Below are 56901 nucleotides of genomic sequence, written 5' to 3'. Positions count from 1 at the left end.
GTTCCGGCGCGTCACTGTCTATGTGGCTCGCGTTTTCAAAAAAAATATTCTCACCTGAGAGTACAACTTTGTAATACGTCATAATTTACAATCAAACTCAATCTATTTCGGCATCAATGCCATCAGCTTGCGGTGGTGGGGTTGGCATTTTATTGAACAGCTTGCTGAAATGTTGCTGCACCCGTGCAATATTCATTACCGACATGCCGCTCGAAAAACCAAACCACACATACAAACCATTTAAATTTTTAAACATCGGCGGCAAATATTTAGGCGCGGCAATTACCCCCTCTAAATGACGCTCGTACAGCAGCGGCAAATCATCCAGTGTCACCTTGCCGACAAACAGCATGGGGATAATTTCCGGCACGCCAGACTGAATTGCACTGCGAATAAAATTCACATTTTCGACAAAACCTTTTACGTAAGAGATGTCTTTGGTGAACACTGATCCGCCAGTTAAGGTGCCGCCGCGAAATACTCGTTGGGTCACACGATAACTGTCGTGCTCGCTTACGCCGCGCTCTAAAAAGTGGCGATAGACCTGACAAAAATCCGCGCCTTGTTCAGCCAAATCCACCGCGACAACCCGGTCGCTAATGCGCCGTGCGCGCTGTGGAAATGAGCTGAAGGTCAGCGTCTCCAGTAATACCGCCATGCCTTCTTGGATTGCCGTAATACGCGGCGACCCTACACTCAGCCAGGTTGCCCAAGGTTGCTCACGGCCATTGAGAGTGGTGCCTATATGCACCCAGCCCTCATGTACTTCCAGTACTTGCAAATCCAATTCAGAAAAAGAGGAGCGGCGATTCACTTTAATGCAGTCGCCACCGGCAGAGGCGTCCGACACTATGTCGTCGCTGATTTGCACGCGCACTTCACCGGCGCCGAAATAATTGGTCATGCGTGCTTGTAACGTGGTGACTGCCTCTTCTGAGCTGATGTGATTAGTGTAAGGGCGGTTTAAATGCTCCACCGCTGGCAGTGAAAAAATATGGCACAAGCGCTCACCCATTTGGCGCAGGGTTTTGCGGTCGCCACGCAGGTTGTCACTGGCGGAGCCGTACAGCTGGCGGCTGAAATGACCGAACTGATCCGTGCCTCGAAAGCGCAGCAACTCAATCACAATTTGGTACTGATCAATGGTCGCCTGCAGGATTTTGCCTAGCGCATCGTCGCGCCCCAATTGGCGGCGCACATCGTTTTTCAATTCTTTTAATAATTGGCTAACTGTATCCGGATCAAAGCCCAGCTTTTGTTGCTGATAATAATCGGCGCTCAGTGCTGGTAACTCTTTGCCTTGTTGCTCGCGAAAGCGCTGCTCCACTCCTTGCGGCCATTTAATGGCATCAAGAATACGAATAGGTTTTTGCAAGGATACCAAGCGCGTCGATAACTGCTTTAAACGCTCCAGGTAAAGAGAGTCGGTCATAACAAGGCTGCCGCATTAAACGTGCAAGAACTAACCGAATGGCTCGGCGCTGCTTTTGTGTACAAAGCCACGTGTAAACAGTGCCAGATGTTCATGCTGGGAGAGGGCGCCATTCTATCTGGTTGCTTGGCAATTGTGGCTAGAATTTGTGGGATAAGTATGTGTCGCTGGCGTCTTGCCGCATAAATCGCCAGAATGGGGGTCGCCCGATTAGGGGTGCTAATGAGGATCTATTATGTCGTTTGTTGCCTTGGAAAAATTACATTTGTTGCATGATGGCTACCGCAAGCCGGTCAGTCTGGCTGGCCATAACCTGCTTTTACTGCAAGAAAATGGCAAAACCATATTGATTAAAAACGAGTGCCCACATGCAGGTGCGGTGCTGACCTATGCAACCTGTACCGATAACGCCTTGCGTTGCCCTATGCATGGTATTCAGTTTGATTTGGCTACCGGTAATCCCACTACCCCGGCCTGTACCAGCTCACTGCAGTTTTTACCGCTTATTTATGAGGGCGGCAATGTTGGTGTTGAGCTCTCCTAAACCCTTGGAGCTGTTGTATTAAGGAGCTGTATGAAACGTTTGCTATTTAAGTCGCTTACCCTGGCATTGCTGGTATTTTTTATAGGTAACTACCTGATTTATCTCAAGACTGGCCAGATGCCATTGCGCGATATGCGCGAGCGTATGGGCGATGATTGGTGGGTGGATTTACAAGAATTGTGGTCACCCGGGCAATTGGCTGCGGATGCAAAGCAGGCGATGAAATCAGTGGCAGATAAGGTTTCCGAGCCTGAACCAGCGCCGCCCACCACAGTGTACAAGTGGACGGATGCCAATGGTCAGGTGCATTTTGGCGATAAGCCTGTCGCTAGTAATGCGGAGCAAATAGCGGTAGACACGCGCAATGCTATCTCGGCGCCGGAAGCGTCTGCTCCTATTGTTCGGCAACAGGCTGCGGCTGAGCCTAAAGCTCCAGTACAGGAATCTGCGCTTGATAAAGCTCGCGCCGCGGCTACCGCAATGCAGCAGCGAGTGCAGCAACAAGAGCAGCTGCAGTGATTATTAATAGATGAAAATTGTCTGGCGCAGTCTGTGGCGAGTTTTGAAATGGCTATTGCTGGCGCTCTTGGCCTATCAGCTGTGGTTATTTGCTCATGTTCTGGTGTGGAAATGGGTCAATCCAAGTGAAACGAGTTTTATGTCGATCCGGCTGGATGAACTGCGCGAAAAAAATCCCAAAGCGGAACTGAAGCAGCAATGGGTGGATTATGCGCATATTTCTACGCATCTAAAACGCGCTGTAGTCGCCGCTGAAGATGACCGGTTTATGCAGCATCAAGGGTTTGATTTGCGCGGTATCGAACAGGCGCTGAAAAAGAATCAGCGCAAAGGTAAATCCGTCGCAGGTGGTTCCTCCATCACCCAGCAGCTGGCGAAAAACCTGTTTTTATCGCCCTCGCGCTCTTATGTGCGTAAAGCGGAAGAGGCGGTAGTGGCACTGATGATCGAACTGGTGTGGGATAAGCGCCGGATTCTGGAGGTGTATTTAAATGTAGTGGAGTGGGGCAATGGCGTGTTTGGTGCTGAAGCCGCTGCGCGTCACTATTACAAGGTTCCCGCTGCGCAGATAGGCCCTTCGGCGGCAGCGCGTATGGCGGTGATGTTGCCCAATCCGCGTCAATACGAAAAAGCTATGCCGGCCTGGGTGGTTAAACATGCGGCGCGGGTGCAAGCGCGCATGCATCGCTCCCAAATTCCCTAATTCAGCTTGCACTTTGCTGCTGCCTTTTTGTTTGCGCTTGCCCCTTTAAATCTGCACCGCCGCATCCATATTCCCTGGCGCGGTTCTCGCCGCACTGGTTTTGCGATACAATCGCGACCCTTTCAGGGTCTTGGTATCCTTTTTAGCAAATTGTTGTAACTAAATCGTTGTTGTGACCGGGGTATAAACATGCCTATTTATGAATACCAATGTGAAGCTTGTAATCATAACCTTGAAGCGCTGCAAAAATTGAGCGATGCCCCTTTGGTGGATTGCCCAGCCTGCGGCAAGGCAGCATTGAAAAAACAAATATCAGCGGCCGGTTTCCGTTTAGCGGGCGGCGGTTGGTACGAGACCGATTTTAAATCGGGCAAGAAAAAGAATATCGCGGGTGATTCCGGCAGTGCCGGTTCATCCTCAAGTGCGAGCAGCACTACGGCCAGCTAAGTTGGCCATCGCACCAACAAACGCCTTTTCAAAATACTCTTATACAAATATCAGGAACTTGCTATGCGCAGCCAATACTGTGGCGCTTTAAATGCCTCGTTTATCGATCAAGAAGTCACTCTCTGCGGATGGGTGGATCGTCGTCGCGATCACGGTGGAGTGATCTTTATCGACCTGCGCGACCGCGAAGGTATTGTGCAAGTAGTGTTCGATCCGGATGCGAAAGAGAATTTTGCGCTGGCGGATAAAGTGCGCGGCGAATACGTATTGCAGTTGACCGGTAAAGTGCGCGCACGTGCACCTTCTACCGTTAACCCGAACATGGCGACCGGTGAGATCGAGGTGTACGGCACAGCGCTGACTATTTTGAACGAAGCGGAAACCATGCCTTTCCCCTTGGATTCTTACTCCAACGTGGGTGAAGAGACCCGTTTGAAGTATCGCTTCCTCGACTTGCGCCGCACCGAAATGCAGAAAAACCTGCGTTTCCGCAGCAAAGTGACCAGCGTTATCCGCAACTATCTGGATCGCAATGGCTTCCTCGATGTTGAAACCCCAATTCTGACTCGTGCGACCCCAGAAGGCGCGCGTGACTACTTGGTGCCATCGCGTACTCACGACGGTAAATTCTTTGCGCTGCCGCAATCACCCCAGCTGTTCAAACAATTGTTGATGGTGGCCGGTTACGACCGCTACTACCAAATCGCCAAGTGTTTCCGTGACGAGGACTTGCGTGCTGACCGTCAGCCGGAATTCACCCAGATCGATATCGAAACCTCATTCATGTCGCAAGAGCAGATCATGAACATTACCGAAGGCATGTTCCGTGAGTTGTTCAAAGACCTGATGGGTGTGGATTTCGCTGAAATCAAACACATGCCTTTCTCTGAAGCGATTGCAAAATACGGTTCAGACAAGCCGGATATGCGTATCCCGCTGGAATTGGTGGATGTTAAAGATCTGGTTACCGAAGTAGATTTCAAAGTGTTCGCCGGCCCAGCGAATGATCCAAAATCTCGCGTTACCGCATTAAAAGTACCCGGCGGTAACGAGAAGCTGACCCGTAAACAAATCGACGACTACACCAAGTTTGTCGGCATTTACGGTGCAAAAGGTTTGGCCTACATCAAGGTCAACGACAAGTCAGATTTGGAAGAAGGCTTGCAATCGCCAATCGTTAAGAACCTGCCAGTTTCCGTGCGCAAAGCAATTTTGGATCGCGTTGGTGCAGAAAACGGCGACCTGATTTTCTTCGGCGCCGACAAACACAAAGTCGTAACCGAAGCCTTGGGTGCATTGCGCTGCAAACTGGGTGCAGACCTTGAGTTGTACACCTGCCAGTGGGCGCCGCTCTGGGTGGTTGACTTCCCAATGTTTGAAGATGATGACAAAGGCGGCTGGACTTCAATCCACCACCCATTCACTTCACCTAGCTGTACTCCTGAAGAATTGATTGCAAACCCAGGTGCCGCTTTGTCGCGCGCTTACGACTTGGTATTAAACGGTACTGAATTGGGCGGTGGTTCGGTACGTATTCACTCATCGACCATGCAGCAAGCAGTCTTCCAAATTCTGGGAATTTCGCCAGAAGAGCAACGCGAGAAGTTCGGCTTCCTGTTGGATGCCTTGGCTTACGGTGCACCACCACACGGCGGTTTGGCCTTTGGTTTGGATCGTTTGATTATGTTGATGGTGGGCGCAAGCTCGATCCGCGATGTTATCGCCTTCCCCAAAACCCAAAGCGCTGCCTGTGTGATGACCGATGCACCAGGTACTGTGGACGATCTGCAATTGCGCGATCTGCATATCCGTCTGCGTAAAAAAGAAAAAGCAGTTGTTGCTGAAGATGCGCCTGAATACGGCATGTAATCTTTTGCAACATAAAAAAAGGTGGGCTTTTGCCCACCTTTTTTGTTTGTAGCAATTATGAAATTGGCACAATGCAGGTTCGGTAATGGGATTCGTATTTCAAAACCCTAGAGGCATGGATGCCGAACGGGAGCTACAAGGATGTATTTATGCGTTTTTGAAAGGCGAATCTCATTGGCGAACCGTGCAGTTGGCACTGATTTATTTGAAGTAATTATTAGCATGGGAGTTTCGAATGGCCGGACATTCCAAATGGGCAAACATGAAACACCGCAAGGCGCGTCAAGACGCCAAGCGGACCAAGATCTTTACCAAAATTATTCGCGAGCTGACTGTCGCGGCTAAAGGCGGTGCTAATCCCGCTGACAACCCGCGTCTGCGTGCGGCGGTGGATAAGGCCTATCTCAACAATCTGAAAAAAGATGTGGTCGAGCGCGCTATCGCCCGCGGCGCCGGTACCGGTGAATCCGAAGCCTATGAAGAGTTGACCTATGAGGGTTACGGCGTAAACGGTGTGGCCTTTATCGTTGAGTGCATGACCGACAATCGCAACCGCACGGCGGGCGATGTGCGCCATGCGTTCGACAAAAAAGGCGGCAACCTGGGGACTAACGGTTCCGTGTCTTATCTGTTTGCGCGCAAAGGGCAAATCAGTTTTGCTGCAGGTATAGATGAAGATGCATTGATGGAAGCCGCTTTGGAAGCGGGCGCCGATGATGTAGTCATCAACGATGACGGCTCAGCCGATGTAATGACCGCGTTTGAAGATTTCTTTCGTGTTAAGGATGCTTTGGCCGGCGCCGGATTCACTGCCGAGGCTGCCGATATAGCACTTATTCCGTCGCTGACCGTCAATCTCGATAAAGAGCATGCCGAAAAAATTCTTGCCTTGATCGACGCGCTGGAAGATTTGGACGATGTGCAAAACGTCTATACCAATGCGGATATATCGGAAGAAATTATGGAGCTAATCGGCTAATACCCGATACGCGAAAGGAAGATTTTAAGCGGGCTCTTGCCTGTCGCGTTTCAGCATGCAACACTGCGCCATAAATACTGTATATAGATACAACTATGGCGCTTATTCTTGGTATAGATCCCGGCTCCCGCAAAACCGGTTTTGGCATTATCAATGTCATCGGCAGCAAATACGAATACATCACCAGTGGTGTCATTCGCATGAGTGATGCCGATGAATTGCCCGCGCGCCTCAAAGTTATTTTTGATTCCCTGACCCAAATCATCGAACAATATTGCCCGCAAGAGATGGCGATTGAGCAGGTGTTTATGGCCAAAAATGCTTCATCAGCGTTAAAGCTGGGGCAGGCGCGGGGGGCGGCAATTGTGGCGGCGACTGCGCAGAATGTGCCGGTGTCTGAATACGAAGCGCGCAAAGTGAAACAGTCGGTGGTGGGTAATGGCGCGGCAGATAAATTACAGGTGCAGCATATGGTGAAAACCCTGTTGCGCCTTCCTGCGGCACCGCAAGAAGATGCGGCGGATGCCTTGGCCGTGGCACTCTGCCACGCTAATACTCGCGATCATTTAATCCGCATGGCGGGTTCATCGAGTTTTCGCCGTGGGCGAATTGTGTGATTGTTTTATCCTGATAGCATAAGAGACCCATTATGATCGGACGTTTGCGCGGACTTTTAATCGAAAAACAACCGCCGTTTTTATTGCTGGATGTCAGCGGTGTGGGCTATGAAGTGCAGGCGCCTATGACGACTTTTTATCGTTTGCCTGCTCTTGGTTGCGAAGTGGTATTGCATACCCACTTGTCGATTACTGAAAATTTACATCAGTTATTTGGTTTTGTTGAGCAGCGCGATCGCTCATTGTTCCGCACCTTAATTAAAGTCAATGGCGTCGGCCCCAAGTTGGCGATTGCGATTTTGTCGGGCATGGAGGCGGATGATATCGCCCGCTGTGTACGCGATGACAATATCACCGCGCTGACTAAAGTGCCGGGTGTGGGCAAAAAAACGGCTGAGCGATTGGTAATTGAATTGCGCGACCGCTTAAAAAATTGGGATATGCCGCAGAGCGATTTGCTTGCACACAGTGAAATTCAAAGTATCGCCACCGATAATGACGCCTTTGCCGAGGCAGAGAGTGCGCTGATCGCGCTGGGCTACAAACCGGTAGATGCAGCCAAAATGATCTCGCTGGCAGCCAAACAAAAACCGGAAGCCAGTAGTGAAGAATTGATTCGCATGGCGCTGCGCTCAATCGCTGGATAAATAAGCTACTGAATAAAAGCTGCGCCGAATAATTTTCAGGATTAACTATCGATGATTGAAACGGATCGCCTGATCGCCCCCGCTGCCAAAGAGCGCGAAGACCATCTTGATCGCACTGTGCGCCCCAAATCTCTGGCTGATTACGTGGGGCAACCTGCGGTGTGCGAACAGATGGAAATTTTTATCGGCGCCGCTAAAAAACGCGGTGAAGCGCTGGATCACACCCTGGTGTTTGGGCCACCCGGTTTGGGCAAAACCACACTCGCCAATATTATCGCCAACGAAATGAATGTCTCGCTTAAAAGCACTTCCGGCCCGGTGTTGGAAAAGGCGGGAGATTTGGCCGCATTACTTACCAATCTTGAGCCGGGCGATGTGTTGTTTATCGATGAAATTCATCGCTTGAGCCCAGTGGTGGAAGAAATTCTCTACCCGGCGATGGAAGATTTTCAGCTGGATATTATGATCGGCGAAGGCCCAGCTGCGCGCTCAATCAAATTGGATTTGCCGCAATTTACTTTGGTCGGTGCCACAACCCGCGCGGGGTTGCTGACCTCACCATTGCGCGATCGTTTTGGTATTGTTCAGCGTCTGGAGTTTTATAATGTCGCCGATCTCACTCATATAGTGGCGCGCTCTGCGGCGCTATTGGGGGTGAAAATGGATATAGAAGGTGCTGCGGAAGTGGCCAAGCGCTCGCGCGGCACTCCGCGTATTGCCAATCGTTTATTGCGCCGCGTGCGTGATTACGCCGAGATGAAAGGCGATGGCACGGTGACTGCGCAAATGGCTGACAATGCATTGAATATGCTGAATGTCGATGAGCGCGGTTTTGATCATATGGATCGCCGGCTATTAACGGCAATGATGAATAATTTTGATGGCGGCCCGGTCGGTGTGGAAAGTTTGGCCGCTGCGATTAGTGAAGATCGCGGAACTATTGAAGATGTAATAGAGCCCTATCTAATTCAGCAAGGTTTTATGGCACGCACACCGCGCGGTCGAATTTTAACCAATAATGCTTATATGTATTTTGGTGTGCCTATACCAAAGCGTTTGCAGGAATCTGCGGAATAAATCAGTTATGCAGCCATTTAGTATCCCGCTGCGAGTTTATATAGAAGACACCGATGCGGGCGGTATCGTTTATTACGTCAATTATCTGAAGTACATGGAGCGTTCTCGTACAGAATTTTTGCGCAGTTTGGGCTATGATAAGCCCGCAATTTTGGAGGGTGGTCTGTTATTGGTTGTGCATGCTGCACAAATCAACTACCGCCGTCCTGCGCGGCTCGATGATCAGCTGCAAGTAACGGCAGAAATTGAGAAGTTAGCGCGCACCTATACCGAGTTTAAACAGCAAGTATGGCGTGGTGATGAGTTGTTGTGTGAGGGAGTAATTCGCATCGCCTGTGTGGATGCTAATTCCATGAAGCCCAGCGCTCTGCCTGTCGCCATGCATCAACAGCTGAATCATTTTTTTCACAGTCAAACAGAAAGAGTTAATTAATACTATGCCAGAAACCAAGCAAAGCCTGTCCATTCTGCACCTCATTGTTGAGGCCAGTTTTTTAGTACAAATGGTCATGCTAATTTTATTTTTGGCATCCGTTATATCCTGGGTGATGATTTTTCAGCGCGAAATCTATCAACGAAAGGCTTCTGCAGCCTTTGATTTTTTCGAAAAGCAATTTTGGTCGGGTATTGATCTCAACCAACTTTATCGCCAGGGCAATGGACGCAATGAAGTTGTTGAGGGCATCGAAAATATTTTTCGTGCCGGATTCAAAGAGTTCACCCGCCTGCGCCAACAAGCTGGAGCCGACTCTGATGCGGTGATGGAGGGTTCTATGCGTGCGATGCGCGTAGCATTGGCGCGCGAAGAAGAAAAGTTGGAAGAAAATTTGCCATTCCTCGCCAGTGTTGCGTCGGTAAGCCCATATGTCGGGTTGTTTGGTACCGTGTGGGGCATCATGGTGTCTTTCCTTAATATCGCCAATGCTGGTCAGCCGAGTCTCGCTACTGTTGCGCCAGGGATTGCTGAAGCCTTGATTGCAACGGCTATGGGCTTATTTGCGGCCATCCCCGCGGTATTGGCCTACAACAAGTTCTCCGCGCGCGCCGAAAACCTGTTGAGTAACTATCGCACCTTTGCGGAAGAATTCTCCGCAATTTTGCATCGCCAAGTTCACAGCAAGTAACGCTGTTTTTACGTTTATTGGAAACAGGTTAAAGCCATGTCAGGATTTGGTCCACCCATCAAAAAGAAGCTCAAAGCGGAAATCAATGTGGTTCCGCTAATCGACGTTATGTTGGTGCTATTAATTGTATTTATGATTGCCGCACCCATGATGACACAGGGTATTAAAGTCGAGTTGCCGCAGGCCGCATCAGAGCCAGTTGAAAGTAAAGAAGATGATCCTATTACTGTGTCAGTAAAAGCAGATGGCGGCTTCTATATAGATCTGGCTGGCGACCCTGAAAAACCGCGTCCATTGGCAGAAATCAAATCAATCGTCAGTAAGGTTCTGGCAGAAAAGCCGAATACCTTGGTGTTTGTTCAAGGCGACAAAAAAGTTGAATATGGTGTGATTGTCAACTTAATGGGTGAGTTAAAACTGGCTGGCGCGCCGTCGGTTGGCTTGATTACGGAGCCTCCGCGCTAGGTTTTTTATGAAGTTGGAAAAATCATTTTCATTGCCAACATTTCTGAGTGTTTTTTTGCACGGGGCTTTGCTGGTTCTTTTTTTGGGTAATTGGGATTTTTTCAAGTCGGATGAGGAGCCTTATAAACCGCATTATGTAACTGCGACCTTGGTTGATCTTAAACCTAAAGCTAAGGCTGCACCGCAGCAGGTTAAAGAGCAAATATTGGACTCAAAGACTTACGAAGATTTGAAAAACAATAAAAAGCAAGAAGAGCAGCGACGTAAAGAGGCGGAAGCACTAGTCCAAAGTCAGCGGGAGCAGCAGGCGAAAGCCGCTGAAGCAGAGAAGCAAAAGCAGCAGAAAATTAAGGAAGAGCAAGCTAGAGCAGCTAAAGCCAAGGCTGCACAAGCAGAGGCTGAGAAAAAGAAACAGGCGGAAGCCGAGGCGCAGCGCAAAGCAGAGGCATTGAAAAAAACTCTGCGCGAGCAAGAGGCTCAAGCTGAGCAGCGCCGTATACAGGCTGCCCGTCAGTTGGAGGCAAAGCACATAGCTGAATCTAATGATGAAGCTAATGTAAAGAGCTACAACGAATTGTTATCGGAGCGTGTTGCCCAAAATTGGAGTAGGCCTCCTTCGGCGCGCGCAGGAATGGTGGCAATCTTTAATATAGATATGCTGCCAAATGGGCAGGTTATTAATGTCCAGCTTGCTAAAAGTAGTGGAAACTCTGCCTTTGATAATGCAGCTGAGCAAGCGATCAAAAAAGTAGAGCGATTTGTTGAAATCAAAGATGTGCCTATTGATGTCTTTGAGCGAAATTTCCGTCATTTTCAATTTGCCTTTAATCCAGAGGATTTACGTCAGTGAGATACATAATTAGCGCATTTCTGTTGGTGTTTGCGATTTCGGCAAATGCCCAGAACATAGTTTTTGTTACCAAGGGTGTTGATAATCCCACCAAGATTGCTGTGGTTCCTTTTGGTTGGGCTGGCGCTCGGTTACCAGGGGATATTGCAAAAATAGTTGGCAATGATCTGGAGTTTTCCGGTCAGTTTGAGGCTACTAAACCGGAGCGTATGCTGTCGTTTCCTCGCTCTGAGGCAGAGGTACATTATCGGGATTGGAAAGCCCTTGGTGCTGAGTACTTGTTAATTGGCTCCATTACGCAACAGGCGGGCCGCTATTATGCGAGCTATGAATTGTTTGATGTTGTGCAGCAAAAGCGTGTGTTTGCCAAGCTGACGGTGGATGGCACAGAGGCGCAATTGCGTGACATGGCGCATCATATTAGTGACAAAGTATACGAAACTATCACTGGCATTCGTGGTATTTTTTCAACCAAGTTGATTTATGTAGAGGCTTTTAAGCAGCCGCAAAAGTATCGTTTGATGTTATCTGATATTGACGGGTTCCGTCCTCGCATGTTGCTTGAATCGCGCTATCCTGTTTTGTCCCCTGTGTGGTCGCCTAATGGCCAGCGCGTTGCTTATGTATCTTTTGAAGCCGATAACAAGCCTGCAATATATATTCAAGATATTGCGACGAGCAGACGTCAGCAGATGACTAATTTTCGTGGTTTAAATGGTGCTCCGTCTTGGTCGCCCGATGGGCAAAAATTGGCTATGGCCTTATCCAAAGATGGCAATCCTGAAATCTATGTGATGAATGTGTTGACGCGCCAGCTAACACGTGTAACAAATCACTTCGCTATTGATCATGAGCCTTCATGGGCTGCAGATGGCGCCTCATTGTTTTTTACTTCTGATCGCGGCGGTAAACCACAGATTTATCAAGTCAATCTTGCCACTATGCAGCAAGAGCGAGTCACCTTTGATGGCGATTACAATGCGCGTGCGCGCGTCTCTCCAGATGGTAAAAGCCTGGTAATGTTGAACAAGCGCCCAGGTACCACTCACCATATTGCAGCACAAGATATAAAATCTGGTAATTTGCGTATTTTATCCGAGACAAATTTGGACGAATCGCCTACTATAGCGCCCAATGGCGCTATGCTGATGTATGCGACTCGTTCTGGTGGTAAAGGAGTGTTGGCGGCGGTGTCTCTCGATGCGCGTGTCAAAATCCTCCAGCCTCCAAAACAAGGTGATGTGCGGGAACCCGCATGGTCGCCATTCTTTAACTAAGTCCCGTAAAACAGATCTTTACCTCATTGGAGTTACACACACATGATTACTAAGGCAATCAAGCAAGGTCTTACTTTGGCTGTTGTTATGTCTTTCCTTGTTGGCTGTTCAAGCAGCGACAACAAAGGTACCGAGGCTCCAACAACTGGTACAGCGCCTGTAGAAAGCACTGTATCTGAAGCTACTTTGTCAAACGTTGTTTACTTTGACTTTGATCAATACTCTTTGACCGCTGAAAGCCGCGCTGTTCTGTTGGCTCACGCTGACAAGCTGAAAGGTGCTTCAGTTGCAGTACGTTTGGAAGGTCATGCGGATGAGCGCGGTTCACGCGAATACAACATGGCTCTGGGCGAGAAGCGTGCTAATGCTGTTCGCGATTTCCTCGTGACTCAAGGCGTTAACGGTTCTTCTCTGGAAGTTGTTAGCTTTGGCGAAGAGCAACCAGCTGCTACCGGTAGCGATGAAGCTTCTTGGTCTCAAAACCGTCGCGTAGAAGTTAAGTACTAAGAGTCTAAACCCGTATGCTTAAAAATCTGCTTGCTGTTGTTTTAGTGACTTCAGCTTCAGTCTCTCAGGCACAAGTACGGGTTATTGAGTCTTCACCCCAGAGCATTCGCTCTGGGGTGGCTCAATCTAATCTGCCTGTCTCTGCTGAATCTGATGTTTATTCCCAAATTCGCGCTTTGCAAGAAGAGGTAGCCACTTTGCGCGGTCTTCTTGAAGAGCAATCCTATGAGCTAAAACAGCTCAAACAACTACAACTAGACAACTACATAGATCTTGATCGACGTTTGTCTGGTAATACATCTGCTGCGGTAAGTGCTCGTACCGAAGACTCTATGGCAGCAGTTGCCGCTCCTGTTGCAGCGTCAGCTTTGCCTGGCACTGCTAGCGAAAGTGATGTTTATAAAGCCGCTTACGATTTGCTAAATCAAAAAGATTTTGATGGTGCCGTGCGAGCTTTCAAGGCACATCTGAACAGTTTCCCTAGTGGAAGTTTTGCCAGTAATAGCCATTATTGGTTGGGCAAAATCGCAATGCTCAAAAAAGATTACCCGCAAGCAAAAAGTTGGTTTACAGAGCTTATCGCCAACTTTCCAAGTGCTGCAAAAGTACCTGATGCTCAGCTCGATTTAGGTAAGGTTTATTTTTTGATGGGTGATAGAGCCAAGGCCAAGGCTTTATTGTCTGAGGTTGCAGCAGGTAACAGTGATGCTGCACGTTTAGCGCAGAAGTTTATTGCTGATAATTTCTAATTATTATTTTCAAGGTGCAGCGGTTGATTGCCAGCCTGGAATAAAGTATTTTTTTGGATAAAAAGAAGGGGTTTCTCTGTAGAGAAACCCCATAGTGCGTCCTGTATTGGATAAAGTAATCTCGATCACCTCAGCGTCCTGCTGAAAACCCAAGTTTACCGCTCAATCCATTGCATCTTCCTTATGTAAAACCTTCATACTCCCTTATTCGCTTATCCATCCCTGCATTTGGTTTTCCATTAGTTGTCATTCCTTCGTTCAGTCCATGAATCTCCCTTCTCCTTGCATCCGGTAGCTATGAATTTGTGTAGTTCCTTTTTACGTCCTTGTTGTGACTATTATCGAATACACATGCTCTATTGGGTAGCCGCCAAAGGCTGAATTCTATGTAGGAAATTGACTACAAAGAAGGTCAGTTTGTGTTTTGTTTTGGTCTGGTTCAAATAGGTAAGTTCCCCCGCTTGATAACCTATGCGCCGCCAATTGCAGTACACTGTGTTGAAAACAAATTATTACTATCGAGGTTGTAGTCTTATGTCGTTTGTTTTGAAAATACGCTTATTTGTTTTTAAATTTTTTTGGCTATTTGTCTTGATGGCGGGTTCTGCTCAGGCGATGGCTACAACTTCGTCTGATCTCAGCTATGAATTGACATATAAGGTTACTCTTGAGCCATCCAAGCAGGGGGCATCAGTAATAATCAGTGTGAATAAAGGTGAGCTGCTCAAGCAGTTGAGTTTTAATAATAGCCGAGATATTTATTCCAATATTCGGGCAAATGGCAAATTGATAATCAAAGATAAGCGTGTGACATGGGAGTTACCACAAGGTGTTGCACAATTATCCTATTTTGTAGCGCTTACGCATGAGCGCGACCCAGGGAAATATGATGCAATTGTTACTAAGGATTGGGCTGTTTTTAGAGGAGATGATTTGATACCTCCAGCTCATATAGATACTGGAGACGTTATGGGTTCATACGCGATTGCCACGATGCAGGTTGTTTTGCCAGAAGGCTGGACCAGTATTGAGACCGGGTGGCCGCGAAAAAAAGACAATATCTTTTCAATAGATAATCCTGATCGCCGCTTTGATCGTCCGACCGGGTGGATGATTGCAGGCAAGGTGGGAACGCGACGTGCGAAGGTTTCTGGGACTTCAATTGCCGTTAGTGCCCCTAAAGGTGAGCACTTTAAACGCATGGATTCGTTGACTTTTTTTAATTTTGTTTGGCCGGAAGTTCACAAGGCATTTATTAAAACACCCCAAAAATTATTAGTAGTTGGTGCGGGTGATCCAATGTGGCGTGGTGGACTATCGGCAGCTAATTCCTTGTTTTTGCATGCAGATCGTCCTCTGGTGAGTGAAAATGGAACTAGTCCATTGCTGCACGAATTGACTCATATGATTACTCGTATCAGCGGTGCCACAACTGCCAATACTAATGATGATTGGATTGCGGAAGGGGTTGCTGAGTTTTATTCTTTTGAATTGTTGTATCGTGCCCATGGCATGACTAAATCGCGGCGTAATGCAATTATTAAGAGTTTGGATAAGTGGGGTGCAGAGGTAAAGCATTTGCGGAAAAGTAAATCTACCGGGCCGGTAACCGCACGTGCAGTTGTGCTTTTGGATGAATTGGATAAGGAAATTCGCAAACGAAGCAAAAATAAATATAATATCGATCATGTAATACGAGATTTGATGAAAACCAGAAAAGTCACCTTAGATGATTTGCAAAAAAGCGTCGAAAAATTAATTGGCCCTAAAGTCGATGCGTTGAATTCCCCCTTATTAAAGTGATAGCAATCTTGTCATTTGTTAGCCATCGTGCTGGTAAAGTAAAGATATTCTATATTTTACTAGTCGATGGCTTAAGTGCTGATTAGTCACTCGGTAATTTTTGGCTATGAAGTCTTAGTCAAGTTTGCACAATATTTCAGTGTGTTTCTTTCAAGTGTTTAATTAAGCGCGCTTTCAACGATGACGGCAAATTTTTAATCGTCAGTACATCATTTGCAGCATCATACTCAATTTCACGTCCGAGGCACTCAGAGGCAAAGCTCATGCTCAAAGAGTCATTGCGGCCGCTGATGCGAACGTAGCTACGGATCTGCCCTGCGTGGGGAATAAATTCGGGTTTGAGTTCTGGCTTGCTGTTTTCTACATAACGCACAAAACGCTCAGGCTCGTAACTTTTTACTTCTTCTGCTAGGTTGCTGGAGAGTGCTGCGATAGTAACGGGTTTGCCGGCTTTATTTTGTTCCAGGCAGTAATCGACTACTTTGGTGCGAGTGATTTTTGCGGTAGCTTCGTCGAGTGTTTGGCTGAAGTTATCGACAATCTGTAAAAACTCAGCGGTTTCCTGTTTGATATCTTGCTTATCGGTAAAGGCAATAAATTGCGTGAAAGCATCAGCGATATCTTTGTCGCCGCGAGAACGCATCAGGGTGAGATAAGTGGATGAGTCGCCTGAAGTCCAATCATTAAGCTGGATTTTGGCTGCAAGGGTAAAACCACTGGTATCGAGAAAGAGTGAATCGTCTAGTGTTAATTCACCATCCAGATACAGTCCGCTTTGGTGTTCGACTAAATACACGCTCAGTGTATCGCCCACTTCTAATTTTTCTTCTACAAAAAACATATAGGCGTCGAGCAGTGACTCCGCCTTTTCCAGTGCCTGTTGAAATTGCTGCATTGCTTTATGGGTGAAACTCAAAAAACTCAACCGCTCTTCGCGACAATCACGCAGCCAGGCGGGCAGGGGGAATTCACCCAGTTCATCTGAAAAACGCCCGTAACTTTTGCCGCCCTTGCGAATAAACTGGGTTTTTAATTCATAAGCCAATTCTTCCAGTTTGCCTGCATGAGCAAATGGTTCACCGCGCAATTGCAATTCAAAGTTGCTACCGGGCGAATGACGATAAATACGGTGTGCAATGATGGAGGTTAAGGCCATGAATCGAGTCGCTTTATTGAGAGGTGATTAAAATTGGGCGGAGCTTAAAAGGCAGTTATTATAGGCGCCCGAGTTGATTTCAAACACCCTATTGGAAACCCTGCATGAATATTCAACGCTTGAATCCGACGCCGCGCTGGTCAGATGCCACTCTGTACAAGGGCACCGCCCATTTTGTCGAAGTCCCTAATAATACAGATTGTGCGATGGATGAGCAGATCACACAAATTCTGGCACAAACAGACATTACCTTAGCTGCGATTGGCAGCGACAAGTCTCGTTTGCTCTCTGCAACTATTTATATCACGCACAAAGATAATGTGTCCTCATTGAATCAAGCTTGGGAGAAGTGGCTGCCAGAAGGCTGTGCTCCCTCCCGTGCCTGCGTCAAAGTGGAATTGCTCGACCCTGCGATGTTGGTGGAAATTGCCTTTGTTGCGGCGGTTGATTAACCCTTCTTGTCCTGCCCATAGATTAATCCTGTCTATACTCATCCTATTGTTTTTATGTAGCGGAGTAATCTATGGCAACCCCAATCGACCAATATTTAAATATTCTCGCCAAAAAAGACGGCTCGGATTTGTATTTGAGTACTGGTGCGCCACCCTGCGCCAAATTCCAAGGTGTATTGAAGCCCTTGGCCACCGAGCCGTTTAAGCCGGGGGAGATAGAAGCAATTGCCAATGCGATTATGGATGAGGAACAGCGCGCAGCCTTTGCCCATGAGCTGGAAATGAATCTGGCGATTTCTATTCATGGTGTTGGGCGTTTCCGCATTAATATTTTCAAACAGCGCAATGAAGTGGCGATAGTCGCGCGCAATATCAAAACCGATATTCCGCAGTTTGATGCGCTGGGTCTGCCGGAAGTATTAAAAGATGTGATCATGACCAAACGCGGACTGGTGTTATTTGTCGGCGGCACGGGCTCAGGTAAATCTACATCCTTGGCGGCGTTGATTGATCATCGCAATTCATCCAGCGGCGGTCATATTATTACCATTGAAGATCCGGTTGAATTTGTCCATAAACACAAGCGCAGTGTGATCAACCAACGCGAAGTGGGTGTGGACACTCGCAGTTACAAAGCTGCATTAAAAAATACTCTGCGCCAAGCGCCTGATGTGATTTTAATCGGCGAGATTCGCGACCGCGAAACCATGGAGCACGCGCTGGAGTTTGCTGAGACCGGGCACTTAGCGATCTCTACGTTACACGCTAATAATTCCAACCAGGCACTGGAACGCATTATCAACTTATTCCCTGAAGAGCGCCGCCCGCAATTATTAATGGGACTGTCGCAAAATTTGCGCGCGTTTGTGTCGCAACGTTTATTGCCCACGGTGGATGGAAAACGTTGCGCCGCGGTTGAAGTGCTATTGGGCACTAAAACAATTCAGGAATTAATTTTAAAAAGTCGGCTCACCGAAATTAAAGAGATTATGGAAAAATCTGAAAATCTCGGTATGCAGACATTTGATGGCGCTATTTTTAAATTGTTTATGGCAGGCAAGGTGAGTTTTGATGATGCGATTGCCAATGCGGATTCTCCCAATAATTTGCGCTTGCGAATAAAACTGGCAACTGATGGTGTTGCAGTACCCAAGGCAGAAACTGCTGCGGCTGAACCGCAAGCGCAGGCCAAGGCGCCGACTAGTTTTGGCGAATTGAGTTTGCAAAAAATTGATGATGAAGAAGAGCCAATGTAAAAAGGAACCCGAAGGTTCCTTTTTACATGGTAATCAGTTGGCTATTACTGACTATTTTTGTTCGCGTGCAATCGCGCGATAGGCTATATCCTTGCGGTAGAACATGCCTTTCCAGCTAATTTGTTCGGCGAGTTTATAAGCGCGTTGCTGCGCTTCCAATACGGAATTACCGAGTGCGGTTGAGCAGAGTACGCGGCCGCCATTGGTAACTGCATTGCCATCTTTTACTGTTGTTCCCGCGTGGAAAACTTTTTCGCCCGCGATTTCAGTGGTGGGTAAACCAGAAATAATATCGCCTTTGTCGTAAGCGTCTGGATAACCGCCAGCTGCTAATACAATACCTACTGATGCACGTGCATCCCAATCGGCAGTGGTTTTATCCAAATCACCTTTGAGTGCAGCCAAACACAGTTCAACCAAATCCGATTGCAAACGCAACATAATCGGTTGGGTTTCAGGGTCGCCAAAGCGGCAGTTGTATTCGATCACTTTGGGTGTGCCCGCTGCATCGATCATCAAACCTGCGTACAAAAAGCCAACGTAAGTATTACCTTCTGCCGCCATGCCGTTCACGGTGGGGTAAATAATTTCTTGCATCACCCGGTCGTGTACCGCTTGGGTAACTACCGGTGCAGGAGAGTAGGCGCCCATGCCGCCGGTGTTCGGGCCTGTATCGCCATCGCCAACACGTTTGTGATCTTGGCTGGTCGCCATTGGTAATACATTTTTACCGTCAACCATCACAATAAAGCTGGCTTCTTCGCCTGCTAAAAATTCTTCAATCACCACGCGACAGCCTGCATCGCCAAACGCATTGCCCGATAACATATCGCGCACCGCGTCTTCGGCTTGTTCAAGTGTCTCAGCAACGATTACACCTTTACCCGCAGCAAGACCATCGGCCTTAATTACAATCGGTGCGCCTTTCTCGCGCAAATAAGCGAGAGCAGGTTCCACTTCAATAAAGTTTTGGTAATCCGCCGTTGGGATTTTGTGACGCGCGAGAAAATCTTTGGTGAAGGCTTTTGAGCCTTCTAATTGCGCGGCGCCTTTGCTTGGGCCAAAACACAATAAATTGCGCGCTTGAAAATAATTGACTACGCCCGCAACCAACGGAACTTCCGGGCCAACAATCGTTAGACCGACGTTATTGTTTTCTGCAAAATTGGCCAGTGCTTCAAAATTTAAAACGTCGATAGCAACGTTTTCCAGTTTTTCTTCCAGCGTTGTACCGGCATTACCCGGTGCAACAAATACTTTTTCAACTTGCGCGCTTTGTGCTGCTTTCCACGCGAGTGCATGTTCGCGTCCGCCGCTGCCAATAATTAATACGTTCATAAAATTAATATCTTTTTTGAGTTGTTCATGTAGGTTGGGGTGAGGGACGAACCCCAACATGACCATATACCTGTAACCGATGTTGGGGTTCGCAAGCTCACCGCCAACCTACAAAAGCAATATCACACATTATTAGTGATGCGATTTATCAATGTCTAAAGTGACGCATACCAGTAAATACCATCGCCATGCCGTGTTCGTTGGCAGCGGCGATAACTTCTTCGTCGCGCATTGAGCCGCCGGGTTGGATTACTGCAGCAATACCCACTTTCGCAGCATTGTCGATACCATCGCGGAACGGAAAGAAGGCATCGGAGGCCATTACTGAGCCAGCAACTTGTAAACCGGCGTGTTCTGCTTTGATCGCAGCGATACGCGCTGAATTTACGCGGCTCATTTGGCCTGCACCTACACCGATGGTTTGTGAGTTCTTGGCGTAAACAATGGCATTGGATTTAACGAACTTCGCCACTTTCCACGCGAACAACATATCGCGCAGTTCGTCTTCGGTAGGGATGCGCTTGCTCACAATTTTCAAATCGCTAGCGGTGATCATGCCGTTGTCGCGATCTTGTACCAACAAGCCGCCATTGACGCGTTTGTAATCCAATCCGGCGAAGCGCTCAGTACCCCACTCGCCGCAGGCAAGCAGGCGAACATTTTGTTTCGCTTTCACGACTTCAACAGCTTCGGCAGAAACACTGGGGGCGATAATCACTTCCACAAATTGACGTTCAACGATAGCTTGCGCAGTCGCTGCATCCAACTCGCGGTTGAAGGCAATAATACCGCCGAAGGCAGATTCGGTATCAGTTGCGTAGGCGAGGTCGTAAGCATCTTTAATGTTAGACGATACAGCAACACCGCAAGGATTGGCGTGTTTCACAATCACACACGCTGGCTCGGTGAAGCATTTAACGGTTTCTAGCGCTGCGTCAGTGTCAGCAACGTTGTTGTACGACAGCTCTTTACCTTGCAATTGTTTGGCGGTGGCGATGCTGGCTTCCTGTGGATTTTTTTCCACATAAAAAGCGGCTTTTTGGTGCGGGTTTTCACCGTAACGCATTTCTTGCGCTTTGATAAATTGACTGTTGAAGGTGCGCGGAAAATCGGCACTGCCACCTTCTACTAAACGGCCAAAATAATTGGCGATAGCGCCGTCGTAAGCCGCGGTGTGCTCGTAGGCTTTGATCGCCAAATTGAAACGGGTTTTCAGTGAGGTGCAGCCGTTGTTGGTTTGCATCTCAGTGAGAATAATGGCGTAGTCAGCAGCGTTAACCACGATATTAACGTGCGCATGATTTTTTGCGGCAGCGCGTACCATGGTTGGGCCGCCGATATCGATATTTTCTACGGCGTCCTCCAAAGAGCAGTCTTTGTTGGCAACGGTTTTTTCAAACGGGTACAAATTCACCACGACCATATCAATCGCGTTGATGCCGTGTTGCGACATCACACCTTCATCTATACCGCGACGACCTAAAATACCGCCGTGTACTTTTGGGTGCAGAGTTTTAACGCGGCCATCCATCATTTCCGGGAAGCCGGTGTAGTCAGAGACTTCAATCGCAGGGATCTTGTTGTCGGTAAGTAATTTAAACGTGCCACCGGTTGATAAAATTTCTACGCCTTGGGCGTGCAGGGCTTGGGCAAATTCGACAATGCCGGTTTTATCAGACACGCTGATTAACGCGCGTTTTACTGCAACAAGATCGGAAGTGTTAGACATACTCAGTTCCCATGTAAGTGAAAAATTAAACTGTTGAAAAGCAAAAGGGGTGGAAATAAATTGCCACCCCTTTTTTGATTGCCATGCGGCGCTGGGAAAATTACAGCAGGCCGTATTGCTTTAATTTTTTACGCAGAGTACCACGGTTCAAACCCAATACTTGCGCAGCGCGGGTTTGGTTGTGGCGGGTATATTTCAATACAATTTCAAGCATAGGCGCTTCTACTTCAGCCTGTACCATTTCGTAAACGTTGCTAACCTCTTGACCATCGAGGTGTTTGAAATAGTTTTCCATTGCCTGCTCTACACAGCCGCGCAGCGATTGAGCTTGTACTGGTTGGTTTGGGTTTGCAGCTTGTGCTGGAGTTGATTCAGCAAAGAAAGTTGCGGTATTCATGCGGCTTTTTCCTCTTTCGTAAGCAGCTGTTCAAAGAAATTTTGAATGCTGGTTTGTTGTTCTTCTGCATTATCTATAGCGTTAAAGGTTTTGCGAAATGCTTCGCTGCCAGGAACCGTTTGCAAATACCAACTCGCATGTTTGCGAGCGATACGCGGGCCCATAAACTCACCATAAAAACGGTATAGCTCACGCAGATGGGTACATAAAATGTCTCTGACTTTGGTCAGCGACGGTTCGGGTAATTGCTCACCGGTACGCAGGTAATGCGCAATTTCCCGGAAAATCCAGGGACGACCTTGAGCCGCCCGTCCTATCATCACCGCTGCGGCACCTGTCTGATCTAACACGGCTTTGGCTTTTTGCGGTGAATCTATATCGCCATTGGCAAATACCGGAATTTTCACGGCATTTACAACACTGGCGATAGTGTCATATTCGGCTTCGCCCAAAAAAGCATCGGCGCGGGTGCGGCCATGAAGTGCCAGCGCTTGTATGCCAGCATCTTCAGCGATGCGTGCAATACGCACTGCATTGCGTTCTTCGTTGCTCCAGCCAGTGCGAAATTTCAGTGTGACGGGTATATCCACTGCACTGACTACGGCTTGCAAAATATTAGCGACCAGTTGCTCGTCTTTTAAGAGCGCAGATCCGGCGGCTTTTTTACATACTTTTTTAGCGGGGCAGCCCATATTGATATCAATAATCTGGGCGCCATTGGCCGCATTGAGGCGCGCGGCCTCGGCCATCATTTCCGGATCACCTCCGGCAATTTGCACGGCGATGGGCTCGGCTTCACCCGTGTGATCCATTCGCAGGCTGCTCTTGCGGCTGCTCCATAAGGTGGAGTCAGCGGTGAGCATTTCCGATATCACCAACCCAGCACCCAGTGAGCGGCACAATTGACGAAAGGGGCGATCAGTCACACCTGCCATAGGCGCGAGAATGACCTGACTGTCGATACAAAAGGAGCCGATAGTAAACACGTGGTTGGCTTGTAGTGAGTGAATCGTTGTAGTTGGGGTTGCGCCGACAGTGCCGGATTCACCTGAGCTTCCCCTGTATCAAATTTGTACAGGGCCCTGCGTAAAAGGGTCGCCATAATACCCGTTTGGGCTGGGGTTTGGAACGCAAAAAGCATAAAAAATGGCGTTTTTTTGAGCGATAAAAATGGGTTTTTTAGTTGTTTTTGGTTGCAAAAAAATGTGAATTGGGGCAGGTCACCGGTGGCTTACTGACTAAGTGGGTCGTACAGGTACATTTCATAATTGCGTGGTAGGTGCATGATTAGAGGGTTTTCCAGTTTGATGATATTGCGCTGTTTAAGTTGGGCGCGGTTTAGCGATTTTATATGGCGTCGGCTCCAGAGTTGATTAAAGGAGCCATCTTGATAAGCGATCTCTAGTCCTTTTTGCACGCGATCAAGCGCTGCCTGATTGTTTTTGTGGGCGAAGAAAAATTTAGGTAATGGGTAGTAAAGTGCGAGATGAGTATCGCTCACCAGCCCCAAGCTGTTCAGGTCTTGCTGCTCGTAGAAAAACTCCATGGGGCCGCGGCAAAACAGGTCAATTCTGCCCGCTTTGGTCATGCGAAATAGACTGATAACGGTGCCGCTTTCCACCACTTGCAGATTATTGTGGCGCAGAATTTTGCTGTCAGCCCAGCCAATGCCTGCACCAAAGCTGTAGGCTTTTAATTGCGTAATGTTGGTTATCTCGCCGATGGGCTGTTTAATCGCGTCGCGCATAAAACAAATGCGGTAGCTGAGCGCACCGCGGTCAAGTGGAAAAGGAATAAATGCCAAGCTTTCCTGCTCGGCTAATTCATCTTCATAGCTCATTTGCAAAATTAGATTGGGGTAAACATTGTTGCTCATGGCTGCAAGTGTGCGAGCCCGGTTCATCGGCGGTATGCCGCGCAGTTCGTAGGGGCCAAATTCGGCGACAGTTTTGTCCAGTGCCAGCTGTAACACTTCAACTTCGTGAAGGACGCGTTCGTCGCTATTTAGTTCGGGCAGCTTGTGGGTAATGATTAATGGCTGCGTATTGGCTTTTACGATTGCGATAGGAAAGAGTAAGCACAGCAGGAGCGGACATAGATAAAGCTTATGTGCGTCTTTAATTGATATCAAAAACTGAGTGCCGATAAGTTCGGGTTTCATATTCCGATCCGCGCTTATGCAGAAGCAGATAGCCCTGTCATTGTTGTCTATGAGGCTAAGTTTAGTCGCTATTGTGGATTGGCGCGACTGCTACTGGCGCCACTCTTATTGTTGTGGAATTGAAATGTGGTAATTCACTGCTTCAGCGCCCGGATCAACCAAATCCAGACTGATGTGAACTTTTTGATTCTGTGGCATAAGTTCTCGTCCAACCAGTTCGCCCCCCAGATAATCTTTGGGGATAAAACGGCGTGCCGCTACCTGATTGTTGTCTATGTCGGTAAAAACCAGAAGCAGGTCGGGAAACGGCTGGTCAAAGGGGGCGCCATTAATCAGCATTACATCTACCGCCAGTGCGCCCTCGGCTTCTGGGTGTTCGCGTACTACTAAATTGGATGCGATGATGCGGCTGGTATCAACCAGTGTTGGCACCTCGCAGCCTAGATAGGGGCAGAGAAATAAATAGCCGGTGCGATAGGGCTCGACTCTGCTGAAGTAATCGAACTTAAACCAGCCTACCTGTACTAGTAACGCAACCAGCGCCAGCGCACTGAGGCTTGGCCAGAGTTTGCGCTGATACCAGCGACGCATGCGTTTGGCATTAAATTCTATCGGTGCCGGGATAATGTTCATCAGCAGTGCGGTGCGAGAGCCATCGTAAGCGCGGATTTTGGGCTGGGTTTTGACCTGGCGCTTGGGGGTATCACTATCCTCGTTGCTGTTGTCATCCGGGGTTTCAAAAATACTGGGGTCAGGTATATCAGTGGTGTTGGCTTGGTTGAAGCCCTGATTACTGGGGATATTTGCCAGTTCGTCGCTGAGGATAAAGTCATCGTTTGTTGATGGCTTGCTCTGCGGCTCAATCTGTTCTTCTTTCTCGCCTACGAGGCTGAAGATGAGCCCTGGGGTTGAGGCTTTAGCGGGTGCAGGTGATTCTGCGACTGGTGCATCTAGTTCTGATTCGGTATTGACTGCATGGCTGGAAAATAGCGCGTCATCTGCCAGTTGCTCATCGGTTTTGGGTTTGAGCAGCCCGAGCTGGGGAGTGTCATCCTCATCATCGATTAGCATTTCCGCCCAGGATTCATCGGCTGCGCTGGCAGGATCTTCACTTGTGTCTTTGTTGCTAATTTTGCGCTCGAACAGCGACACCTCTGCTTTGGGGGTCGAGCCTATATCGATAAAACCATCAAACTCGTAGTCTGTGTTGTCGGTTTTACTATCATCCATGTCGTCGCTAATCAGCAGGTCATCCGTTTCATCAAGGGGTGATTTTTTGATGGTACGCATGACCGGTTTAGCTGCTGCGGGTTTTGTTGCGGGCGTGGCTGTAACAGATGCCTTGGGGGGCTCAACGGGTAGCGGTTTGATTGCACTTAATATCGCGGGTTGCGCGGTGGCAGTGGCCGATTTGCTGGCAGGAGTTTGAGTTTGTGTTGTCACCTTTGTAGTTGGTGGTGTTTTTGCGGGTACGGTTTTTGTTGCTGCAGCGGTGACGCTGGGCTTTGCTGTTGCAATGCTAGAGGGGGATGATGCAGTGTTATTTTTTGCCGGCGTTGCAGCCACATATTCCTGAGCCTTGAAGACATGCAAGCAGGAGCCACAGCGAACCGCACCCTTGGCGGATTGCAGCTGGCTGGGGGTCACACGAAAAGCTGTCCCGCATTTGGGGCAGCGAGTGATCATTTGGTTGCTAGCAGAGGTCATGGTTTATTGGCTCTTAACACAAAGGGGCAGGAGAACCCCGGTCAGTTTCTTGGTGCAGTTTAACAGTGTAACTAGCGGGAGCCGCAGGGTAAATTCCAGCGACAGCCGGTCGTTGTATTCTCCATCGGCAATGCCAACTAGCTCACCTTTGTGGCGGTTAAACGCACCCACTCTTCTTGCTCGGCGATAGGGTCAAACACAAACCAGGGTCTATAGGCCGCCATGACTGATTCAGCCTGCACCGATAAAATCCCTGAAAGGCAGAGTTTCCCCCCAATTTTGGTCATGGCACTCAGTGCAGGTGCAAGTTCTGCCAGTGGGCCAGCGAGTATGTTGGCGAGCATTACGTCTACCTGTACTGCCGGACATTGGGGTGGCAAGTAGACCGGCATTGCATCTTCCGGCAGCTGATTGCGCTTGGCGTTTTCGGTGGTGGCAAGCAAGGCTTGCGGATCTATATCCACGCCGATGACTTTTTTGGCTCCCAACAAGAGGGTGGCTATGCCGAGAATTCCTGAGCCACAGCCGTAGTCGATAACCTCTTTGTCGGTGAAATCCTGCTGATCGATCCACTGCATGCACAAAAATGTAGTGGGGTGGGTGCCTGTACCAAATGCGAGGCCGGGGTCGAGCATCAGATTAACTTTGTCTGGTTCCGGTGGCTGCTGCCAGCTGGGGCAAATCCACAGGCGTTCGCCGCAGCGGATGGCTTGATAGTTGGCCATCCATTCCCGCTCCCAATCCTTATCTTCCAGCTGCTCCCAATAATGTTCAGGCAGCGGATTGCCAAAGCGCCGCTCGGCGATGGCAATTGTTTTGGCGGTATCGATTTCTGCATCAAACAGACCGGTTATCTTTACGCTGTCCCAGAGTGGGGTTTCGCCTAAACCGGGTTCCAGAATGGGCTGATCGGCATTATCTTGCAGGGTAACGGACGCTGCGCCGCAGGCGAGCAGTGAATCTTCGAGAGATTCTGCATAGCGGCGCGAGCTGATAATTTTGAGTTGTAACCAAGGCATAAAGTAAATTCTTGCTGATAAATGTGGAGCTGAAATGATGGGCGCAAATACGTAGTGACGCAATGTAAAAGGGCGCGATAAATCGCGCCCTTCAGGTCAATTGGCAGCTTTACTCCGCCAATTTCTTTTCCAGATAGTGGATGTTTACGCCACCTTTGCGGAATTCCGGGTCCCGCACCAGCATTTGCTGCAGCGGGATATTGGTACGAATGCCGTCGACAATGGTTTCATCCAGTGCGTTGCGCATACGGCTCAGGGCGATCTCGCGGGTATCACCATAGGTGATAATTTTCGCGATCATTGAGTCGTAATTCGGCGGCACGGTATAACCATTGTACAAGTGTGAATCCACTCGCACACCTAAGCCGCCCGGCGCATGGAAACCTTTTACCAGGCCGGGGCAGGGCATAAAGGTTTTCGGGTCTTCTGCGTTGATACGGCATTCAAACGAGTGACCGCGAATGATCACATCGGATTGTTTGATTGACAGTGGCAAGCCCGAACAAACGCGGATTTGCTCCTTGATCAAATCGATGCCGGTCACCATTTCGGATACCGGATGCTCAACCTGAATACGGGTGTTCATCTCGATAAAGTAGAAACGGCCATCTTCGTACAAGAATTCAAAAGTACCGGCGCCTTTGTAGCCAATATCAATACAGGCTTTGGTGCAAGCGGCATAGGTCGCTTCGCGCACATCTTGCGGAATGCCGGGAGCGGGTGCTTCTTCCAGTACTTTTTGGTGGCGGCGTTGCAGTGAGCAATCGCGGTCACCCAAGTGGATCGCGTGGCCTTGGCCGTCAGACAGAATTTGCACTTCCACGTGACGTGGGTTCTGTAAAAATTTCTCCATGTACACAGTGTCATCGCCAAAGGCAGCTTTAGCTTCGCCTTGGGTTACATGGATGGAGTTGATCAGTGCCGCTTCGGTGTGCACTACGCGCATACCGCGACCACCGCCACCAGCGGCGGCTTTGATGATAATTGGGTAGCCGATGCGCTTGGCGATCTTCATGCACTCTTCAGGGTCTTCTGGCAGTGGGCCATCTGAACCTGGTACGGTAGGAACGCCCGCTTTTTTCATTGCTTTAATCGCTTCAACCTTGTCGCCCATCATGCGGATTACCGCTGGATCTGGTCCGATAAAGGTGAAGCCGCTTTTTTGCACGCGCTCGGCAAAGTCAGCGTTTTCAGCGAGAAAGCCGTAGCCGGGGTGAACGGCTTCGGAATCGGTGATTTCCATCGCGGCGATAATTGCCGGTACATTTAAGTAGCTTTTGGGTGATGGGTTTGGGCCAATACAGACGGATTCATCTGCCAGGCGTACGTGTTTTAAATCGCGGTCAATTTGTGAATGGACAGCAACTGTCTTGATGCCCATTTCCTTGCACGCACGCAATACACGCAATGCGATTTCGCCGCGATTGGCGATCAAAATTTTATCGAACATAAACCAGTTCCTCAGCGATTAGCGATTGGGGTGCCCTGCAGGCAACCGCAATGGTTGATTAAACAATGGTCACTAAAGGCTGATCGAATTCAACTGGGTTGCCGTCTTCCACCAAAATCGCTTCGATGATGCCAGTCTTGTCGGCTTCGATTTGGTTCATCATTTTCATCGCTTCGATAATGCAGATTACGTCGCCCGCTTTTACGTGTTTGCCCACTTCAACAAACATAGGTGAGCCTGGGCTTGGTGAACGGTAGAAGGTGCCAACCATTGGCGATTTCACTACATGGCCAGCAGTTGCCGGTGCCGCTGGGGCTGCTGCAGGTGCGGCCGCAACCGGAGCTGCTGCTGGCGCTGCAGCGGCAGGTGCTGCAGGCATAGCGTAACCAGCAGGCGCTGGTGCGCTGAAGTATTGGGTGGTGCCACTGTTACGGGCGATGCGCACAGACTCTTCGCCTTCTTTGATTTCCAGTTCGCCGATGTTGGATTCTTCCAGCAGCTCGATCAATTTTTTAATTTTGCGAATATCCATAAAATCCTCTCTGTAACAAGGTGTGTTGTGATTGTTATTGGCAGGGCCAAATTAATAAAAGCGTTACTGTTTAACGAGTTTGAATGCAGCTTGTAGTGCCAGTTCATAACTGGTGGCACCAAAACCGCAGATGACGCCGTGGGCGACATCAGAAAAATAAGAGTGGTGACGAAAGGCTTCGCGTTTGTGCACGTTGGATAGGTGTACTTCGATAAATGGAATGCCGACCCCTAACAATGCATCGCGCAAGGCGACACTGGTGTGGGTAAACGCAGCGGGATTGATGATGATGAAATCGACACCTTCTTTGCGCGCATCGTGAATGCGGTCAATCAGTTCGTATTCAGCGTTGCTTTGCAGGGTTTGCAGATGATGGCCAGCCGCTATGGCGACTTGGGTCAAATTGCGGTTGATATCATCAAGCGTAGTTGCACCATAGATGTCTGGTTCGCGCAGGCCTAACAAATTCAGATTGGGGCCGTGAAGTACCAAAATGGTTGCCATTAACAGTGATCCTGCGGTGATATTCTGGTTTTATGCTGAGACTCGCAACGAAAGCGCAAGTTCAGCTTGCCGGGGATTTCAAAGTGGGAGGAGTTTGCCGCAAAAAGCAGGATATGTCCACGATGCCCGCGAAATTTTGTTTAGATGGCAGAAAATGCCTGCATGATTGAAGAAGTTATTCGTGATAGTGTTAAGCAGGGGGGTGGAAATAGCCGTTTTGCTCGATTATCCCCGCATCTTGCCCCCATGTTAGCGGCAAGATGTGAGAAGTTGCAAAATGTTGCAGGCAAGTGTGGCGAAAATAATCAAAAAGCAATTACTTTGCGGTTATTTTCGCTTTTAGTGTGTCGATAATCAGGTCTTGTGTTAGCAGTTGCGGTAAAACGATTGCTTTATCGGTGCTGCCGGCGGGGAACCAGAGGTACAAAGGCACACCACTGCGACCATATTCTTGCAGAAGTTCAGTGATTTTCGGGTCAGTATTCGTCCAATCGCCTTTAATTGTCGCCACATTTAACTCATCAAAGATTTGCTCAACGGCCTGGGTGTGAAGTGCAATTCGCTCATTGGCGAGGCAGGTCAGGCACCAATCAGCGGTCAAGTTGATAAATACTGGCCGACCTTCGGCGCGCAGTGAGGTGACAAGTTCAGGGCTGTAAGCTTGCCAGCGGCCAGTCGGTGTTTGGTTTTGGTTTGCGGAGCTTTGCCAAACCAGGACAACTGCAATTATCCAACTGGCGGCGATGCTAATCCGGCGCACTAGCTGCCAAAATCCCCGCGCGTCGCGTCCTAATAGCCAGCAGCCAAAGGCGATGGCGACAGCACCAACGCAGAGTGCTGCCATACCGCTAACGCTGGTTTGACGGCCGAAAACCCACAGCAGCCAGATTGCACTAAGGTAAAGAGGAAAGGCGAGGAATTGCTTGAGGTTATCCATCCAGGCCCCGGGTTTGGGCAAGCGCTCGGCCAACGTGGGCAAGTAACAAAGTACTAATAAGGGTAATGCCATGCCAAAACCCAAGGCGGCAAATACGGCAAGGCAGGCAATGGCTGGTTGGGTTAAGGCAAAACCGAGTGCGGCCCCCATAAAAGGTGCGGTGCAGGGGCTGGCGACCACGGCTGCCAACACGCCGGTAAAGAAAGAGCCGCTCAGGCCGGATTTTTGGGTCAGGTTTTGGCCGGTTCCCATCAGGCTGCTGCCAACATTGATCAGGCCTGACATGCTCAAGCCCATCACAAAAAACAAATAGGCGAGGGCGGCGATGAGGCCCGGCGACTGCAGCTGAAAGCCCCAGCCAATTGCTTCTCCACCTCTGCGTGCGATGAGTAAAGCCACAGCGAAGCCCACAAAACACAGCACAATACCAAGGGTATAAACCCAGCCGTGGATGACGAGTCGCGAGCGGTCTGCGGCTGCCAAACTCATCACCTTAATAGAGAGAACCGGAAATACGCAGGGCATCAGATTCAAAATCATGCCGCCCAGCAGCGCAAAAATAATCGCCTGAAAGATCCAATTGGAACCGGTTGTTGTAGCGGTGGATGATGCGATAGCTGCACTTGTTGATTCAACGGCAAGTGGCGGTGCGCTTAAGGCCTGTTCCGTCACTAAGGCGTTTGCGGGGTCAATCGCCAGTGTCAGTTTTTGCGGGGGATAACAGAGGCCTGCATCGGCGCAACCCTGATACTCCAGCTTTAGCGTAAATGCCTTGTCGATGCCCGCTAAATCAAAGCTCGCCGACACCTCGTGGTAATGCACCATGGTTTCGCGTTCAAACAGCTCGTCATACTTCATCTTACCCGGGGTATAAGAAGGAGTTAGTTGGATATTGCTGTCGGGGCGAAAAACAAAGCGCTCCTCATACAGGTAGTAACCTTCTGCAATTTGCCAGTGCAAAACCAGTCTGCCTTGCGTGATGATGTAACTGGGTTTGAATGCTTCGGCCACGGGCAAAAATTCATCTTGGCCGGCGAGTAAGCTGGAATTCAATGCATTGTTGCTGGTGAACGATCCGGTTTTTTGCGTTAAAAAATCCTCGGCAGTGCTGGGTTGGGCTAATAGCATGACAAGTAGCATTAGCGCGTTCATGCTGAGTCGATACACAAGTCCAGATCTTGGTTGATGCAAATTAAACATGGTATGAGGAGCTTCCCGGTTTAAAAGTAAATGTTCGTGAGCGAGCAATGGTGCCCGGCGACGCGACTTACAGTAACATACGCGGCCTGTAGACAACCGGTAATAAAGATCATTCTATCGCTGTTTGGTTTTTCTTTTGCGATTAGATGTTCGGGTGGTCTGGTAAATTAATGTATGGATTGTCTAACGAGATTATCGAGAAGGGTGTTATGCGTAATTCTATTGGTCGCAGTGGTTTATTGGCTGTTTTGGTGTGTTCGCTCAGTGCTTGCCAGATTCCCTTTTATGCCAATCAAAAAAAACAACCTGCTCCCGCTCCTGTGCCCCAAGTGCAGCCTAAACCCGTCATTACCAAAGAACAGCAAGCAGTAAAACTGTTGATTCTCAATGGTGAATATACCTTGGCGCACGACCAGCTACTCACACCCCACAATGACAACGCATATGATTACTTTCGTGCAGCACTCAAGTTAGACCCCAATAACACCCGCGCCAAAGGTGGCCTGCAGGGTATTGTTATGCGCTATGTAGATCTCGCCCGTCAGGCGGCGGCTCGTGGCAATTACTCGCAGGCAACCACAATGCTCAATAATGCACGCATTGTTGATCCGACCAACTTGCTAATTAAAGAAGTAGCAACCGGTTTGGCGGAACAAATTAAATCAGCCCCGCCAGTAGAGCCTTATCGTGGCGGTGCAAATGAGTTTTTACTCGATGCGAGCTTGCTTGGCAAAGATGATCCGCAAATTATCGCCAAGCTAACCGGAATCGCACAAAAACTAAAAGCAACTAAGAGTCTGGCGATTATCATTGCGCGCACGGATGTGGAAGGGCGCTGGATCTACCAAAAAATGCGCGATGCGGTGCCGGGTTATAGAGTGCGCGGCGACATCAAATTAGGTAGCCCGCCACGCGTACAATTGGTGCCGGTGGCGCAGTGACTGTATCTGCCAAAAAGGCGCTCATGAGAGCGCTTTTTTTTGTCGCTAATGTTCAATGGTTTTTTTGTGAGTGATTGATGGTTGGCGAATATTCAAATCAATATCTGCAATTGCGCGCGCAGCGTTTGGCCTTGTCTACGCGGGAATTTCTGGCGCGGGGTAAGTCGGTGGTGCGCTGTGAGGCTTGTCAGCTGGCGGTATTTGCGTGTCTTTGTCCTTGGCGACCAGAGTTGGCGGCGCGCTCGGAATTTGTACTGTTGATGCATACCGATGAGGTGTTTAAGCCCACCAATACCGGGCGTTTGATTGCGGATATTTTGCCGCGTCAGACCCATGCTTTTTGTTGGAGTCGCACCCAGCCAGCCCCGGAATTGTTGGCTTTATTAAGTGATCCGCAGCGGCGCTGTTTGATCGTGTTTCCGGTGGATGCCAGTGATGCCAGTGCCAAGCCGCGCCAGTTGATTGCTGAGTTGCCGGACGACGGCAAAATCAATACGTTTGTTGTGTTGGATGGCACCTGGAAACAGAGCGGTCGGATGTTTCATTTGAGCCGTTGGCTGGAAAATATCCCCTGTGTGATATTGCCGGAGGCTTTGGTGCGCGGCTACGCGGTGCGTAAATCCCATCAAGAGCATTATTTATCGACCGCAGAAGCGGCGAGTTTATGTTTGGAAATGGCGGGTGAGCCGCGTATCGCCAATGCACTGCAGGATTATTTTCAGCTATTTAATGTGCATTACCTGGCGACACGTGGCGCGGTTGCTCCTGTTGTTGGCGAGTTGCATAAACGTATGGAGGCTTACAAAAAAGCCTGAGATTTGCCCTATTTCCTCGGGCTTATAAGCCAATAGCCGCAGCGTGCTGTAGTTGATTTCCTACATGAATCAGTGAATTTTGCGACTATTCCCAACCCTGTGTTTACTTGAAAATGGCTTCTAACAAGGAGGTCGTCAGGGAGGGTAGGTTGACCAAGCAGGGTCAAGGGAAGCGCCTAATTCGGATCGCCATTTTCACTCAATTGTGTCATGTAAATGAAAGGCGATTACAAGGTTCAGGACGGGATGTGTTGAGCTTTGTGCGTTAAAGAAACGGGATCAGTCAATGGCTGATCCCGTTTTTATTTTGGGCATTATTGTGGGTTGTTGCTGGTCAACTCACTGCCGCTGGCTTTTTGTTTCATAAAACCGCGCACGCGCCCCAGCAAATAACTTTGATGGTCTTGTTCCACCATCTTGGGTTGAGTGTCGATCAAGTGTTGTTGGTAATCGGCTAACTTTTTGCGCATAGCTATGGCGCGGTGCAATTCGCGCGCGTCGTGTTGCTCGGCATTGTCTGGCGCAAAAAAGATATCCATCACCGGTAATTGCGCCGCACTAAAAATAGCTTCCAACTCGGTTTTGCTGATCGGCTCTTGTTGCTGCAGGTTGGTGATTACCAAGGCTTGCAGTGGGCCATCTACTACGCTGGCATCGCGTTTATTCTCTTTGACTTGTGGCAGTAAGTTTTGCAGGACTTGATGGGCAGAACTGTTGTCTGTTAATACCACTACATTAAATCGCCCTTTCTCTTTGAGAAAGCCAAATGCCGCCTCGACATAGGTTGCGATCAGAACTTCCCGCGCAACACTGGAGGAGGCAGCACTCGACGAGCCGGGTGCGCTGCTGGATGCGGCGGCTACCGCTTCTTCTTGAGCGGCAGTTTCGTCTGCAGGTGCGGCATCTTCTGTGTTGTCCTCAGTTTCACCGCTTGCGCTAGATGCTGATGCGCTAAATGACGACGAACTTGGTCGCGCCGGAATTGGGGCTGGATACTTATGCGGCAAGCTAATCGCCAGTGTCTCCCAGCCGTAGCGGGGCAGATTGGCGCGCAGGTTTTCCAGCATGGGCGGCCAGAATTGCGGGTTTTCGGCGGCGTGAAACAGAATCAGTACACCCAGCGTCTTTTTGGCCTCGGTAGGGCGATAGAGCGCGAGGATTTTCCCGTGTTCTGTGTCCAGCCATTGGGCTTCATCTTTGATCTCATCGGCAAATAAACTTTTGTTGCGCATGGTGCGGGATGGATAAAGCGGCGCCTCGGAGGATTTGCTGCTGGAGCTGGCTGCGCTGCTCGCTGCCGATGATTCTGCGTTTTCTTCCGGCTCTTGCGCAGTGCTTATCAGTGGCAAGAGGCAAAGTAGCAGCGCGCCGCACAGCAAGCCTGCAGGGGTTTTGATCGATCTTGTTGGCCATAAGCCGACTGCTAGCATGGTTCAGTCCTGGGGGTGGGTTTTGGTGGCAAACCTTATCACGTAGAATGCGCGCTGCCATTTATCCATATCGGGACATTTATGCAGAACTTTAAGCGAGATTACCAAATAGCGCCCTCAATTCTCTCGGCTGACTTTGCGCGCTTGGGCGCAGAAGTGGATGCAGTGCTCGCCGCGGGTGCCGATATCATCCATTTTGATGTGATGGATAACCATTATGTGCCCAATCTCACCGTAGGTCCTATGGTGTGTAAAGCCCTGCGCAAATACGGTGTGACCGCGCCAATTGATGTGCACCTGATGGTTGAGCCGGTGGATGATTTGATCGTGCAATTTGCTGACGCTGGCGCTACCTACATCACCTTTCACCCGGAGGCCTCGCGCCATGTGGATCGCTCCCTGCAGCTGATTAAAGATAAGGGCTGCAAAGCTGGATTGGTGCTCACACCCGCCAGCTCCCTCGACCATATCAAATACGTGATGGGCAAGTTGGATATGTTGCTGTTGATGTCGGTCAACCCGGGTTTTGGCGGTCAGGCATTTATCCCTTATGTACTCGACAAGTTACGTGAAGCGCGCGCCCTGATCGATGCCAGCGGCTTTCCGATTCGCTTGGAAGTTGATGGTGGTGTTGGCTTGGCGAATATCCGCGAAGTAGCAGAGGCGGGGGCAGATACCTTTGTCGCGGGCTCGGCGATTTTTAATGCGCCGGATTATGCAGCGGTTATCGCCCAAATGCGCGAGCAGTTAGCACTGGTTTAATCTGCTGTGAATTTGCAGGTATTGGCAGTGGTTTGAGGGTAGGCATCGGCAATTTATTTAAGTACACTTACTCTCACTTAAACAGGAATCATCCTCGTGAAACACGCAGCCTACACAACAGAGTGCGCTACCCGCCTTGCCGCCCGATGGCGTCGCTAGTTCATCCCGCTTGGTCAAAATCCGTCGCGATTTTGCGCTGAGCCTGCCTTTCCCTGTTTGCGCATCGGAATTGGTTAGTGGTTTTGCCATTAATTCTTTTCCATTAATTGTGCTGCGCAAATACAATACTGAAAAAGATAAAAGCTTGCCCCCTATCAGGTGAGCGTAAAGGTAATGTCATGACTTCCGACCCGTTTATCGATCAAACCAAGTTTGCCCAATTAGCCGCGCAAGGTTACAACCGTATTCCTGTTATGCGCGAAGTGCTGGCTGATTTGGATACGCCGTTGTCCTCTTATCTCAAACTGGCTGCTGGCTCTTACTCCTATTTATTTGAATCCGTACAAGGCGGCGAAAAATGGGGGCGTTACTCCATGATCGGCCTGCCTGCACGCACTGTATTAAAAGCATTTGGCGATGAAATACAAATCGAGCGCGATGGCACAGTGGTGGAGACTCATACTTGCGCCGATGCCCTGAGCTTTGTAGAAGAGTTCAAGCAGCGTTATCGCGCACCTGAATTGCCTGGCTTGCCGCGTTTTACTGGCGGGTTGGTTGGCTACTTTGGTTATGACTGTGTGCGTTATGTCGAGCCACATTTAAAAGCCAGCACACCGAAAGATGTGATTGGTACACCGGATATTTTGCTCAGCGTATCCGACGAAGTACTGGTGTTTGACAACCTCGCCGGTAAATTAATTTTTGTGATTCACGCCAATCCAGATGTTGAAAATGCCTTTGCCAAAGCGAACGCTCGATTGGATGAATTGGAGCAAAAACTGCGCGGTGAAATTCCGGCAACGCCGAGTTTATCGCTAGGCAATAACGGTCACAATGAACCGCTATTTACCTCCAATTGCGGCGAAGAAAGCTTTCATCAGTATGTCGATAAAATCAAAGACTACATTCTGGCGGGCGATACCATGCAAGTGGTTGTCTCCCAGCGTTTATCGATTGATTTTACCCAGGAGCCGATCAATCTTTATCGCGCGCTGCGCAATTTAAATCCGTCGCCTTACATGTATTTTATGGATCTCGGCGATCACCATGTGGTCGGTTCCAGCCCGGAAATTCTCGCGCGCTTGGAAGATGGTGAAGTGACGGTGCGCCCAATCGCCGGAACTCGCCGTCGCGGTTATACACCGGAAGAAGATAAAGCGCTGGAGATTGAATTGGTTAATTACCCGAAAGAAATTGCCGAGCATTTAATGCTGATTGATTTGGGGCGCAATGATGTTGGCCGCGTGGCAAAAATCGGCAGTGTGAAACTGACCGATAAAATGGTGGTAGAGCGTTACTCCCATGTAATGCACATTACCTCCAACGTCACCGGTAAATTAAAAGATGACTTGCGCGCGATGGATGTATTGCGTGCAGCCCTGCCTGCCGGAACCTTAAGTGGTGCACCGAAAATCCGCGCGATGGAAATTATCGATGAGTTGGAGCCGGAAAAACGCGGTATCTATGGTGGTGCAGTAGGTTATATCGCCTGGAATGGCAATATGGATACTGCGATTGCGATTCGCACCGCAGTGATTAAAAACGGCAAACTTTATGTGCAGGCGGGTGCCGGTGTTGTTGCAGACTCTATTCCCGCGCTGGAGTGGAAAGAAACCATGAATAAAGCGCGCGCGATTTTTAAAGCCGTTGATATGGTGGGAGCTGCAGCAGTAAAAGGGGATGCAAAATGATTTTAATGATCGACAACTACGATTCGTTTACCTATAACCTGGTGCAATATTTTGGTGAGCTGGGTGCAGACATCAAAGTGGTGCGCAATGATGAAATCACCATCGAAGAAATTGCCGCACTTGCACCAGAAAAAATTGTGATTTCCCCTGGCCCTTGTACGCCGACGGAAGCTGGCGTATCGGTCGATACGATCAAAACCTTCGCCGGAAAAATTCCGTTGCTTGGTGTTTGTCTTGGTCACCAAAGCATTGGTCAGGCGTTGGGTGGCAAGGTAATTCGCGCACCCTTTGTGATGCACGGAAAAACCTCGCCGGTGTATCACAACAACAAAGGTGTATTCGCCGGATTAAACAATCCATTTCAGGCTACGCGTTATCACTCATTGGTCATTGAAAAAGAATCACTACCCGACTGCTTGGAAATAACGGCTTGGACGCAAAATGAAGATGGCAGCATGGCGGAAATCATGGGAGTAAAACATAAAACTCTCGCACTGGAAGGCGTGCAGTTTCACCCGGAGTCGATCCTGACGGAACACGGCCACGATATGTTGCGCAATTTTTTAACAACGTATTGATTTATAAAAGGTAAGGGCAATGGATATCAAACAAGCATTAACAAAATTGGTAGCACGTATCGACCTGACCACAGAAGAGATGATTGCGGTAATGCGTGTGGTGATGACAGGAGGTGCAACACCCGCGCAGATCGGTGGCTTTTTAGTGGCATTGCGCATGAAAGGTGAAACGCTGGATGAGATCAGTGGCGCCGCAATGGTGATGCGCGAACTAGCTACGCCGGTTGAGTTAGATGTTCCCTTTTTAGTGGACACCTGCGGTACGGGTGGCGATGGCGCCAACTTATTTAATATTTCTACGGCGAGTGCATTTGTTGTCGCCGCTGCCGGTGGTCGCGTTGCCAAACATGGCAATCGCTCTGTCTCCAGCTCAACCGGCAGTGCTGACGTGCTTGAGGCGGCGGGTATTAAATTGGATATCACCGCTGAACAAGTTGCCCGCTGTGTGCGTGAAATCGGTGTGGGTTTTATGTTTGCGCCAGCACATCACGCGGCGATGCGCCACGCGATTGGCCCGCGTAAAGAATTAGGGATGCGCACCATTTTTAATATGCTTGGCCCTATGACCAATCCCGCAAAAGTTAAACGCCAAGTGATAGGTGTGTTCAATGGCGATTTGTGTAAACCAATGGCCGAAGTGCTGGCGCGTTTGGGCAGTGAGCATGTCATGGTGGTTCATGCCAAAGATGGTTTGGATGAAATCAGCTTGTCGAGTGAAACCCAGGTTGCTGAGTTAAAAGATGGTGAGATTCGTGAGTACATCATTAAACCGGAAGACTTTGGTATGCAATCCAAAAGTCTGATTGGTTTAAGTGTGAGCAATGCTGAGGATTCTCTTTTGCTGATTCGCGATGCGTTAGGAAATCGCCGTGGGCAATACGCCGAAAAAGCAGCTGATATTATCGCGCTTAACGCCGGCGCTGCAATTTACGTGAGCGGTGTTGCCAGCACCTTGTCCGATGGTGTTGAAATGGCGCGCGATGCTATCGGCAGCAGTCTTGCGGGCGAAAAAATCCGCGAGCTGGCAGCCTTCACCCAATATTTGCAATAATTTTTGTAAACCGTTTTTGGAATTGATCCATGTCTGATACACCAACAGTATTGCGTAAAATTATTGCGCGTAAATGGGAAGAAATTGCCGAGCGTAAAACACAGGTTTCGCTGGAGGAATTAAAACAACGCGCTGCAGCACAAGCACCGGCGCGCGGTTTTGTTGCGGCGATTGAAAACAAAATCGCACAAGGCAAATCGGGTGTGATAGCTGAAATTAAAAAGGCATCACCGAGTAAGGGCGTGATTCGCGAACACTTTGTGCCAGCTGAATTGGCGCGCTCTTATGAGCAGGGCGGTGCAGCCTGTCTGTCGATCTTAACCGATGTGGATTTTTTCCAAGGTGCTGATGAATATCTACAGCAGGCGCGTGCCGCAGTGAATTTACCGGTGATCCGCAAGGATTTTCTGGTCGATGAATACCAAATTTACGAAGCGCGGGCGATGGGCGCCGATTGTGTATTACTGATCGTTGCTGCACTCACTGCTGAAAAATTAGTGGAGCTTAATACACTGGCGCAGGCTATTGGCTTGGACGTATTGGTGGAAGTGCACGATGAGGCCGAGTTGGATATAGCCTTGACCTTACCGAATAAATTAATCGGTATTAATAACCGCAACTTGCACACCTTTGAAGTAACCTTGGAAACCACCTATAAATTGCTGGATAAAATCGGCAGCGACCGCATTGTGGTCACTGAAAGCGGAATTCTCGCGCCCGCCGATGTGCAGGCTATGCGCAGTAAACATGTTAATGCGTTTTTGGTGGGCGAAGCGTTTATGCGCGCCGATGAACCTGGCGTTGCGCTTGCTGAGTTTTTCGCGCAGTAACTCTGGCGAAACTATTCAGTTTTATATTGAGGAGAAAAAACAAAGCCCGCGTAAAGCGGGCTTTGTTTTTTGCGCTAACGAAATCTATTAGCGGGTGCCGTACACTACCATGGTTTTGCCTTTTACCATCACCAAGCCTTGTTCTTCCAAAGTCTTGAGTACGCGGCCAACCATTTCGCGGGAGCAGCCAACAATTCGGCCGATTTCCTGGCGAGTGATTTTAATCTGCATTCCATCTGGGTGCGTCATGGCATCTGGTTCTTTGCAGAGTTCAAGTAAAGTACGTGCAACGCGGCCTGTCACATCAAGGAAGGCCAAGTCGCCAACCTTGCGTGTGGTGGCGCGCAAGCGACGCGCCATTTGGCTGCCGAGTGCAAACAAAAATTCAGGGTGCGATTCAGAGATCTCCTGAAATTTTGCATAACTGATTTCGGCAACTTCACATTCAGATTTTGCGCGCACCCAAGCGCTGCGCGAATCTTTCTCGTCAAACAAACCCATTTCACCAAAGAAGTCGCCATCATTTAAATAGGCAACAATCATTTCATGACCTTCATCGTCTTCAATCAAGACGGTAACCGAGCCTTTAACTATGTAATACAGAGAATCGCTTTTGTCGCCCGCATAAATAATGGTGCTTTTGGCTGGATAACGGCGGTGATGGCAGTGTATTAAAAATTCTTCCACATTCTTAATGTGCGGTGTGAGTGAGACAGCGACCAAGGTGTGGCTCCCTATTGATCAATAGTAATGGTTGGTGAATTTTTTATATGACTAATTCAGCTATGAAATTTATTATGACGACAAGGTCATCGCACTGCTATAGATATGCCATGACACACTGAAATTTTGTGATGCAGTTATAAGCCTAGACAATTCAATTGTCTATCAAAAGTGATTATTCAGGGATTAATTGTTGTTTTTCGCGACATTTTCGGTTTTTTGGCCTGCTGTGTTACCCTAGGCGACTTTTTATTGGCGCAATTTTTACAGCGGGTACGATTATGCAAGCAGTAGTGAAATGGGTGGATGGTGCGCAATTTTTAGGTGAGTCGGGCAGCGGCCATGCAGTATTGATGGATGGCCCACCAGATCATGGCGGTCGCAATACCGGTGTGCGCCCAATGGAAATGCTGTTGCTTGGCTTGGGTGGCTGTTCCTCATTTGATGTGATGAGCATTTTGACTAAAGCGCGCCAGCAGGTGACGGATTGCCGCTGTGAACTGGAAGCCGAGCGCGCGGAAGGCGTACCTTCGCCATTTACCAAAATCCATATGAAATTTTTGGTTACCGGTAAGGAATTAAAGGAAGCGCAGGTAAAACGTGCAGTGGAATTATCGGCGACCAAATATTGTTCAGCATCGATTATGTTGGAAGCCGGTGGAGTAGAAATCACTCACTCCTATGAAATTCGCGAAGCCTAGAATTTGTCTAGGTACCATATAAAAATACCCGCGAGTTGCGGGTATTTTTTTGCGCTGATACTCCAGGTTTAAATGCGATAGCTGGTGGTGGTCATCACTTTGGAGACCAGTGTCATCAGGCCTTTTACTGGTGTGGGAAAATTGTAACCGCCTGCACTCAACGCCATATCCGCATGGCGCGCTTCATCTTCCAGCATTTGTTCTACCACTGCGCGACTGCGTGCATCGCCTACCGGCAGTTGCGTTAGATGATCTTGCAGATGCTTGCAGACCTGATCTTCGGTTGCCGCAACAAAGCCCAAACTGACTTTGTCGCTTACCAAACCCGCGCCCGCGCCAATTGCAAATGAAAGCCCGTACCATACCGGGTTCAAATAACTGGTGTGGCTACCCAGGGCATCAATACGCTCCTGACACCAGACCAAGTGATCAACTTCCTCTTCGGCGGCTTTTTCCATCTCGGCACGGACAACAGGTAATTTGGCAGTTAAAGCCTGACCCTGGTAGAGCGCTTGGGCGCACACTTCTCCGGTGTGATTAACCCGCATCAAGGCGGCGGCTTGTTTGCGCTCGGCCTCGCTGAGGTCGGCTTCACTTAATGGGCGGGCGGGCGATGGGCGCTCGCTGGTCATATCGCTACCGGCTGCCAGCGTGCGCAAGGCGCGGTCGGCATTGATGATAAATGTGTCGATCAGGCTTAAGTGTCTGTTGGGCATAGAGGTTCCCCCTTGGGCGATAGGCTATTTAAACAGAAATCTGGCAGCCACTTAACCCTATTTTACTTGTATGCAAACAAAACCCTATTTATAGTCATAAAAACAATAACCATTTTGTTGCAAGTCTGCTGGGGAAATTCCTTATGTTTTTGGTTCGATCTTTACTGTTGATAATTGTCGGCAGCGGTTCTGCTCTGTGTTTTTCCCAGCAAGCGGCGCCAATAACTCCAATGCCGGTTTATCAGGATTTGTCGCGCAGTTTTGAAGTGCGCGCAGCGGATTTGGTTGCGCGTATGACATTGGAAGAAAAAGTCAGCCAAATGCTCAATGATGCCCCCGCGATTCCGCGCTCGGGCATTCCCAAATACGAATGGTGGAATGAAGCCCTGCATGGTGTGGCGCGCGCGGGCGATGCAACTGTATTCCCCCAGGCGATTGGATTGGCAGCAACCTTTGACCCTGAATTGGTGGGCCGGGTCGCGCGAGTGATCAGTGACGAAGGCCGTGCAAAACATCACGAGTTTGTGAGGCGCGATCAGCGGCTGCGCTATCAAGGGCTGACGTTTTGGTCGCCCAACATCAATATTTTTCGCGATCCGCGCTGGGGGCGCGGTCAGGAAACCTATGGTGAAGATCCTTTTCTCACTAGTCGGATGGGCGTTGAGTTTGTAAAAGGCTTGCAGGGCGATTACGCCGATGCACCCACCCATAAATATCGCAAAACCGATGCAACCGCTAAACATTTTGCCGTGCATAGCGGCCCGGAGGCAGATCGCCACTATTTTGATGTGCATCCCAGTGAGCGCGATTTGTATGAGACCTATTTGCCCGCCTTCAAAGCCTTGGTGCAAGAGGCTAATGTCGCCTCGGTGATGGGGGCTTACAATCGCGTCAACGGTGAGTCGGCATCAGCGAGCCAGCGTTTACTAATTGATGTGTTGCGCAAAGATTGGGGCTTTAAGGGATACGTGGTGTCTGACTGCGATTCGATTGAAGATATTTTTTTGCATCACAAGATTGTAAAAACCGCAGAAGAGGCTGCCGCGCTCGGTGTTAAACAAGGCACTGAATTAAATTGTGGCAAAACTTATCAGGCATTAGTAAGCGCAGTAAACCAAGGTTTGATTACCGAGGCAGAGCTGGATGATTCGCTGCGTCGATTATTCCTGACTCGTTTCCGGCTGGGTATGTTTGATCCTGATCGCGATGTGCCCTGGGCGCAAATACCCTACGGGATCAATCAATCCGCTGAGCACGATCAGCTCGCGCGCAAAGCCGCACAGTCATCAATCGTATTATTAAAAAATAATGGCATTTTGCCGCTCAAAAAATCGTTGAAAAATATTGCCGTCATTGGACCCACGGCGGATGAAGTGATGTCGCTGCTGGGCAATTATTACGGTACCCCCGCGGCGCCCGTTACAATTTTGCAAGGTATACGCGCGGCTGTTTCACCTGACACCCAGATACGTTATGCACGCGGTGTGGATTTGGTGGAGGGCAGGGAAGATCCGCGCGCAGCGCCCGTCATCGAGCCAAGCTATTTGCGCCCCTCATCCAGCTCCACTGAGCAGGGGTTGCGCGGCGAATATTTTAATAATGCCGAACTCTCTGGAGCACCTTTATTGACGCGGATTGATTCGCGCATCGCCTTTCGTTGGGATCGCGGCGCACCCACTGATTCGCTGGTCGCGCGCGGTGAAATTGCTGCGGGCGCCGGTTTGCCCAGCGATAATTACAGTGTGCGCTGGACGGGGCAGCTCTTGCCGCCGGTATCGGGAAACTATGAATTAAATGTCAGTGCCAACGATGGTGTGCGCTTAAAAATCAATGGCAAAACCCTGATCGACTCGTGGGAGTTGGCCGAGCGGTTGCGTAGCCACAGTGCGTCGATTGAATTGGAGGCCGGCAAAGCCTATGACATCACGCTCGAATATTTTGAAGATATCCGCGATGCCGAAATTCGTTTGGGCTGGCGTTTACCTAATGCTCAGGCACCGTTTGATGAAGCCTTGGCAATTGCGCAAGATGCAGAGGTGATTATTTTTGTCGGTGGTTTAACGGGCGATGTTGAAGGCGAAGAAATGAAAGTGAATTATCCCGGTTTTGCCGGTGGTGATCGCACCGATATTCACTTGCCTGCGATCCAGCAAAAATTGTTGGAAGCCCTGCACAAAACCGGTAAACCCATTGTCATGGTGTTGACCGGTGGCGCCGCTATGGCGATTGATTGGGCTGATAAAAATCTACCAGCTATTGTGATGGGGTGGTATCCCGGTCAGCGCGGCGGCAATGCGATGGCCGATGTATTGTTCGGCGATGTAAATCCCGCAGGTCGTTTGCCGGTGACGTTTTATAAGGCCGATGAAAAATTGCCCGCATTTGATGATTATTCCATGCGCAACCGCACCTATCGCTATTTTACCGGTGAAGCGCTTTATCCCTTTGGTTATGGTTTGTCCTACACCCGCTTTAACTATTCCAAGTTGGTCGTGAATCAAAAAGCCTTCACTCCAGCGCAAACCATCAAGGTGCGCATGCAGCTAAAAAATATCGGTAAGTACGCAGGCGACGAGGTGGTGCAGATGTATATCAAGCCAGTTGAACCTTTGCGTTCACGTGCACTAAAAGAGTTGCGTGCAGTGCAGCGTGTGCATTTGCAAAAAGGCGAGCAGCGAGAAATCAGTTTTACCCTTATCCCTAATAAGGACGTGCTAATTTACGATGAGCAGAAAAAAGCCTATGCCGTAGATCCTGGTCGTTATGAAATCCAGATCGGTGCATCCAGCAGTGATATTCGTTTGCGTCAGATAATTGATATCCGCGAGCCTTAAGCGATAGAAAACAGGCTCTACAAAAAACTATTGCAAGGATGCAATCCGCACTTCATGCTTGCTTCGCCACTATAATTATTCGTCCGGCTGAAAGGAGACACGCGTGCAAGATGTTAACGAAATAAAACTGCTGTTGGATTCCCGCATCCCTCTGTTGGTGATAGAAACCTTCGAAGAAAAAAAAGCACTGGATGTACTGCTCAAAGTTGCCAATAAACAAGGTAAGGATTTGCACCGTTGGTCGATAACCGAAGGCCTTACACGCTTGAATTTTGGCCCGCAATTAGTGCCCAAAGGCAGCGAGCTAAATGATCCTGAAGAAATGCTGCGGCACATTAAACAGCAACAGCAGCCGGCGATGTTTGCTCTCTGTGATCTCCATCCCTTCCTTACCGATCAACCGCAGGTTGTGCGTTTGTTAAAAGATATTGCGCTCAATCATTTTGCGGTGCCGCACACATTGGTTCTGCTCAGCTACCAATTACGTCTACCGCTAGAGCTGACACGCTACAGCGCCGCTTACACACTCGCCTTGCCCGATGACGATAAGATTATGGAAATCATTCGTGAAGAGGCAAAAGATTGGTCGGAGCGCAACGGCAATGCACGAGTTAAAACCGATAATCTCACCTTGAAAAAAGTGGTGAATAATTTACAAGGCATGAGTGTGAGCGATGTGCATCGTTTGGTGCGTTCGGCGATTTGGAATGATGGTGCGCTCAATGAAGATGATTTACCGCGCATCAACAAAGCTAAATTTGCGCTGCTGGATATGGAAGGTGTTATCAGCTTTGAGCAGCAGACAGAAGATTTTTCCAATGTGGGTGGTTTGCACAATTTAAAACGCTGGCTGTTAACACGTCGCGATGCATTTAACAATGACGATTCCAAACTGGATCGCCCCAAAGGCATATTATTGCTGGGGGTGCAGGGCGGTGGTAAAAGCCTTGCGGCCAAAGCGGTGGCCGGTTTGTGGGGTTTGCCGCTGATGCGAATGGATGTGGGTGCGCTCTATAATAAATTCCACGGCGAAACTGAGCGCAATTTGCGTGAGGCATTAAAGCTAGCTGATGCTATGTCGCCCTGTGTGTTGTGGCTCGATGAAATTGAAAAAGGTATGGCGCAAGATGGCAACGACAACGGCGTCTCACAGCGTTTGCTCGGCACCTTATTAACCTGGATGGCAGAGCGGCGCACACGGGTATTTATTGTCGCCACCAGTAATGATATTGCGCGTCTGCCGCCGGAATTGATCCGTAAAGGCCGCTTGGATGAAATCTTTTTTGTCGATTTGCCTGAATCAGCGGTGCGCAAAGATATTTTTTCCATCCATCTGCGCAAACGCAACTGTGTTGTGGGCGATTTTAATCTTGAACAACTGGCTGCAGCGACCGAAGGGTTTTCCGGTTCGGAAATTGAGCAGGCGATAATCGCTGCCCTCTATTCCGCAGGTGCAGAGGGTAAAGTACTTGCGACAGATATTTTATTGAATGAAATTGCAGCAACCAGCCCGCTCTCAGTCGTTATGTCCGAACAAATTGCGAGCTTGCGTTTGTGGGCGCAAGATCGGACTATTCCGGCGTAATCTTAATAATTTCTGGTATGTAAATGATTGATACTAAGGATAATGGCGCAATGATTTGTGATGGTTGGCTGCAATGGGCGACACATTGCCCATCGCCCAATTTTAATTTGCGCCCGGATGATAGCGAGATCAGCTTGCTAATTATCCACAATATCAGCTTGCCGCCCGGTGACTTTGGCGGTGGTTATGTGCAGGATTTTTTCCAAAATAAACTGGAAGCAAGCTTGCACCCCTATTTTGAAACTATCGCTGAACTCAAGGTTTCTGCCCACTTATTCATCGAACGTGACGGTAACGTCACACAATTTGTCCCGTTTGATGCGCGCGCCTGGCATGCGGGCAGCTCCAGTTTCGGCGGGGTTGCCGACTGCAATAATTACAGCATCGGCATTGAATTGGAGGGCGCAGATGATATCCCTTACAGCGATGCGCAATACGCTGCGCTGGAGAAAGTTTCTCGCCAGTTGCTGCTGACTTATCCTAAACTAACACCTGAGCGTATTGCCGGTCACTCAGATGTGGCGCCCGGGCGTAAAACTGACCCCGGCCCCGCCTTTGATTGGGCGCGTTACCGCGCTTCTCTCGGCTAATGTTTCGGCTAATGCCATTTTCTCTATTGACTGAAGAGTGATTAAACAAAATGATTTTTCTCAGTTTGGTTGTTGTACTCGCTATCGTCTATTGGCTCGGTTCGGCCAGTGTTCTGCAATATGATGGCTGGTTCAAATGGCTTATCAATCGCCTGCAAAAAATTCCTGGTCTCTCTGCTTCAGCAATACCGCCGCTGTTATTAGCGCTATTAATCCCGCTAGTGGTTTTGGTGTTTATATTTTTGTTAATTGATCAATTGGCCGGTAAGCAGTGGTTGTTTTTTCTTTATGTACCTGTGCTGCTCTACAGCTTGGGGCGCGGCAATATTCTTGCCGATGCGCAGGAATATATTGCACTGGCTACGCGCGGCGACAATGTGGCGGCAGTGCAATTGCTCGATCGTTTGCGCGCCGGGCACTCGTTTGATGCAGCTGATGTTGACTCTGCCGATTGGCGCAGCCTGCATACTGAGGCGTTAAAAGTGTTTGCTTATCGCGGATTTGAGCGCACGTTTGCGGTGCTCTTCTGGTTTTTTATCGCTGGGCCTTTTGGTGCCTTGTTGTACCGCCTAAGTGTGTTGTACCGCGATTTTTCACCAGCGGGCAGCGATGCATATGCCACCGCCAGTAAGTGGTTGTGGCTGTTAGAGTTGCCGTCAGTGCGTTTGATGGGAATTACCTGGGCGCTGGTAGGGAATTTTGAAACTTGCCCACTGCGTAAAAACTTATTAGATACCCAAAGCTCATCCGACTATGTGCTAAACGAATGTTTGCGCGGTGCATTAGGTGCGCCAACAGACTGTTCGCAAGCAGCCATGGCACAAATGGAGCCAGTTGCAAAAGCCGAAGCGGAAGAGGAAATGGAAGAGGAAACTCAAGATATTATCGAGGATCTGACGGGTGATGTGATCACTACTCACACTGAGCCTGCCTATTCATTTGCTTTGGTAAAATCGAGCTTGCCGCTGTATTCTCGCTCTTTATTGTTCTGGATCTGTGCGATTGCATTTGCAACGCTGATTGTTTAATTACTGCCGATTTAATCGGAGTTTATAGTGTTTGAAAGAGGTTAGTTATGCCATCGTTTGATGTGGTTTCAGAGGTTGATAAACACGCGCTTACCAACGCAGTTGATCAGGCGGGGAAAGTTATCGTCAGCCGTTATGATTTCAAGGGTGTAGATGCCAAGTTTGAGCGTAAAGAGTATGAAATTACCATTACGGCCGATAATGAATATCAACTTGACGCGATGCTGGATTCGTTAAGAAGCGCGATGCACAAAAACGGTATAGGTGTTTCTTGTTTGGATGTTAAGCCTGTTAAAACGGCGGGTAAACAAGTCAAGCGGGATATTCTGGTGCGCACCGGTGTGGAAACTGAGCTGGCGAAAAAAATCGTACGCATGGTGAAAGATGCCAAACTAAAAGTTCAGGCATCTATTCAGGGCGATCAAGTGCGGATTACCGGTAAGAAGCGCGATGATTTGCAAGAGGCAATTGCCATGTTGCGTACCGCCGAAGGAATCGATTTGCCATTGCAGTTTGAAAACTTTAGGGATTAATGGTTTTTAATCTTCTATCTTTTTTTGCTGCTTGAGTAACTTATTGTTATCGCGCAAAAAGCCGCTGGATATTATTATCCAGCGGCTTTTTTCATTGTGCTGTATTTGAGTGTTGTGTGCTGCCTTGAATGCGGCTCCAAATCCACATTAACAATAGCAAAGTGGGCACAACAGAAATGGTGCTCAGAATAAAAAACGTGGAATAACTAGAGGCTTCCACTATGTAGCCAGACAAGCCGCCTATAAATTTCCCGGGCAAATGTGCGAGTGAAACAAGCAGTGCATATTGAGTTGCGGTGAAATTGCGATTGGTGAGGCTGGACATAAACGCGACCAGTACTACTCCGGCAAAACCTTGCGATAAATTATCGGCGCTGATGGTTGCAAAAAATGCCCATTGTTCCGAGGGGTGGATCGCCATTAATAAATAAACCAGGTTAGAAATTGCAACGGCAATTGCGGCAATTACCAGCATAGGCTTGATATTAAACGCCGCCACACACACACCGCCTAAAAACGCGCCCGCAATGCCAATCCATACTCCGTAGACTTTGGATACAGTTGCAATATCGGCTTTGGTAAAGCCGGAATCCAAATAAAATGGCCCGGCTAATACTCCGATCATTTGATCGGGCAGTTTAAATAGTCCAACAAAGGCCAACAAGGCAAGTGCGAGCAATACGCCATTGCGCGAAAAAAACTCCTGAAAAGGTTTTATAAATGCATCGCGCAAATGAATTTCGCGCACAATTAATTTTTGTGCGGCAGGCTCTTTGGATAACAGCCCTGCCACTAATGGCAATAAAATACATGCTGCCATGATTAAATAGGCAATGGTCCAGCCTGTTAACTCTGCTAAATACAGTGCGATTGCGCCCGATATAATCAGCCCAAAGCGATAACCCAAAATATAGGTCGCCGCCAGTGCGGCTTGCGCTTCAACGGGTGCAACCTCAATGCGGTAGGCATCCACCACTATATCTTGCGTGGCTCCTGCAAATGCCGCTAGCCCAGCTAACAACACAAATAACCACAATGATTCCGGGCCGATTACGGCCATGCCTGCAAGTGCGCTAATGAGCAGCAATTGTGACAGCGCCAACCAACCTTTTCGGCGACCTAAAAACGGCAGTGGATAGCGATCTATTAGCGGCGCCCACGAAAATTTCAGCACGTAAAAAAAGCTGGCGTAACTGATTAGGCCAATCACACTTAAGGCAACGCCTGTGTCGCGCAACCAGGTGGAGAGCGTAACGCCAACCAATAAAAAAGGCAGGCCAGAACCAAAACCCAAAAACAACATCGTGAGTGCAGAGGGAGTAGCAAACGCGCGTTTGATACCGCGCCAGCCTTTAAAATTATTATTGTCGGTTGAGCTGGGTGTAGATGAGTTCATAAAAACCGTATGGGTGTTAGTTGGGTGTGAGCGTAGTGTAACCGTAAATACGCAGATTAATTTTGTTGTTGGTAAAAGTTACGCCTTCAGCCTCCAGCCGTTTTTTTTGTTCCTGATAAGCACTGGAATTTTCTGGTAACGAAATTTTTCCCTGCGCGTTAATGACTCTGTGCCAAGGCAAATCAGTTTGCTCGGGTAGCCCGCACAACACAGTGCCGGCCAAACGTGCTGCACCGGGCAACCCTGCCAGTGCGGCGAGCTGGCCATAGGTAATTACTTTTCCCGCCGGGATAGACATTAACGCCAGATAAAATGCTTCGCGGTTAGCGGTAGGGTTGTTCATAAGGGTTAACTTACTTGAAGCGATGAATTGTATATTGTTTGCGCGATTTGCGTGCGCAGCCATCATTATCGACGCTGGATTTACGTCACTAAACTCAAGGTAACTTAAATTAACATTATTAACACTTTTGGCGTTGCAGCGCTGGGCTGTGCTCACTTTAATGGCTATTAGACTTCTGATAAACCATTCCTGCTCATATTTCCGCTAAAAAGGTTAGTTGTGAAAAAAATCCTATCGCTGTGTTGTTTGCTGTTGTTATGGCTCAGTGCAACTGCTGTGGCTGGCGTTGTGGAGTTGTTAAATGGCGATCGTCTGGAGGGGGAGCTGGTTAGTATCGATGACGACTATTTACTCTGGCGCTCCAAAAATTTTGGCGAGCAAAATATCAAGAAGACGAATATTAAAAACATTCAGACGGATGTTGCGCTGAAAATCAATGGCAATAATGTGCCTTGCAAGTTGGAGCCAATGGATGCTGAATATTTACGCTATCGCTGCGCTGAATCTGATCGTGTAAAACGCGCTTCACTGCTGCGCATCAAAACCCTTATGCCCTATGAGGATTTTAAAAAGGGCGCCTATGTGCACCACGGGCGTCTCAACTTGTGGGGCGCCTATTCGCGCGGTAATGAGGTGCGCGATGAGTGGAATGCACAGGGTGAAATCACGGTGCGGCGCAATGATTTTCGCCATGTGGCGGGCGGTGAATTTGCGCGCGCTTCGTGGAATTTTTCTGCGCCACAGGAGCGCTGGAATCTACATTATTCGCTCGATTGGTTTTTGGGGGAGCATTGGTTTTGGTACAACAGCCTGTTAGCGGGCGCAGATCCCCAACGCGGTATGCGCTCCTATGAGCGCCTTGGCTCAGGGGCGGGGTATCAATTTTTTGAAAACAAAACCATGACTTTATCGCTTAAAACCGGTTTGGCGTTACACGATGAGTCATACCAGCTGCCGGATGGATTGGTGGGCGATTATGCGCTGGAAGATGACTTTGTCGCGCTGGGAGCGGCGCTGGATTTTCGCTATAACTTGCCTTGGGGCGTAGGCTTTTTTCACAACAATGAAATGCTGCAATCAACTGAGGACGAGCCGAATGTGCAGCTGAAAACATCGACTGGACTGAGTTCGATGATCCTGAAGCGTATTTATTCTGAATTCAAAGTTGATTATTGGCTGGATAAAGATCCGCAGCCGACACGCCAGAGCAAAGATACACGTATGTCGCTGGGCATAAGTTACAAGTGGTAAACTGCCATCCTCACTATTTTGGATGCCGATAATGCGCCTGCCTATTCTCCCGCTGTTGTTATTACCTTTCCTTGAACTCTGGTTGATGATTGTAATCGGCGGCGAAACAGGGGCACTGGCGGTTATTGTCTGGCTGGTGGCGATGATTTTTCTCGGTATCAACTTGCTGCGCTATTTGGGTGCGTCGAGCATGTTGCGTGCGGCACAAAATGTTCGTAGCGGCGGCGAGTTGCCCGCGCAAGCGCTGGCAGACGGGCTGTTTAAAGCCGTGGGCGCGGTGCTGTTAATCATTCCGGGTTTTATCAGTGATGTACTAGCATTGCTGTGTTTTATCCCACTGGTACGCCGCTTAATGCTTAAGCGTTGGCTGGCAAAGATGGCGGCTAATAATAGTCAGGCCTTTCACTCCTTTAGCACTGGTGGATTTACCCGCTCAACCGGCAATGTTTATGAGCATCAAGGAGCTGCGAATGTTGAACCTGAATCAGATGGGACAGGCATACTTATTGACCAGAAGCCCGAATCCACCTCGTCTACTGAGCGTAAAAACGACTAAATCGCTGCCTAAACAAGAATTTTCACCTCCTTCCGTTGAAATCCCCAAACCTAACCCCAGATAGGTGTCACCGCATTTAGGTTGCCGTATTACAGGGAGCACCTGAGCTCATCCCTGTAGAGCGGCCGCTTTAATGGCAGCCTTGAAAATTGTCAGCTTGAAAATTTTTTAGCTTGAAACTTTTTTGGTTGTCCCTATATGTCACACGCGGAGCCCGTACTCTTGCTATCGCACTGCTGTGGGCAAGAGTCAGGTTCCAAGCTCGTTAAACTTGTTTTGTTAGGAGACAAAGTTCCATGAAAATTCGTCCGTTGCATGATCGCGTTGTTGTTCGTCGCAAAGAAGAAGAAACCAAAACCGCTGGCGGTATCATCCTGTCCGGTGCAGCGAAAGAGAAACCCAACCAAGGTGAAGTGCTGGCTGTAGGTAATGGCCGTGTACTGGCAAGCGGTGAGCTGCGTCCTTTGGATGTAAAAGTGGGTGATGTCGTAGTGTTTGGCAAATATGCAGGCAGCGATACCATCACTATTGATGGCGAAGAGCTGGTGATCCTGAGCGAGTCCGATATCAAAGCGGTTCTGGTGTAATCCGACTGCCTTAAGAATTTAACGTGAAACCGCCAAGTGTTGGTTTCCCTGTGTTAACAAAAGACTGTAGGAATTGAAGATATGTCAGCTAAAGATGTGAAATTTGGTGATAACGCACGTCAACGTATGTTGGTTGGTGTCAATGTGTTGGCCGATGCGGTTAAAGCGACTCTCGGCCCAAAAGGTCGTAACGTGGTTTTGGAGAAGTCATTCGGCGCTCCAACCGTGACTAAAGACGGTGTGTCTGTTGCGAAAGAAATTAACCTGAAAGACAAGTTCGAAAACATGGGCGCACAAATGTTGAAAGAAGTTGCTTCACGCGCTTCTGACGACGCCGGTGATGGCACCACTACTGCAACCGTGTTGGCGCAAGCTATCGTTAACGAGGGTTTGAAGTCTGTTGCTGCAGGCATGAACCCAATGGACTTGAAGCGTGGTATCGATAAAGCGATTGGTGCTGCTGTTGCGCACGTTAAATCTATTGCGCAGCCTTGTGTTGATAGCAAATCCATTTCGCAAGTGGGCAGCATCTCTGCCAACAGCGACACCTCGGTCGGCGCTTTGATTGCAGAGGCGATGGACAAAGTAGGTAAAGAAGGCGTGATCACCGTTGAAGAAGGCACCAGCCTCGACAACGAGTTGGACGTAGTAGAAGGTATGCAGTTTGACCGCGGTTACCTGTCTCCATACTTCATCAATAATCAAGACAACATGAGTGTTGAGCACGACCACCCGTATATTTTGTTGGTCGACAAAAAAATCTCTAACATTCGCGAATTGCTGCCGGTGTTGGAAGGCGTTGCCAAATCAGGCAAGCCGTTGGTAATCGTTGCAGAAGACGTGGAAGGCGAAGCCTTGGCTACGTTGGTAGTGAACAATATTCGTGGCATCGTAAAAGTAGCTGCGGTTAAAGCACCTGGCTTTGGCGATCGTCGCAAGGCAATGTTGCAAGATATCGCCGTATTGACTGGCGGAACTGTGATCTCTGAAGAAGTTGGCTTGGATTTGGAAAGCGCTACTTTGGAGCACTTGGGTACTGCAAAACGCGTCACCATGAACAAAGACAACACCACTATCGTTGATGGTGCTGGCAACGCAGAAGAAATCAAATCACGCGTACAACAAATTCGTGTGCAGATCGAAGAAACCTCTTCTGATTACGACCGCGAAAAACTGCAAGAGCGCGTAGCCAAATTGGCTGGCGGTGTTGCGGTAATCAAAGTGGGCGCTGCCACTGAAATGGAAATGAAAGAGAAGAAAGCACGCGTTGAAGATGCTCTGCATGCTACCCGTGCAGCAGTAGAAGAAGGCGTGGTGCCCGGCGGTGGTACTGCTTTGTTGCGCGCCGTTGCGGCAATCAAAGACCTGAAAGGTGACAACGAAGATCAAAACGCCGGTATCGCCATTGCACGCCGTGCAATGGAAGCACCGTTGCGTCAAATCGTTGCCAACGCAGGTGATGAGCCATCAGTTGTTGCTGACCAAGTGAAAAAAGGCACTGGCAACTACGGCTATAACGCTGCGACCGGTGTTTACGGCGACATGATCGAAATGGGTATTCTCGATCCAGCTAAAGTAACCCGTTCTGCGCTGCAGGCTGCAGGTTCTATCGCTGGTTTGATGATTACCACCGAAGCAATGGTTGCCGACATGCCAGAAGATAAACCATCTGCACCTGATATGGGCGGCATGGGTGGTATGGGTGGCATGGGCGGTATGATGTAAGCCGAACCACTCGATAATTACGGCCCCTAGTGGGCCGTAATTGTTTTTGCTGATGCGTACAATAATGTTAGCGATAGCGAATTTTTAATAAGCGCAAATTCATTTAATTGTTATGATTCGCTGGCGGATTTTGACAAAGATTGAATCTATACAAGCGTGAACTATCTATACAACCGTGAATTAGGAGAAACATCATGGCTTTTGAATTACCAGCACTGCCTTATGCAATTGACGCTTTGGCTCCTCATATTTCGCAAGAAACTCTGGAATTTCACCACGGCAAACACCACAAAACTTATGTTGATAAGTTGAACGGTCTGGTTCCTGGTACCGAATTTGAAGGTAAATCGTTGGAAGAAGTGATCAAAACTTCTTCTGGCGGTGTGTTCAACAATGCTGCTCAAATCTGGAACCACACTTTCTACTGGCACTGCCTGAGCCCTAACGGTGGCGGCGCAGCGACTGGTGCAGTTGCAGAAGCAATCAACAAAGCATTCGGTTCATTCGACAAGTTCAAAGAAGAGTTCACCGCATCTGCTATCAACAATTTCGGTTCAAGCTGGACCTGGTTGGTGAAAAAAGCCGATGGTTCTGTTGCCATAGTTAACACCAGCAATGCTGCAACTCCGTTGACCGACGCATCTGTTACTCCCATCCTGACTGTGGATTTGTGGGAGCACGCTTATTACATCGATTACCGCAATGCGCGCCCAACTTACATGAACGCTTTCTGGGCGTTGGTAAACTGGGAATTTGTGAACGCAAATTTCGCAAAATAATCAGGGCGCCGCTTATTGGTGAACTTGCATTAAAAAAACGGGCATCGCGCCCGTTTTTTTATGGCGCAAAATAAAATATTGCTGTCATCCCATACTGCTGAACTATGTTTGTACTGGTCGCTGCTATAAAATGCGCGCACACTAAACGTCCATTTGATCCATCGTCTTAACCGCTAAGGTATTTGTTGTTATGGAACGCAGAGAACCCACATTATCGACTGGCGGAATATCTGAGCCAGCGGAATCCACAAGTCGTCGTCAGCAGCCACCAGCGCGCGACCACGATGATGATTTGCCGCCAGCGCGCCCCGCGCGAAAGCCCACTCCGCAAGCAACACCTGCGTATGCGCCAGCTGCCCCGTCTAGCAGTTTGCCAGCTATAGCGTTGGTGATTGCATTGGTTGCTGCTGGGGGAGCAAGCTTTTTGGGGTGGCAATTGTTTCAAGCGCAGGCGATGTTGCAGCAGGCTGATGTCCGTATCAAAGGCTTGGAGCAGCAGCTGAGTTTGACCTCGGAAGAGTCCAGTGCCTCGGTAGTCACCTTGCAATCCAATTTGAAAAAAATGGATGCTGAAGTGCGTCGTATTACGGCGTTGATTGAAACCAACCGCAAAGCGATTGCGGCAAATACCGAAAAAACGACCGCAGTTGCGCGCGATGCAGCTAATGCCCAAAAAGTGGGTGCTGAGGCTCGCACTCTGGCCTCTTCGCTCAAACAAGAAGTGGCTGCCAATAAAGCAGTTGCTGATGCTGCTGCAGCAAAAATTGATGGCATGAGCACCAGTGTTAGTCAGCAATCCCAGAATGTACAAAATCTAAAAGAAGAGTTGGCCAAGATGCAGCTAGAAATGACTGCACTGGATAGTTTGGCCGCGCGCTTGCGTACCAATGAAGAGGCCATCGCGGCGATTGATGCTTTCCGTCGTGGCACTAATCGAGAACTTTTGCAAATCAAACAACAACTGGGTACAGCACCCAAATAGTTGGTTCGATGCTAGCGTTATCCAGTAATGAACAAAAAGAGGAGCTGAGTGATAAATCGGCTCCTCTTTTTTTATGCTTTTGTATTACAGCCTTGTCAGACCTATATGCAGGATGCCTAAAACTATCCAGTTTGATGGTGTAGAATTGGCACCACTTTTCCCCCTCCCACTTTACGACCTAACAATCGAGAAGTTAATTATGCCAACCGTGATTCGCCAACAAGATTTGATCGACAGCGTCGCCGATGCGCTGCAATTTATTTCCTATTACCACCCCGTTGATTTCATTCAGGCCATTCATCAAGCCTACGAGCGCGAGCAGAACAAGGCCGCTAAAGATGCGATGGCGCAGATTCTGATCAATTCGCGCATGTGTGCCATGGGGCGTCGCCCGATTTGCCAAGACACTGGCATTGTCACCGTTTTTGTAACCGTGGGTATGGATGTGCAGTGGGATGCGCAAATGAGCCTCACTGATATGGTCAATGAAGGTGTACGCCGCGCCTATATGAACCCCGATAACGTCTTGCGTGCGTCGATCCTCGCTGACCCGGACGGTGCGCGTAAAAACACCGGTGATAACACCCCCGCCGTGATCCACTACAACATCGTTCCCGGCAATACTGTTGACGTACATGTAGCGGCTAAAGGCGGCGGATCTGAAGCAAAAACTAAATTTGCGATGCTGAACCCATCTGATTCAGTAGTCGATTGGGTATTAAAAGTTGTACCAGAGATGGGCGCTGGCTGGTGTCCCCCGGGCATGCTCGGTATTGGCATCGGCGGCACCGCAGAAAAAGCCATGCTGCTCGCCAAAGAAGCCTTGCTCGATCCGGTTGATATTCAAGAGCTGCAAGCGCGCGGTCCA

The 56901-nt window shown here is 49.0% G+C and carries 58 protein-coding genes (2 of these 58 running past the window's edge); 39 read left to right on the top strand and 19 right to left on the bottom strand.

The genetic code is table 11. The features are described from left to right. Positions 1 to 82, bottom strand: the 5' end (the start) of a protein-coding gene (locus AWU77_RS17350) for a hypothetical protein (RefSeq protein WP_062066359.1). 326 nt of this gene lie to the left of the window's left edge; 82 of the gene's 408 nt are visible here — the first part of the coding sequence; its start codon is at positions 80 to 82; the stop codon falls past the left edge of the window. Between the two features lie 15 nt (positions 83 to 97). Continuing rightward, the gene (locus AWU77_RS17345; RefSeq protein ID WP_062066356.1) at positions 98 to 1432 is read right to left on the bottom strand and encodes a flavohemoglobin expression-modulating QEGLA motif protein; all 1335 of its coding nucleotides are present in this window, start codon (positions 1430 to 1432) and stop codon (positions 98 to 100) included. A gap of 235 nt (positions 1433 to 1667) precedes the next feature. Here AWU77_RS17345 and AWU77_RS17340 point away from each other — a divergent pair, with 235 nt between their 5' ends. The 17 genes from AWU77_RS17340 to AWU77_RS17260 all read left to right on the top strand — a co-directional run bounded on the left by AWU77_RS17340 (position 1668) and on the right by AWU77_RS17260 (position 15609). Continuing rightward, positions 1668 to 1976, top strand: coding sequence for a Rieske (2Fe-2S) protein (locus AWU77_RS17340; protein ID WP_062066344.1), 309 nt, complete (start codon positions 1668 to 1670; stop codon positions 1974 to 1976). Between the two features lie 30 nt (positions 1977 to 2006). Then, on the top strand, positions 2007 to 2495 hold the full coding sequence (locus AWU77_RS17335) for a DUF4124 domain-containing protein (RefSeq protein WP_062066342.1): 489 nt from the start codon (positions 2007 to 2009) through the stop codon (positions 2493 to 2495). Positions 2496 to 2505: 10 nt separating this feature from the next. Next, positions 2506 to 3198, top strand: a complete 693-nt coding sequence (mtgA, locus tag AWU77_RS17330) for a monofunctional biosynthetic peptidoglycan transglycosylase (protein WP_062066338.1) — start codon at positions 2506 to 2508, stop codon at positions 3196 to 3198. 189 nt (positions 3199 to 3387) lie between these two features. Continuing rightward, positions 3388 to 3645, top strand: coding sequence for an FmdB family zinc ribbon protein (locus tag AWU77_RS17325; RefSeq protein ID WP_062066335.1), 258 nt, complete (start codon positions 3388 to 3390; stop codon positions 3643 to 3645). 63 nt (positions 3646 to 3708) lie between these two features. Further along, the gene (gene aspS, locus AWU77_RS17320) at positions 3709 to 5514 is read left to right on the top strand and encodes an aspartate--tRNA ligase (RefSeq protein ID WP_062066332.1); all 1806 of its coding nucleotides are present in this window, start codon (positions 3709 to 3711) and stop codon (positions 5512 to 5514) included. Positions 5515 to 5749: 235 nt separating this feature from the next. Continuing rightward, on the top strand, positions 5750 to 6493 hold the full coding sequence (locus AWU77_RS17315) for a YebC/PmpR family DNA-binding transcriptional regulator (protein ID WP_062066329.1): 744 nt from the start codon (positions 5750 to 5752) through the stop codon (positions 6491 to 6493). Between the two features lie 95 nt (positions 6494 to 6588). Next, positions 6589 to 7110, top strand: a complete 522-nt coding sequence (gene ruvC / locus AWU77_RS17310; RefSeq protein WP_062066325.1) for a crossover junction endodeoxyribonuclease RuvC — start codon at positions 6589 to 6591, stop codon at positions 7108 to 7110. A 32-nt stretch (positions 7111 to 7142) separates the two neighbouring features. Then, a complete protein-coding gene (gene ruvA, locus AWU77_RS17305) occupies positions 7143 to 7757 on the top strand; it encodes a Holliday junction branch migration protein RuvA (protein WP_062066322.1) in 615 nt (204 codons plus the stop codon). A gap of 51 nt (positions 7758 to 7808) precedes the next feature. Beyond that, on the top strand, positions 7809 to 8834 hold the full coding sequence (gene ruvB / locus AWU77_RS17300; protein ID WP_062066319.1) for a Holliday junction branch migration DNA helicase RuvB: 1026 nt from the start codon (positions 7809 to 7811) through the stop codon (positions 8832 to 8834). 7 nt (positions 8835 to 8841) lie between these two features. After that, entirely contained in the window at positions 8842 to 9267 is a 426-nt protein-coding gene (gene ybgC / locus AWU77_RS17295; RefSeq protein WP_062066316.1) for a tol-pal system-associated acyl-CoA thioesterase, read from the top strand. A 4-nt stretch (positions 9268 to 9271) separates the two neighbouring features. Then, complete coding sequence (gene tolQ / locus AWU77_RS17290; protein ID WP_062066313.1) at positions 9272 to 9958, top strand: protein TolQ; 687 nt, start codon at positions 9272 to 9274, stop codon at positions 9956 to 9958. A gap of 36 nt (positions 9959 to 9994) precedes the next feature. After that, positions 9995 to 10423, top strand: a complete 429-nt coding sequence (tolR, locus tag AWU77_RS17285; protein ID WP_062066311.1) for a protein TolR — start codon at positions 9995 to 9997, stop codon at positions 10421 to 10423. A gap of 7 nt (positions 10424 to 10430) precedes the next feature. Continuing rightward, entirely contained in the window at positions 10431 to 11273 is an 843-nt protein-coding gene (gene tolA, locus AWU77_RS17280) for a cell envelope integrity protein TolA (protein WP_062066308.1), read from the top strand. Further along, positions 11270 to 12550: a Tol-Pal system beta propeller repeat protein TolB gene (gene tolB, locus AWU77_RS17275; RefSeq protein ID WP_062066305.1), complete on the top strand. Its 1281-nt coding sequence runs from the start codon at positions 11270 to 11272 to the stop codon at positions 12548 to 12550. The genes tolA and tolB overlap by 4 nt, the downstream gene beginning before the upstream one ends. A gap of 42 nt (positions 12551 to 12592) precedes the next feature. Further along, positions 12593 to 13057 carry a peptidoglycan-associated lipoprotein Pal gene (gene pal / locus AWU77_RS17270; protein ID WP_062066302.1) on the top strand — a complete coding sequence of 155 codons (465 nt, stop codon included), beginning with the start codon at positions 12593 to 12595 and terminating at the stop codon, positions 13055 to 13057. A 14-nt stretch (positions 13058 to 13071) separates the two neighbouring features. Continuing rightward, positions 13072 to 13806 (top strand): tol-pal system protein YbgF, encoded by a 735-nt coding sequence (ybgF, locus tag AWU77_RS17265; protein ID WP_238582509.1) that lies wholly within the window; start codon positions 13072 to 13074, stop codon positions 13804 to 13806. A gap of 534 nt (positions 13807 to 14340) precedes the next feature. Beyond that, positions 14341 to 15609: a hypothetical protein gene (locus tag AWU77_RS17260; RefSeq protein ID WP_062066299.1), complete on the top strand. Its 1269-nt coding sequence runs from the start codon at positions 14341 to 14343 to the stop codon at positions 15607 to 15609. A gap of 136 nt (positions 15610 to 15745) precedes the next feature. Here AWU77_RS17260 and AWU77_RS17255 read toward each other — a convergent pair whose 3' ends face one another. Continuing rightward, entirely contained in the window at positions 15746 to 16765 is a 1020-nt protein-coding gene (locus AWU77_RS17255) for a nucleoid-associated protein (RefSeq protein WP_062066296.1), read from the bottom strand. Between the two features lie 104 nt (positions 16766 to 16869). Here AWU77_RS17255 and AWU77_RS17250 point away from each other — a divergent pair, with 104 nt between their 5' ends. Together AWU77_RS17250 and AWU77_RS17245 are read left to right on the top strand one after the other, a co-directional pair. Then, the gene (locus AWU77_RS17250) at positions 16870 to 17217 is read left to right on the top strand and encodes a RidA family protein (RefSeq protein ID WP_062066293.1); all 348 of its coding nucleotides are present in this window, start codon (positions 16870 to 16872) and stop codon (positions 17215 to 17217) included. A 71-nt stretch (positions 17218 to 17288) separates the two neighbouring features. Further along, positions 17289 to 18473 carry a PilT/PilU family type 4a pilus ATPase gene (locus AWU77_RS17245; protein WP_062066290.1) on the top strand — a complete coding sequence of 395 codons (1185 nt, stop codon included), beginning with the start codon at positions 17289 to 17291 and terminating at the stop codon, positions 18471 to 18473. A gap of 51 nt (positions 18474 to 18524) precedes the next feature. On the opposite strand, the gene purD is transcribed toward AWU77_RS17245, so the two are convergent. The 11 genes from purD to AWU77_RS17190 form a co-directional block, all read right to left on the bottom strand. Beyond that, positions 18525 to 19811 (bottom strand): phosphoribosylamine--glycine ligase, encoded by a 1287-nt coding sequence (gene purD / locus AWU77_RS17240; protein WP_062066878.1) that lies wholly within the window; start codon positions 19809 to 19811, stop codon positions 18525 to 18527. Positions 19812 to 19959: 148 nt separating this feature from the next. Further along, complete coding sequence (gene purH / locus AWU77_RS17235; protein ID WP_062066286.1) at positions 19960 to 21540, bottom strand: bifunctional phosphoribosylaminoimidazolecarboxamide formyltransferase/IMP cyclohydrolase; 1581 nt, start codon at positions 21538 to 21540, stop codon at positions 19960 to 19962. Between the two features lie 100 nt (positions 21541 to 21640). Next, positions 21641 to 21937, bottom strand: a complete 297-nt coding sequence (gene fis, locus AWU77_RS17230; RefSeq protein ID WP_062066283.1) for a DNA-binding transcriptional regulator Fis — start codon at positions 21935 to 21937, stop codon at positions 21641 to 21643. Next, positions 21934 to 22923, bottom strand: coding sequence for a tRNA dihydrouridine synthase DusB (gene dusB, locus AWU77_RS17225; protein WP_084618528.1), 990 nt, complete (start codon positions 22921 to 22923; stop codon positions 21934 to 21936). The genes fis and dusB overlap by 4 nt, the downstream gene beginning before the upstream one ends. A gap of 245 nt (positions 22924 to 23168) precedes the next feature. After that, entirely contained in the window at positions 23169 to 24098 is a 930-nt protein-coding gene (locus tag AWU77_RS17220; protein WP_152625393.1) for a hypothetical protein, read from the bottom strand. A gap of 105 nt (positions 24099 to 24203) precedes the next feature. Next, the gene (locus AWU77_RS17215; RefSeq protein ID WP_062066280.1) at positions 24204 to 25805 is read right to left on the bottom strand and encodes a DUF3426 domain-containing protein; all 1602 of its coding nucleotides are present in this window, start codon (positions 25803 to 25805) and stop codon (positions 24204 to 24206) included. A gap of 137 nt (positions 25806 to 25942) precedes the next feature. Then, positions 25943 to 26824: a 50S ribosomal protein L11 methyltransferase gene (prmA, locus tag AWU77_RS17210; protein ID WP_062066277.1), complete on the bottom strand. Its 882-nt coding sequence runs from the start codon at positions 26822 to 26824 to the stop codon at positions 25943 to 25945. 109 nt (positions 26825 to 26933) lie between these two features. Next, positions 26934 to 28274: an acetyl-CoA carboxylase biotin carboxylase subunit gene (gene accC, locus AWU77_RS17205; RefSeq protein WP_062066274.1), complete on the bottom strand. Its 1341-nt coding sequence runs from the start codon at positions 28272 to 28274 to the stop codon at positions 26934 to 26936. A 58-nt stretch (positions 28275 to 28332) separates the two neighbouring features. Continuing rightward, positions 28333 to 28806: an acetyl-CoA carboxylase biotin carboxyl carrier protein gene (accB, locus tag AWU77_RS17200; RefSeq protein WP_062066271.1), complete on the bottom strand. Its 474-nt coding sequence runs from the start codon at positions 28804 to 28806 to the stop codon at positions 28333 to 28335. A 63-nt stretch (positions 28807 to 28869) separates the two neighbouring features. Next, positions 28870 to 29310 (bottom strand): type II 3-dehydroquinate dehydratase, encoded by a 441-nt coding sequence (aroQ, locus tag AWU77_RS17195; protein ID WP_062066266.1) that lies wholly within the window; start codon positions 29308 to 29310, stop codon positions 28870 to 28872. Positions 29311 to 29626: 316 nt separating this feature from the next. After that, the gene (locus AWU77_RS17190; protein WP_238582508.1) at positions 29627 to 31375 is read right to left on the bottom strand and encodes a protein-disulfide reductase DsbD; all 1749 of its coding nucleotides are present in this window, start codon (positions 31373 to 31375) and stop codon (positions 29627 to 29629) included. A gap of 281 nt (positions 31376 to 31656) precedes the next feature. On the opposite strand from AWU77_RS17190, the gene AWU77_RS17185 reads away from it, so the two are divergent. Together AWU77_RS17185 and AWU77_RS17180 are read left to right on the top strand one after the other, a co-directional pair. After that, a complete protein-coding gene (locus tag AWU77_RS17185; RefSeq protein WP_062066868.1) occupies positions 31657 to 32388 on the top strand; it encodes a hypothetical protein in 732 nt (243 codons plus the stop codon). Between the two features lie 77 nt (positions 32389 to 32465). Further along, positions 32466 to 33203, top strand: coding sequence for a tRNA-uridine aminocarboxypropyltransferase (locus AWU77_RS17180; RefSeq protein WP_062066261.1), 738 nt, complete (start codon positions 32466 to 32468; stop codon positions 33201 to 33203). A gap of 314 nt (positions 33204 to 33517) precedes the next feature. On the opposite strand, the gene AWU77_RS17175 is transcribed toward AWU77_RS17180, so the two are convergent. After that, the gene (locus AWU77_RS17175) at positions 33518 to 34633 is read right to left on the bottom strand and encodes a DUF3530 family protein (protein ID WP_062066258.1); all 1116 of its coding nucleotides are present in this window, start codon (positions 34631 to 34633) and stop codon (positions 33518 to 33520) included. 81 nt (positions 34634 to 34714) lie between these two features. Here AWU77_RS17175 and rpe point away from each other — a divergent pair, with 81 nt between their 5' ends. The 5 genes from rpe to trpC all read left to right on the top strand — a co-directional run bounded on the left by rpe (position 34715) and on the right by trpC (position 39704). Beyond that, entirely contained in the window at positions 34715 to 35395 is a 681-nt protein-coding gene (gene rpe, locus AWU77_RS17170) for a ribulose-phosphate 3-epimerase (RefSeq protein WP_062066865.1), read from the top strand. 338 nt (positions 35396 to 35733) lie between these two features. After that, positions 35734 to 37245, top strand: coding sequence for an anthranilate synthase component I (trpE, locus tag AWU77_RS17160; protein WP_062066252.1), 1512 nt, complete (start codon positions 35734 to 35736; stop codon positions 37243 to 37245). Next, positions 37242 to 37823 (top strand): aminodeoxychorismate/anthranilate synthase component II, encoded by a 582-nt coding sequence (locus AWU77_RS17155; protein WP_062066249.1) that lies wholly within the window; start codon positions 37242 to 37244, stop codon positions 37821 to 37823. Before trpE ends, AWU77_RS17155 begins: the two co-directional genes overlap by 4 nt. Before the next feature lie 19 nt (positions 37824 to 37842). Continuing rightward, positions 37843 to 38874: an anthranilate phosphoribosyltransferase gene (trpD, locus tag AWU77_RS17150; RefSeq protein ID WP_062066246.1), complete on the top strand. Its 1032-nt coding sequence runs from the start codon at positions 37843 to 37845 to the stop codon at positions 38872 to 38874. 29 nt (positions 38875 to 38903) lie between these two features. Beyond that, positions 38904 to 39704 (top strand): indole-3-glycerol phosphate synthase TrpC, encoded by an 801-nt coding sequence (gene trpC, locus AWU77_RS17145; protein WP_062066244.1) that lies wholly within the window; start codon positions 38904 to 38906, stop codon positions 39702 to 39704. An 87-nt stretch (positions 39705 to 39791) separates the two neighbouring features. Here the strand turns inward: trpC and crp are convergent, their stop codons facing one another. Beyond that, positions 39792 to 40427, bottom strand: coding sequence for a cAMP-activated global transcriptional regulator CRP (gene crp / locus AWU77_RS17140; RefSeq protein ID WP_062066239.1), 636 nt, complete (start codon positions 40425 to 40427; stop codon positions 39792 to 39794). 281 nt (positions 40428 to 40708) lie between these two features. Between crp and AWU77_RS17135 the strand changes: the two genes are divergently transcribed. Continuing rightward, positions 40709 to 41128, top strand: coding sequence for an OsmC family protein (locus tag AWU77_RS17135; RefSeq protein WP_062066237.1), 420 nt, complete (start codon positions 40709 to 40711; stop codon positions 41126 to 41128). 68 nt (positions 41129 to 41196) lie between these two features. On the opposite strand, the gene coq7 is transcribed toward AWU77_RS17135, so the two are convergent. Further along, complete coding sequence (gene coq7, locus AWU77_RS17130) at positions 41197 to 41844, bottom strand: 2-polyprenyl-3-methyl-6-methoxy-1,4-benzoquinone monooxygenase (protein WP_062066234.1); 648 nt, start codon at positions 41842 to 41844, stop codon at positions 41197 to 41199. Between the two features lie 143 nt (positions 41845 to 41987). Between coq7 and AWU77_RS17125 the strand changes: the two genes are divergently transcribed. The 5 genes from AWU77_RS17125 (at position 41988) to AWU77_RS17105 (ending at position 48414) form a co-directional block, all read left to right on the top strand. Then, positions 41988 to 44678 carry a glycoside hydrolase family 3 protein gene (locus AWU77_RS17125; RefSeq protein WP_084618527.1) on the top strand — a complete coding sequence of 897 codons (2691 nt, stop codon included), beginning with the start codon at positions 41988 to 41990 and terminating at the stop codon, positions 44676 to 44678. A gap of 103 nt (positions 44679 to 44781) precedes the next feature. Then, entirely contained in the window at positions 44782 to 46263 is a 1482-nt protein-coding gene (locus AWU77_RS17120) for an AAA family ATPase (RefSeq protein ID WP_062066231.1), read from the top strand. 23 nt (positions 46264 to 46286) lie between these two features. Then, positions 46287 to 46853 (top strand): 1,6-anhydro-N-acetylmuramyl-L-alanine amidase AmpD, encoded by a 567-nt coding sequence (gene ampD / locus AWU77_RS17115; protein WP_255353656.1) that lies wholly within the window; start codon positions 46287 to 46289, stop codon positions 46851 to 46853. 50 nt (positions 46854 to 46903) lie between these two features. Further along, entirely contained in the window at positions 46904 to 47881 is a 978-nt protein-coding gene (ampE, locus tag AWU77_RS17110) for a regulatory signaling modulator protein AmpE (RefSeq protein WP_062066227.1), read from the top strand. Positions 47882 to 47928: 47 nt separating this feature from the next. Continuing rightward, positions 47929 to 48414: a YajQ family cyclic di-GMP-binding protein gene (locus AWU77_RS17105; RefSeq protein WP_062066224.1), complete on the top strand. Its 486-nt coding sequence runs from the start codon at positions 47929 to 47931 to the stop codon at positions 48412 to 48414. Positions 48415 to 48505: 91 nt separating this feature from the next. Here AWU77_RS17105 and AWU77_RS17100 read toward each other — a convergent pair whose 3' ends face one another. Both AWU77_RS17100 and AWU77_RS17095 read right to left on the bottom strand, forming a co-directional pair. Then, positions 48506 to 49810, bottom strand: coding sequence for an MFS transporter (locus AWU77_RS17100; protein WP_062066221.1), 1305 nt, complete (start codon positions 49808 to 49810; stop codon positions 48506 to 48508). Between the two features lie 16 nt (positions 49811 to 49826). Continuing rightward, positions 49827 to 50153, bottom strand: coding sequence for an MGMT family protein (locus tag AWU77_RS17095; protein WP_062066856.1), 327 nt, complete (start codon positions 50151 to 50153; stop codon positions 49827 to 49829). Between the two features lie 219 nt (positions 50154 to 50372). Between AWU77_RS17095 and AWU77_RS17090 the strand changes: the two genes are divergently transcribed. From AWU77_RS17090 to AWU77_RS17060, 7 genes are all read left to right on the top strand, one after another. Beyond that, positions 50373 to 51404, top strand: coding sequence for a DUF481 domain-containing protein (locus AWU77_RS17090; RefSeq protein ID WP_062066218.1), 1032 nt, complete (start codon positions 50373 to 50375; stop codon positions 51402 to 51404). A gap of 31 nt (positions 51405 to 51435) precedes the next feature. Beyond that, complete coding sequence (locus AWU77_RS17085; RefSeq protein ID WP_062066215.1) at positions 51436 to 51960, top strand: FxsA family protein; 525 nt, start codon at positions 51436 to 51438, stop codon at positions 51958 to 51960. A 296-nt stretch (positions 51961 to 52256) separates the two neighbouring features. Continuing rightward, positions 52257 to 52547, top strand: a complete 291-nt coding sequence (locus tag AWU77_RS17080; protein WP_049630449.1) for a co-chaperone GroES — start codon at positions 52257 to 52259, stop codon at positions 52545 to 52547. 81 nt (positions 52548 to 52628) lie between these two features. Then, complete coding sequence (gene groL, locus AWU77_RS17075) at positions 52629 to 54272, top strand: chaperonin GroEL (protein WP_062066212.1); 1644 nt, start codon at positions 52629 to 52631, stop codon at positions 54270 to 54272. Between the two features lie 194 nt (positions 54273 to 54466). Further along, a complete protein-coding gene (locus tag AWU77_RS17070) occupies positions 54467 to 55051 on the top strand; it encodes a Fe-Mn family superoxide dismutase (protein WP_062066209.1) in 585 nt (194 codons plus the stop codon). Positions 55052 to 55241: 190 nt separating this feature from the next. Then, positions 55242 to 56033, top strand: a complete 792-nt coding sequence (locus AWU77_RS17065) for a hypothetical protein (protein ID WP_062066205.1) — start codon at positions 55242 to 55244, stop codon at positions 56031 to 56033. Positions 56034 to 56232: 199 nt separating this feature from the next. After that, positions 56233 to 56901: the 5' portion of a fumarate hydratase gene (locus AWU77_RS17060; RefSeq protein ID WP_062066200.1), read on the top strand. Its footprint extends 852 nt past the window's final position; only the first 669 of its 1521 coding nucleotides appear in the window; its start codon is at positions 56233 to 56235; the stop codon falls past the right edge of the window.

Origin of the sequence: Cellvibrio sp. OA-2007 (assembly GCF_000953825.1) — a bacterium.
Classification (GTDB): domain Bacteria; phylum Pseudomonadota; class Gammaproteobacteria; order Pseudomonadales; family Cellvibrionaceae; genus Cellvibrio.
Note: the sequence above shows the minus strand (reverse complement) of the source record. Positions and strands in the feature narration are given on the sequence as shown.

Excerpts from the sequence above, each read along its gene's own strand:
- AWU77_RS17250 (WP_062066293.1), top strand. The coding sequence starts at position 16,870 with ATGAATATTCAACGCTTGAATCCGACGCCGCGCTGGTCAGATGCCACT.
- ruvC (WP_062066325.1), top strand. The coding sequence starts at position 6,589 with ATGGCGCTTATTCTTGGTATAGATCCCGGCTCCCGCAAAACCGGTTTT.
- AWU77_RS17340 (WP_062066344.1), top strand. The coding sequence starts at position 1,668 with ATGTCGTTTGTTGCCTTGGAAAAATTACATTTGTTGCATGATGGCTAC.
- tolQ (WP_062066313.1), top strand. The coding sequence starts at position 9,272 with ATGCCAGAAACCAAGCAAAGCCTGTCCATTCTGCACCTCATTGTTGAG.
- AWU77_RS17095 (WP_062066856.1), bottom strand. The coding sequence starts at position 50,153 with ATGAACAACCCTACCGCTAACCGCGAAGCATTTTATCTGGCGTTAATG.
- AWU77_RS17180 (WP_062066261.1), top strand. The coding sequence starts at position 32,466 with ATGGTTGGCGAATATTCAAATCAATATCTGCAATTGCGCGCGCAGCGT.
- AWU77_RS17220 (WP_152625393.1), bottom strand. The coding sequence starts at position 24,098 with ATGAAACCCGAACTTATCGGCACTCAGTTTTTGATATCAATTAAAGAC.
- pal (WP_062066302.1), top strand. The coding sequence starts at position 12,593 with ATGATTACTAAGGCAATCAAGCAAGGTCTTACTTTGGCTGTTGTTATG.
- aspS (WP_062066332.1), top strand. The coding sequence starts at position 3,709 with ATGCGCAGCCAATACTGTGGCGCTTTAAATGCCTCGTTTATCGATCAA.
- trpC (WP_062066244.1), top strand. The coding sequence starts at position 38,904 with ATGTCTGATACACCAACAGTATTGCGTAAAATTATTGCGCGTAAATGG.
- coq7 (WP_062066234.1), bottom strand. The coding sequence starts at position 41,844 with ATGCCCAACAGACACTTAAGCCTGATCGACACATTTATCATCAATGCC.
- trpD (WP_062066246.1), top strand. The coding sequence starts at position 37,843 with ATGGATATCAAACAAGCATTAACAAAATTGGTAGCACGTATCGACCTG.
- AWU77_RS17335 (WP_062066342.1), top strand. The coding sequence starts at position 2,007 with ATGAAACGTTTGCTATTTAAGTCGCTTACCCTGGCATTGCTGGTATTT.
- AWU77_RS17125 (WP_084618527.1), top strand. The coding sequence starts at position 41,988 with ATGTTTTTGGTTCGATCTTTACTGTTGATAATTGTCGGCAGCGGTTCT.
- AWU77_RS17155 (WP_062066249.1), top strand. The coding sequence starts at position 37,242 with ATGATTTTAATGATCGACAACTACGATTCGTTTACCTATAACCTGGTG.
- accB (WP_062066271.1), bottom strand. The coding sequence starts at position 28,806 with ATGGATATTCGCAAAATTAAAAAATTGATCGAGCTGCTGGAAGAATCC.
- ybgC (WP_062066316.1), top strand. The coding sequence starts at position 8,842 with ATGCAGCCATTTAGTATCCCGCTGCGAGTTTATATAGAAGACACCGAT.
- AWU77_RS17255 (WP_062066296.1), bottom strand. The coding sequence starts at position 16,765 with ATGGCCTTAACCTCCATCATTGCACACCGTATTTATCGTCATTCGCCC.
- AWU77_RS17070 (WP_062066209.1), top strand. The coding sequence starts at position 54,467 with ATGGCTTTTGAATTACCAGCACTGCCTTATGCAATTGACGCTTTGGCT.
- AWU77_RS17245 (WP_062066290.1), top strand. The coding sequence starts at position 17,289 with ATGGCAACCCCAATCGACCAATATTTAAATATTCTCGCCAAAAAAGAC.
- ruvB (WP_062066319.1), top strand. The coding sequence starts at position 7,809 with ATGATTGAAACGGATCGCCTGATCGCCCCCGCTGCCAAAGAGCGCGAA.
- AWU77_RS17135 (WP_062066237.1), top strand. The coding sequence starts at position 40,709 with ATGCAAGCAGTAGTGAAATGGGTGGATGGTGCGCAATTTTTAGGTGAG.
- AWU77_RS17215 (WP_062066280.1), bottom strand. The coding sequence starts at position 25,805 with ATGACCTCTGCTAGCAACCAAATGATCACTCGCTGCCCCAAATGCGGG.
- fis (WP_062066283.1), bottom strand. The coding sequence starts at position 21,937 with ATGAATACCGCAACTTTCTTTGCTGAATCAACTCCAGCACAAGCTGCA.
- aroQ (WP_062066266.1), bottom strand. The coding sequence starts at position 29,310 with ATGGCAACCATTTTGGTACTTCACGGCCCCAATCTGAATTTGTTAGGC.
- prmA (WP_062066277.1), bottom strand. The coding sequence starts at position 26,824 with ATGCCTTGGTTACAACTCAAAATTATCAGCTCGCGCCGCTATGCAGAA.
- AWU77_RS17085 (WP_062066215.1), top strand. The coding sequence starts at position 51,436 with ATGCGCCTGCCTATTCTCCCGCTGTTGTTATTACCTTTCCTTGAACTC.
- AWU77_RS17345 (WP_062066356.1), bottom strand. The coding sequence starts at position 1,432 with ATGACCGACTCTCTTTACCTGGAGCGTTTAAAGCAGTTATCGACGCGC.
- AWU77_RS17080 (WP_049630449.1), top strand. The coding sequence starts at position 52,257 with ATGAAAATTCGTCCGTTGCATGATCGCGTTGTTGTTCGTCGCAAAGAA.
- rpe (WP_062066865.1), top strand. The coding sequence starts at position 34,715 with ATGCAGAACTTTAAGCGAGATTACCAAATAGCGCCCTCAATTCTCTCG.
- tolR (WP_062066311.1), top strand. The coding sequence starts at position 9,995 with ATGTCAGGATTTGGTCCACCCATCAAAAAGAAGCTCAAAGCGGAAATC.
- AWU77_RS17065 (WP_062066205.1), top strand. The coding sequence starts at position 55,242 with ATGGAACGCAGAGAACCCACATTATCGACTGGCGGAATATCTGAGCCA.
- trpE (WP_062066252.1), top strand. The coding sequence starts at position 35,734 with ATGACTTCCGACCCGTTTATCGATCAAACCAAGTTTGCCCAATTAGCC.
- AWU77_RS17185 (WP_062066868.1), top strand. The coding sequence starts at position 31,657 with ATGCGTAATTCTATTGGTCGCAGTGGTTTATTGGCTGTTTTGGTGTGT.
- ampD (WP_255353656.1), top strand. The coding sequence starts at position 46,287 with ATGATTGATACTAAGGATAATGGCGCAATGATTTGTGATGGTTGGCTG.
- ampE (WP_062066227.1), top strand. The coding sequence starts at position 46,904 with ATGATTTTTCTCAGTTTGGTTGTTGTACTCGCTATCGTCTATTGGCTC.
- AWU77_RS17105 (WP_062066224.1), top strand. The coding sequence starts at position 47,929 with ATGCCATCGTTTGATGTGGTTTCAGAGGTTGATAAACACGCGCTTACC.
- mtgA (WP_062066338.1), top strand. The coding sequence starts at position 2,506 with ATGAAAATTGTCTGGCGCAGTCTGTGGCGAGTTTTGAAATGGCTATTG.
- AWU77_RS17315 (WP_062066329.1), top strand. The coding sequence starts at position 5,750 with ATGGCCGGACATTCCAAATGGGCAAACATGAAACACCGCAAGGCGCGT.
- purD (WP_062066878.1), bottom strand. The coding sequence starts at position 19,811 with ATGAACGTATTAATTATTGGCAGCGGCGGACGCGAACATGCACTCGCG.
- accC (WP_062066274.1), bottom strand. The coding sequence starts at position 28,274 with ATGTTCGATAAAATTTTGATCGCCAATCGCGGCGAAATCGCATTGCGT.
- ybgF (WP_238582509.1), top strand. The coding sequence starts at position 13,072 with ATGCTTAAAAATCTGCTTGCTGTTGTTTTAGTGACTTCAGCTTCAGTC.
- AWU77_RS17100 (WP_062066221.1), bottom strand. The coding sequence starts at position 49,810 with ATGAACTCATCTACACCCAGCTCAACCGACAATAATAATTTTAAAGGC.
- tolA (WP_062066308.1), top strand. The coding sequence starts at position 10,431 with ATGAAGTTGGAAAAATCATTTTCATTGCCAACATTTCTGAGTGTTTTT.
- AWU77_RS17260 (WP_062066299.1), top strand. The coding sequence starts at position 14,341 with ATGTCGTTTGTTTTGAAAATACGCTTATTTGTTTTTAAATTTTTTTGG.
- AWU77_RS17190 (WP_238582508.1), bottom strand. The coding sequence starts at position 31,375 with ATGCTATTAGCCCAACCCAGCACTGCCGAGGATTTTTTAACGCAAAAA.
- groL (WP_062066212.1), top strand. The coding sequence starts at position 52,629 with ATGTCAGCTAAAGATGTGAAATTTGGTGATAACGCACGTCAACGTATG.
- purH (WP_062066286.1), bottom strand. The coding sequence starts at position 21,540 with ATGTCTAACACTTCCGATCTTGTTGCAGTAAAACGCGCGTTAATCAGC.
- ruvA (WP_062066322.1), top strand. The coding sequence starts at position 7,143 with ATGATCGGACGTTTGCGCGGACTTTTAATCGAAAAACAACCGCCGTTT.
- AWU77_RS17325 (WP_062066335.1), top strand. The coding sequence starts at position 3,388 with ATGCCTATTTATGAATACCAATGTGAAGCTTGTAATCATAACCTTGAA.
- AWU77_RS17175 (WP_062066258.1), bottom strand. The coding sequence starts at position 34,633 with ATGCTAGCAGTCGGCTTATGGCCAACAAGATCGATCAAAACCCCTGCA.